This window comes from Algoriphagus sp. (assembly GCF_024305035.1).
GTDB lineage: Bacteria > Bacteroidota > Bacteroidia > Cytophagales > Cyclobacteriaceae > Algoriphagus.
Genome location: NZ_JAMWZB010000035.1, coordinates 1 through 51,056, shown reverse-complemented (window position 1 = coordinate 51,056; position 51,056 = coordinate 1). Strand labels below are relative to the sequence as shown.

Sequence of the window (51,056 nt, the reverse complement as noted above, 5' to 3'; positions counted from 1 at the left end):
CAACCAATCCGATAGATGTAACGATCTGTGAAGGAGATGCCGAAAGCATTACCGCAAGTGCGACAGTTCCTGCTGGATTTACCATCGTTTGGTACACCACTGAAAATGGAGATGAAACTACAGATTCTCCTACTCTAAGTGAGGTCGGAACAGTAACATATTATGCAGCTGCTGTAAATAATACAACCCAATGCGAAAGTCAGGAGCGAACTCCAGTGACTTTGACCATCAATGATTGTTCCATCGCTTTGGTTAAGACCGTTGTCGCTGATCCATCCAATGAGGACAATTGCTTGGATACAGATGATAATCTGATTTACACCTTTACGGTAACTAATACTGGAAATGTAACGATCGATAATGTATCGATCGATGAGGAAAGCTTCTCTGGAACGGGGACCTTAAGTGCAATTACCTTTGTGTCCAGTTCAGAAGATAGTCCAGAAGGAACTTTGCTTGAAGGTGAAACTGCCACTTACACCGCTACTTATACTATTACTCCTGAGGATACCCAAGCTGGATTGATTAGCAATCAGGCTGAGGTAACCGGCACCGTCGGTGATTATGGAAATGTATCTGACCTTTCTGGTCAGACCATGGAAGATGATGAAGTCACTCAAATCGAAATTTGTCAAGATCCATCCTTGGATATTACCAAAGAAATTGATGTGAATGATGAAGAATTGAATGGAACGCTATCCTATATCATCACAGTCATCAATGACGGTAACGTAACCTTGACCAATATTTTGGTGGAAGATGAGCAACTTGATTTTGAATTCTTGATTGAATCCATCGCACCAGGAGAAGAAGTTGTGTTCAATTCTAGTGAATTTGAAGAATTGTCTATGACGATCACTTCTCAAATGATAGAAGCAGAGTGTTTTGAAAATACAGCTACTGCTGGATCACTAGTGATTGATGGAGAAAATAATCCGCTTCCTGATCAAATTTTAATTGATGGGCCGCAACAACCTGAAGTAATCCTAATCAGTCAGTTCTTTATCGAACCGGTTTCAGACACGGCTCTAGCTTGCTTTAATCAGAATCCAGCCATTGCTATCCTTAAAGAAGCTATAGAGCCTGCAGATTGTATTACCGAAGGTGATGAGATTACGTATCGATTTACTGTGACCAATGAAGGTAATGTAAGCCTTTCTAATGTAGAAGTAACTGATACTAAAGTGTCTGATGCTCCAATTACTGGGCCACTTAGCGGTGATTCAGGTGAGGATGGCATCCTAGGACTTGAAGAAACCTGGATTTACGAAGTTACCTATACGGTCACTAGTGATGACATCAATAATGGTGAGGTAGCCAATACCGCAACTGTTACCGCAGGATTTGGACAGTTTAACCTTTCTGAAGATTCCAATGAGGTGATAGTAGACGTAGATGAGACTACTGAAATCTCTACGCAGCCGGAAGGTGATATTTACTGTATCGGTGACGAGGCTACAGCTCTTGCAGTCATTGCTTCAGGAGAAGGAGTATTGACTTACCAGTGGTTTGTTAATGATGAGAATACCAAAGAAAATGCAGAAGCCATTGAAGGTGCTGATGGATCATCCTATGTACCATCTACTGCTACAGCAGGTACACTTTACTACTTTGTAGAAGTAACTGGCGAATGTGGGGTGGTCAGCAGTGATATAGCTACAGTAACCGTCGATTCGGTGCCCACTCCAGTTGCTGGCGAACCACAAGTAGTTTGTGAAGAAGATCCTATCCAAACTTTGACAGCTACCGCTACAGTCGATGGCGATTACCAGATTGTATGGTACGATGCTCCGGTTGGAGGTAATGTCGTTGATCCGACTTGGAATCAAATAGGTACTGAAATCTTCTATGCAGAAGCAGTCAATGAGACTACTGGATGTGTAAGTGCTGAACGAGCTGCAGTTAGCCTGACTATCAATGCTGCTCCGGTGACACCAACCAATCCAGTTGATGTGACCATTTGTGAAGGAGATGCAGAAAGCATTACCGCAACAGCCACAGTACCTGATGGATTTAGCATCGTATGGTACACATCAGCTGAAGGTGATGAGACTACAGCTAACCCAAGCTTAAGCACAGTAGGTGATGTCACTTACTATGCAGCAGCTGTAAATAATGAGACGGGTTGTGAAAGCTTAAGCAGAACTCCGGTTACTCTTGAAATCCAGGATGCTCCTGTGGCACCAACCAATCCGGTTGATGTAACCATCTGTGAAGGGGATGCTGAAGTTATTACTGCCAGCGCTACGGTTCCTGATGGATTTAGTATCGTATGGTACACGACTGCTGACGGAGAAGAGACTACAGCTAATCCTAGCCTAAGCTCAGTAGGTGAAGTCACTTACTATGCAGCAGCAGTGAATATTGAAACAGGTTGCGAAAGCTTAACCAGAACTCCAGTTGAACTTGTGATTAACCCGGCGCCAGGTGCTCCTACCAACCCAGTTGGAAATGTGATTTGCGAAGGGGATGCTGAAGTTATTATTGCCAGCGCTACGGTTCCTGATGGATTTAGCATCGTGTGGTACACCACTGCTGACGGAAATGAGACTACAGCAAATCCAAGCCTAAGCACAGTAGGGAATGTGACATACTATGCAGCAGCTGTTAACGACGTAACCGGTTGCGAAAGCTTAACCAGAACTCCAGTAGAGTTGGTGATCAACGAGGCTCCAGATGCTCCAATTACAGGAGGAGACGAAGTAGCCTGTTTCTTCGAGGAAGGACAGACCTTGACTGCAACAGCTCTAGTTGATCCTGGATTAGAAATCGTCTGGTACAATGCACCAGTGGGTGGTGAGGTAGTTAACCCAATCTTGACTGGATTAGGAACTATAACTTATTATGCTGAGGCCGTAAATCCTGAAACCAACTGTTCCAGCTTGAGCAGAACTGCAGTGACCTTGACTTTCAATTCTTGTGAAATTGCCATTGAGAAAACTGCTGATGTGTCTGTGGTTGAATCTGCTGGACAGATTATTAACTATACGCTAGTAGTAACCAATCCTGGTTCAGCTGATTTGACAGATGTGGAGGTAATTGATCCGTTGACCCAGTTCACTCAAACCATTCCAGTTCTTGGTGCGGGTGAGTCAGTGATACTTCAAACTTCTTACGAGGTCACTCAAGCGGATATTGATGCTGGAGTCATCACCAATACGGCTACTGTGACAGGTCAAGTAGATGGAAATGAGCTGACTTCCGAGGATACCGAATTGGTCAATGCGCTTCAAAACCCATCAATCAGTGTCGTGAAATCCGATAATGGATCAGAAGTGACGATGGCAGGTGAGGTAATTACTTACACCTTGACCGTAACCAACGACGGAAATGTGACCTTGGACAATGTAACCGTTGAGGATCCATTGACCGGATTAGATATCACTATCGGAACCTTGATTCCGAATGAATCAGAAGTTCTAGCGACAGAATATGAAGTGACCCAAGCGGATGTGGATGCTGGATTTGTCTTGAATACAGTCTTTGCCACCGGTGATAGTCCAACTGAAGAAACACCAACTGACGAAGATGAGGTTGAGACACCCATCACACCTAATCCTAGTATTTCGATCACCAAAGATGCAGATAAGGAGTCTGTCTCTGAGGCAGGTGAAGTTGTAACTTACACACTTACTGTAAGTAATGATGGAAATGTGACTTTGACCAATGTCGTTGTAACTGATCCATTGACTGAGCTTGAGGAGGTAATCGGAACCCTTACTCCGGGTCAAACTGTAGAGTTGATCACTGAATATGTGGTGACCGTAGAGGACTTGAATGAGGGTGGAATATTGAACGTGGCTTCAGCAGAAGGACAAGCTCCTGATGAGACACCAGTATCGGATGAAGCATCGGAAGAAGTTGAATCCCTACAACTGCCAGAAATTGAGATTGTCAAAACAACTGACAAAACTGAAATCGAAGGTGTTGGAGATGTGGTTATCTACACTTTGACGATAACCAACACCGGTAATGTGACCTTGACCAACGTCACCGTACTCGATCCGTTGACCGAACTTGAGGTGAATATCGGTGACCTTGCTCCAGGTCAGGTGGAAGTCATTGAAACGGAATACTCAGTTACTGCCCAGGACATGGAAAGTGATGGAATCGTAAACATTGCCAATGTTACCGCCACCACTCCAGACCAAACCGAGATTGGTGATGAAGACAGTGTGACGATTGGAATTGGTCCAAAGGAGATCATCGCAAACGATGATGACTTCGGAACCTACTTCGTGAGCTACGGGGGCCGATTGGGTAATATCCTGGAGAATGATCTCTTGGACGGACAGCGACCTGATCCAGATGATGTGGACTTCGAATTCACCGAATTGGATGGAATTATCGGTCTATTGATTGATGAAGATGGTGAATTGAGCTTGGTACCAGGAGTAAATGAAGCCAGAGAATATACCTTAGAATACATCCTAAGAGAAACCGTCTTCCCTGAAAATAGTGACGATGCGCTTGTGGTCTTCAGGTTGCAGAATGACAATGTGAACTTGAACGTCACCAAAGAAGCTACTCAGGACATTATTTTCGAAGGCGATGAGTTTGAATACGAAATAGTGGTCAGCAATATCGGTGGATTCGACGCCAGAAATGTGCAGATCACAGATCAGTTGCCTTCTGGAGTTGAATACATCAGCAACGAAGTGGTGGACAATCCAAGCAATGCCGAAGTGTCTACCACAGTGACAGGTAGTACCATTACCTGGAACATTGGATTCTTCCCAGCAGATGCAACGATTACCTTTAGTGTTCGTGTGAAAGCAGGATCTGCAGGAACAGTAACCAATACCGTAGTGGTTGGCGCCGAAGAAGAAGATACTGACGAAACGGACAATGAGGACTCTGACGTGAGTGAGATCAGGCCATTTAGAATACCAAATGTGATCACACCAAACAATGACGGTGACAATGACACCTTTGAGATTCAGGGACTCGGCAAGTTTGTGAGCAACACGATTACCATCTTCAATAGATTCGGTGATCACGTACTCGAGCGAGATAATTACAACAATGACTGGGATGCCCCAGGTCAGGTAGCAGGTACTTACTTCTACGTCTTAGTGGCGGTAGATGAGTCAGGCAGAGAACATGAATTCAAGGGCTGGATCCAGGTAATTAAAGACTAATCAAGAAGCGTTATGAAAAATACTTTTAAAATCATCGGAATGACCCTACTGGTGGCCTTCATGGCCACCGGAGGGACTTTTGGACAGCAGCTCCCCCAGTTTAGCCAGTATATCTTCAATGGATTGCATATCAATCCAGGATACGCCGGGTACAAGGGAGAGCCGTACATCCAATCGACCTACAGGAGTCAATGGGTAAACTTCCCAGGAGCACCGGAAACCTTTACATTGACCGCTGATCTTAGCGCCAATGAGGGAACCATGGGCTTCGGATTTTCTATCCTATCAGATCAGCTTGGTCCGGCTAAAACCACAGGGGGATCCTTGACCTATGCCTATCGAATTCAAACCAGTGCTACCGGGTTTTTAGGACTTGGCGTAAGTGCGGGGGTAACTGAATATGCGCTTGACGGATCCATGTTAGACCCAAATGACTTTCCAGATTCGGAAATTCCAATGGGTGTGGTAAATCTGTTTACTCCCAACTTGAATACGGGCTTGTTCTATCACAACAGCAAATTCTACGCAGGATTTAGTGTGTACAACATGGTTGGGAAAAATGCCCTTGAAAGAGAGGACATCGCATTAGCCTATCATGATTTTCACTACTACCTGACCATGGGAGCGCTGTTTGACTTAAGTACCATGGTGAAGTTTAAGCCAAGTTTCTTGATCAAGGAAGTAAAGGGAGCACCCACCAACTATGACATCAATGCCATGTTCTTATTTGGTGAGCGAATTTGGGTCGGTGGTTCCTACCGTTCAAATATGAAAATTTGGAATGATAACCTAGAGTCTAATCTTTCCAATAGAAATGCCGTGGCAGCGATTATTGAAATATTTGCTACGGATAGGTTGCGTTTGGGATATGCTTACGATCATAACACCAACGTACTAAGTGATTACAGAAACAACTCTCACGAGCTTTCTGTAGGCTTCTACATGACCCCAAGAAAAGCAGTTATGAAAAACCAAAGATGGTTCTGATTATGAAAAAGACATTGACGATAGTAAGTATTTCAGCCAGCTTATTTTTAGGGATAGTTGGGGGAGCCTCAGCTCAAAAATCCAAAGTTCGCTACGCTGATCAGCAGATGGAGTTGATGAACTATCAACACGCCATCGAGCAATATAAAGAAGCCTATGCCAAAAAGCCAAGCTATGATGTGGCTAAAAAAGTCGCCGAAGCTTACGATAAGGTACGGGATTATGATCAATCCTATGAATGGTGGTCCAATGTGGTTGCCTATGAGGAGGAGGTCGAGCAAAGTGATTTCGCAAATCTGCTTTCGGCGGCACAATTAACCGATAAAAGAGCTGAAGCCTTAAGCCTGATTCAGGCAAGAGGAGTATCTGCCGATTCTTTGGATGTGGAAGACCTGATTACCGTTTCTTCCCGAAAGAAGGTCAAGCTCGAAAACGTTTCAGAATTAAACTCAGAAGCATCGGATTTTAGCCTGGAAGAAGACGCCAATGGAAATCAATTCTTTGTTTCTGACCGTGGTGGATCCTATTCCAGCGAAATGCCAGGCCTACGAATCGACGGAAGAAATAAATTCTTCAGTGATGAGAAAAACGATTTTACAGACCGGGAATACTTCAGCATCTACAAGAAAAATGAAGAGGGCGAAATTACCGAAGTGATGTCAAACGTACCCGGTACGTTCAACTTCTCTGATCCTAGCTTTGCCAAAGAAGCGGGAATTCTTTTCTATTCTGTTACTCGGGATATTAAAAAGGTCAGAAAGACCAGAGAAATCGTTGTACAACCTGAAATTTACTACAGCAAAGTCAATGAAAATGGAGAATTAGAGGGTTTTACCCCATTCACATTTAATGATTCATTGGGTCATGCGGTGATGCATCCCTTTGTAGATGAAGAAGCGAAACGTCTGTATTTCACTTCTGATATGGAAGGGTCGCTTGGAGGATATGATATCTTTTATTCTGAGTACGATGAAGAAATGAATTTTTCTCCACCAGTCAATTTGGGTAGCCAAGTAAATACCGATGGAAACGAAACACATCCTTTCCGAAAAGGAGATAAGTTTTACTTCTCTTCGAGTGGACATCCTCGAGTAGGCGGACTGGACGTCTATGTGGCAGACTACACCTCTTCTGGAGTTTCCAATGTTCAAAACATGGGGATGCCCATCAATTCCAGCGCCGATGATTTTGGTTACCGTGAAATGGAAGATGGAGAGGTTTACCTTTCTTCCAACAGAAACGGGGGAATGGGTCTTGACGACATTTATTTGATGGAAGATGTTTATAAGCAGTTTCTTGCTCGTGTAATTGATTGCGAAGGAGTGATCATCAACGATAGCTACATGGCTACCTTAAGAGATGAAACTCAAAATGGAAATGTGACTACCCAACGTAATGCAAAAGGAGAACTGACTGCCGAATTGGAGCCAGATAGTGATTTTTCGATCCGTATTTCTAAGCCTGGTTATTTTACCATCACAGCGGATGATATCTCAACCAAAGGGTTTGAAGGAGATACTTTGAAGAAGGAATACAAACTTTCTCCCATTCCTTATCAACTTCCAGTTTTTGTGGACATTGTTTATTATGACCTAGACAAATACGTCATCCGTGAAGATGCCAAAGAAGCATTGGATAAAATTGCTGAGGTCATGAATAAGTACACCTTCCTTGACCTTTTGGTAGCTTCACATACCGATTCTAGAGCCTCTGATGAGTATAATATTACTTTATCAAATAACCGTGCCCAGGCAGTTACTGAATACATGGCTCAATACAACATTTCCGCTGACAGAATCAGATTGGAGTGGTTTGGAGAACAGAATTTGGTGAATGATTGTGGAAACGGGGTTCCTTGTCCTGATGTGGACCATCAATTAAACAGACGTTCTGAACTGGTCTTGGAAGCATTTCCTGATCCAACGAAGCAGTATGACATTCCTGAAGAGTTGAAAGATATGGATTTTTGTAAGCCCGAGGATATCTTCGATATGGTTCAGAAAGACATCAATGATATACCAACGATCTACTTTGATTTTGATAAGTCTATGTTGAGATCGGTACATAAGCAGGATTTGGAGCGAACAGCCATTATGCTACAACGGTTGCCGAATTTGATGCTCTTTATTGAAGGGCACACGGATCAACGAGGAGATGATGCTTACAACGAGTCTCTTTCTGAGCGTAGAGCTGATGTCGTGAAAGAGTACTTGATCAAACGTGGGATTGAAGAAAACAGGATGGAGCACAAGTGGTTTGGAGAAACTAAGCCGATTCATGACTGTAGCACTGGAACCTGTACTGAAGCGATGCATCAACTTAACAGAAGAACAGAACTTCGACTGGAAAAAGGAGCATTTACCTACACCGGTCGACAGAAAAAAGTAGATACGATGTGATAAGTTTATAGAGTATTAGTATCTGAAAAAGGGCTTCAATCGAAGTCCTTTTTTTTATGCCGTTTTGGAACTTCCGGAAATGAGTTCGTTGAGCTCTTTTAATTCCGTTGGGGTTAAATCCCGCCATTTCCCGGTAGGAATATCCAATTGAATATTCATGATTCGGACGCGCTTAAGTTGTTTTACCGTGTAGCCAAAATACTGAGTCATCCTACGAATTTGGCGGTTCATACCTTCGATCAAAATGATTCGGAATTTGAACTTACTGATTTTTTCCACCCTGCATTTCTTGGTAATTTTTCCTAAGATCGGAACACCATTTGACATGCGCTGAATAAATCGCTCGTCGATGGGTTTGTCTACCGTGACGATGTATTCTTTTTCGTGGCGGTTTCCAGCGCGCAAAATTTTATTGACAATGTCCCCTTCGGAAGTCAAAAAAATCAGTCCTTCACTATCCTTGTCTAATCTCCCAATAGGGAAAATCCGCTCTGGATGTCCGATAAAATCAATGATGTTATTCTTTTCGCCCTTGGTGTCAGTGGTTGATACGATTCCCACGGGCTTGTTGAAAGCAAGGTAGGTATGCTTTTGGATCGGTTGACCAACCGCTTTTCCATCAACGGCGACTTGATCTCCAGGGCTTACTTTGGTCCCTAATTCAGGAACTTTCCCATTGAGGGTAATTCTTCCCTGTTCCAGCAACTTGTCCGCTTCCCTTCTCGAGCAAAAGCCCACCTCGCTGAGGTATTTATTGATTCTGATCAGTTGGTCTTTTTCCAAGGCTACAGATTTGATTCTGCAAGTTAAGTTTTCCTTGAGGATTGATCTCAACGAAATCAAAACAAAAAAGCTCCGGCTGTTAACCGGAGCTTTAGGTTTAATTGGTTAAGCCCTTAATCGGAGGAGATCCGAGTGCTTTTAATCGCTGCGCCAGGGATGGAATAGTTTCATTTACCAGCGTTTTGAGCTCAGATGCGATTGGCTCATGCTCTGTTTTTCCAGCTTCTAAGGCTGATTTTTGCATGCCGGTAGGCCCATAGGTTCCGTAAGCTCCACTATAGGCAGCGGAGATTCTGTCGGAAATGGTAGGTGGCATGGGGTCAAAAATTTCTCGTTGTGCCAAGTTTCCATTGAGTTGGGAGTCGATATGCAATAAGGCTTTTTCAGCAGTATCCAGGTCTTTCAACAGCGCTGCATCAGCTTTTCCGGATCGGGAAAGTGCAGCCTGCATTGCTTTGACTGAGCTTAGGGCTTCATCCAGGCTCAGATTGGTTTCGGTGACTTGGTTGAGGAAACTTTGAAGTTCAGCTCTAAAAGATTTGATTTCTTCCAAAGACTTACCCGGAAGGGCCCCTTTTCGTAAGGGCTTCACTTCAAAGCTCACGGGTTCACCAAGTTGGGAAATTTCACCCTCTCGCTGGAGTTCAAGCGTGGCCGAATACCTACCCGGCAAGGCCATCATTCCACCCCTGTTTCCTTGAGCAATGGATTCAGGATTAATTAATCCTTGAGAAGCAAGGCTCAAATCCCAGGTGGTCCGGTGAAATCCGGATGAGGTATTGGCCTTGACGCGCTGTAGGATATTTCCTTGATCATCAGAGATGACCAAGTGTATTTCTGGGCTTTTTTCCCTCATCTCAGCCTCTAAAGCCTCAAATCCCGGGAAAGGAATGGACTGTCCTTTCATTTCGGCCTCTTTCTTTTGTCGCTCTGATTTTGCTGTGGTTAAGCCCTCCTTAAGGAAATAGGAAAATGTTACCCCGAAGTCAGGATTTGGAGCAGTCCAAAAATCATCCCCCATACTGCTTTGTGTTCTTCTTTCAGTATACCAATAGCCATCTCTTGGTTTGAAAAGCTTAGCAGGCTCATTTAAAGTCGCTTCGGTAATTTCTCTCAAAGGGCTCATATCATCCAAAATGAAAAACCCTCTTCCAAAAGATGCACCTACCAAATCGTTTTCCCTTCGTTGGATGGTGATGTCTCGAAAAGAGATAGTCGGAACTCCACCTGACAACTTAATCCATTCCTTACCAGCATTTGGAGTAAAATAAATTCCAAATTCAGTAGCCAAAAACAGGAGGTCTTTATTAATATGATCCTGGACTATTCGCCAGGTTAATAAGGTCGATGGAAGGTTTCCGTTAATTAAGGTCCAAGTTTTTCCAGCGTCTTCACTTTTAGCCACATAAGGTTTGAAGTCTCCTTCTTTGTGATTATCCAATACGACATAGACAGTCTGTTCCTCAAATAAATCCGCCCGAATATCATTGACAAAAGCATTGGCCGGCACACCAACAATACTACCCACCTCTACTGCAGTCCAGTTTTCTCCACCATTGGTGGTGGATTGAATCAATCCATCATCGGTGCCTGCGTACAAAATTTCCGGATTGAGGGGGGATTCTCCCAGTGAGGTAATGGAACTGAAGTTGGACATGGCATAAACATCCCATGCGTTATCCCAACTTTGGTTTCTACCCATGATAGGTTGCTCTAATCGTTCTTTTTTCTTAGTCAAGTCCTCTGAAATGGCCTTCCAGGAATCTCCGCGGTCGGTGGATTTCCAAACGCGATGAGAGGCAAAATAAATCGTACTTGGGACATGTTGACTTGGCAAAATGGGAGCATCCCAGTTAAACCGCTCTTCTCCCTCCCCGGCAGCTGGCTGAGGTTGGATGAAAACAGATTCACCGGAGATTCTATCCAGGCGATTGAGGTAACCTTGCTGAGATTCTGCGTAGCCAATTGTCGGATTTCCAGGTTCCACAGCAGATTGATGACCGTCTCCCCCAAGCACTCGGGACCAATGTCCATTTGAAATCCCAATCTGATCATCCGTTCGAGAGGGCCCCCCATGCGAACCATTATCTTGGGTACCTCCATAAATCCTGTAGAAGGGTTCGGAATCGTCTACGGCGAGCTTATAATATTGGGTAAGGGGTAAATTATCGAAGAACTTCCAGGTTTGAGCTCCATCTTTGGTTTGATAGATCCCACCATCTGTTCCTAGAAGCAAAAAATTCGGCTCATCTTCAATGAAATTTAAGGAGTGGCTATCCGAGTGCGTAGAAGAAGTGTTGAGTAGCTCAAAAGTTTTCCCATGATCATAGGAAACCTGCATACGAACATCAATCAAGTAAAGGGTACCAAAGTCATGGGGAGAAGCATATACTTCCTGATAATAATGCGGTCCTGTAGCCCCTGCGACGGCATCTGACATTTTTTCCCAAGAGGCTCCTTGGTTTTTCGTCAAGTAAACTCCTCCAGACCTTCTGATCAATTCAATGGTGGCATAGACATAATCAGGGTTCTGTGGGCTAATGGCCAATCCGATCTTGCCAGTGACACCATTGGGAAGCCCATTTTTAAGTTGGGTCCAGGTTTTTCCGCCATCTGTGGATTTATGAACTCCCCCTTTTTCTCCACCGCCCAGGTAGGCTGCGACGGTTCGATGTCTTTGCCAGGTAGCAGCATAAATCACTTCAGGGTTTCTCGGATCAATTACTATATCAGCTACTCCTGTCCATTCTTCATCTCCAAGCGTTTTTTCCCAGGTTTTTCCTCCATCAACTGAGCGATAAAAACCCCGGTCTCCACCCTTATTCCAAAGAGGTCCTTGGGAAGCCACATAAATTATATTCGAGTCAGTTGGATGTACGATGATTTTACCGATGTGCTGAGAATCCTTAAGCCCCATATTTTGCCATGTAGCTCCGCCATCTTCACTCAAATAGACCCCATCTCCGAAGGAAATGTGCCGACCTCCATTGTTTTCACCGGTTCCCACCCAGACTCTATGGGGATTGTTCGGGTCTATGGTGACACATCCGGTCGCAAAAACGGGCTGATCATCAAAAATGGGAGTCCAGGTGGTTCCTGCGTTGACAGTTTTCCAGACTCCACTGGATGCGGTAGCCACGTACCAGGTATTTCGATTTTCTGGGTGAATGGCAATGTCGGCTATTCTTCCTGAGGTAAAGGCAGGCCCGATATTTCTGAATTTGAAAGCAGAAAAATCTTGCTTTGCTAATTTGGTATTTTCAGCCGGGCTTGTTTTTCGTTGGGCATGAATGGAAAAGCTAAGTAGGAGCATTAGCATCCATAACCCCATGGATTTTATGTTCATGTTGGTTAAAATTGGTGGTTGATTTAGTAAGATAAAAAAAGAAGCTGAATATCAGGTTGACATTCAGCTTCTTTTAAGGGGAAACCTATTCTAGGATAGCATTATTCTCCGGATCTTTGGGGGAGTATTTCTTGCTTTTGAGCAATAAGCTCTTGGTTTTCGCCCGGTACCAGGATAGCGGCCAATAGTTTGAGTGCTTCTGCTTTTTTGTCTTCAAAAGCCATTCTGTTTTGTGGAAGTATCGGTTCGGAGGGTGGAATTTTCTCTTTTAACCAGTCCTCTTGTCTGCCATTTTTCCAAAAGCGGAAACATAGGTGAGGGCCAGTTGCCAATCCAGTGCTTCCCACGTAGCCGATTACTTGTCCTTGTCTAACACGAGTACCTGGTTTGATTCCTTTCCCGATTTTTGACATGTGAAGGTATTGGGTAGTGTAGGTACCGTTATGTTTGATTTTTACATAATTGCCGTTGGCAGAGGTGTACCTGGCCTCGACTACCGTCCCATCGCCCACGGATCGAATATCCGTGCCAGTTGGGGCAGCATAATCAGTTCCTAAATGGGCTTTGTATCGTTTTTGAACAGGATGAAATCGGCGAAGACTGTAGCGTGAGCTGATGCGAGAATATTTTAAAGGATCTCTTAGAAATGCTTTCTTTAAACTTTCACCATGTTGGTCAAAAAAGTTTAACTCTCCGTTTTGCTCGAATGGAATCGCATGATAGGGTTCGCCCATGTGTTCAAAGTAAGCTAATTTGATATCGGTAATTCCCACCACTTCCCCATCAATTAATTTTTCTTCAAACTGAACTTTGAATTTATCTCCTTTTTGTAAGCGTTGAAAGTCGACTGACCAGCCATAAAGATCTGCAAACAAGTCAATTAAATCTGGGCCTATCCCCTGTTTGATCATGTCTACATAAAGTGAGGTTTCGATCATACCTGCCGCTTCACGAGTTCGATATTCAGCAGGTTTTTCCGCTTTGTAGATTTCTAAACTGTCCAAATCAAACACTACATATTCGGCAGGATTCGGTTCGTAAATAAAAAAGCGGGCCGGTACGCTGTCTCCAGAGGTCAAAACCGTAAATTTTTTATTGGTCGCAATCCCTCGCACATCAAAAACCTCTTTTGATTTTTTGGCAATGGCGTCAATGATCTGATAGGGAACATTAAAGGGACTTAATATGGAGGCCAAGGTTTGGTTTTTGTTAACGGTGCCCTCGATGATGTTTAGTCCGGTCACATCGATCCCATATAAAAATCTGTCTGGCGCTACAGCTTCCGGGATACTGTCTGATTCGGAGAGGGTGGTTAACTTGGACTTATCGGAAGAAAATGGGCGGTTTTGAAACAGAAAAATTGCGGCAGCTAATCCAACTAAAGCAAGCATACCAATCCATTTCTTTTTCATTCTCGGGTTAAGTTTTTGAAGGGTGAGTACTGTTAAGTTTTAAATCAAGTCAAAAACTCACTTTTATGCAAGTTTTCTGATGGATCGACGCAACTTTGTTTCAATTTTTATACCGAATTAACAGAATTAATGAAAATAGGATCGAGAAACGTAATTTTTTAAAGACTTACTAAAATAAACGCCAATAAATCCAAAATCTTGCATTGATTCTGGACATTTTCGATGAATCTTTCAAAGATTCATGGAGAACTCCCTCCCATTTATTTATCTTTGAACTCCCAAAAATCAAATTAAATCATGCTGAGAACGCATACTTGTGGCGAATTGCGCCTAGATCATATCAATCAACACGTAACTTTAGCTGGCTGGGTTCAGCGAGTCCGAAATAAAGGAGGCCTGATTTGGGTCGATCTGCGGGACCGGTATGGCGTAACTCAATTGATTTTTGAAGAAGGATCAACCGATCAGAAGCTTTTGGAAAAGGCCTCACAGTTAGGCCGTGAATTTGTGGTGCAGGCCTCTGGGAAAGTCATCGAACGAACCTCAAAAAATGATAAAATTCCAACCGGACATATCGAAATTAAGGCGGAATCCCTAGAGGTATTGAATGCAGCCAAAGTTCCACCTTTTATTATTGAAGATGAAACAGACGGCGGGGATGATCTGCGAATGAAGTACCGTTACTTGGACTTGAGGAGGAATGTGGTCCGACAAAAACTCCAACTCCGTCATCGCATGATGCAGGAGACGCGCCGGTACATGGATGCTGAGCAATTTATTGAAGTGGAAACACCTGTTTTGATTAAATCAACTCCCGAAGGAGCGCGGGATTTTGTGGTTCCCAGCCGAATTAACCCAGGAGAATTTTATGCCCTTCCTCAGTCCCCTCAGACCTTTAAGCAGTTGCTGATGGTGTCGGGTTTTGACCGGTATTTTCAGATCGTTAAATGCTTTAGAGATGAAGATCTACGAGCGGACCGTCAACCGGAATTTACGCAGATAGATTGTGAAATGTCCTTTGTGGATCAGGAGGATATTTTGTCCACTTTTGAGGGACTGACTAAGCACCTTTTCAAAACTGTCAAAGGGGTGGAATTGGAAGAGGTTAAGCGAATGACCTATGCCGATGCGATGAAGTTTTATGGCAATGATAAGCCAGACCTTCGGTTTGACATGAAATTTGTCGAGCTCAATGAGTTGGCTAAAGGGAAAGGTTTTGGAATTTTTGATTCGGCGGAGTTGGTTGTGGGCATCTGTGCCAAAGGGGCCGCTGAGTATACCCGAAAGCAATTAGATGGGTTAACCGAGTGGGTAAAGCGACCTCAAATCGGTGCCAAAGGACTTGTGTATGTCAAATACAATTCCGACGGCAGTTTGAAATCCACCGTGGATAAATTTTATACTTCCGAAGATCTCAGCCGATGGGCAGAAGCATTTCAGGCAGTGCCTGGGGATTTAATTTTGGTATTAAGTGGAGAGGAAAACAAAGTGCGGAAGCAGCTTTCCGAACTCCGGCTAAAGATGGGCGAGGAGCTGGGGCTGCGAGATAAAAATGTGTTTAAGCCACTTTGGGTAGTAGATTTCCCGTTGTTGGAATGGGATGAGGAAACTGAGCGCTTCCATGCCATGCACCATCCCTTTACTTCTCCTAAGCGAGAAGATATTCCCTTGCTGGAAACCAATCCCGGTGCTGTAAGAGCAAATGCGTACGATTTGGTCATCAATGGGGTTGAAATCGGGGGAGGCTCTATTCGAATTCACGATCGGCCTACCCAGCAGCTGATGTTTAAACACTTAGGATTTTCCGAGGAAGAGGCTCAAAAGCAATTCGGATTTTTGATGGAGGCTTTTGAATATGGTGCTCCGCCACATGGAGGAATAGCCTTTGGTTTTGATCGTCTTTGTGCCATTTTTGGCGGCTCGGATTCGATTCGTGATTATATTGCTTTTCCAAAGAACAATTCCGGAAGAGATGTGATGATCGATTCTCCCAGTAGCATCGCCAATGAACAGTTGGAAGAACTTTTCATTCGGGTGCAGTTGAAAAACTAAATTAATCAAGAGGCTTCGGCCTCTTTTTTAATAGGGGCGGATTAAATGAGATCGGATTCCCATCACGATCAAAAGCTGCGCAGTTGCGTAGGTTCCCATGATCAAGACTCCTGATTCTGGAAAATCCTGATAGAATTTACTGATTGCAAGAATCCCATCGGAAATAAAAAACAGGAAGGCTCCGAGAAACACTTGCCAAAAGGACTCCATATTGCACCTTTTGAAACGCTCCCGTGCAGTGGTGACCATACTCACGATCACAATAATGTAGGCAATGACAGGAAATTTTAGTGTGCCCAAAGTGGGGTTGATTAAATAGAAAACAAAGGCAGCAGCGATATAGATCGGGAGATTGTAAAAGAACAATTCGACAAAATTAACATTCAGGATTCTTCCCGGATTTTTTTGGGAAACTTTAAAGGCAATAATGTAGCAAATATGTGCAAGGAAAAAGGCTCCGAGCCCATAAATGAAAAGCCAATCCCAAAGTAAAAGGATATCTCCAATCAAGGAGAAAATCAAAGCCCCCATGACAGACTTAGATAGTAGTGTCCAAGAAATCGGTCGAGTGATCTGAAAAAAATACCCAATCAAACTCATTAAAATCAGTGGTTTAGAGAAAAATCGATAGGAGTTCAATCCTTCAATCAAAAAAGTCATGTCTAAGATAGTCGCCATCAAAAACAAATAAAGCCAGAGGATATTTTTTTTCTTCAAAACGTAGATTATTTGGTTGGATGGATAATTATTTCGGTAATGACGATGGAATTCTAATATGGCGAAAAACTATTTTGTTTTTCGACGTTTTTCACAATTCTATTTTTCAATGATTTTGAAATTAAATCTATGAAAACTGAAATTTAACCAAATTAAAACTATTCCAGAAAGATGATTTTTGCTAGGGAATGAAATTTTATTGGGTGATTAATGTTAAGTTTCTGTTAAAAATTGTGAAATTAGCAGCTTGAAAATTAACGTAGAGTACCCCAAAAAACCTTTGTTGTGGCTTACCTTTGCCAGCGAATTTATTTCAAAACCAACTTTACAAAAACAAAAATTATGAGGCAAAATTTACTCAGAAACTTGTTGACAATGATGCTCGTGGTGTTTAGCACCGGTTGGGCCATGTCACAGGGTGTAACTACGTCCAGTATGAATGGGACGGTAGTGGATGAAACTGGTGCTGCCCTTCCGGGAGCAAACGTGGTTGCGACGCATACGCCGTCAGGTACCCGCTATGGCGCGGTAACAAACTTGGATGGAAGATATTCTATCCCGGGTATGAGAATCGGAGGGCCATACACAGTAGTGGCTTCATTTATTGGATATGAATCTCAAACTTCCGAAGGGCTTGTGTTGAGTTTAGGTAACACGGCTACGGTTAATTTCGCGATGAAAGATTCTGATGCAACATTAGAAGAAATAGTTGTTACCGCTGCTGAGAATGCAACCTTTAATGCCGATCGTACAGGCGCAGCCACCAATATTGGAAATAAAGAACTTTCCAACCTTCCTTCTATTTCCAGAAGTTTGAATGACTTTACGCGATTGACTCCTCAGGCATCTACTGCTGGTAGCGGGATTTCCTTTGCAGGACAAAATAACCGATACAATCAATTTGCGATCGATGGAACAGTTAACAATGATGTGTTTGGTCTTGCTTCCAGTGGAACAAACGGTGGTCAAACCGGTGTAAACCCTATTTCACTGGACGCAATTGAAGAAGTACAAGTAGTACTTGCCCCTTATGATGTCCGACTTGGAGGTTTTACTGGAGGTGGTATCAATGCGGTTACTCGCTCAGGTACAAACAGCTTTGAAGGATCTGTTTTTTACTTTAGAAATGATCAGGACCTAGTGGGTAAAAGTCCAAATGAATCTCGAACCAAGTTGGACAACTACTTGGATTATCAGACAGGTTTCAGATTGGGTGGTCCAATCATCAAAAACAAACTTTTCTTCTTTGCCAATGGTGAGGTAACCCGAAACTCTCAGCCTGTATTATTTGACCCAACTAGCCCTGCAGGTGGATCAAATATCACGGTAGATGAATTGGAGCGAGTAGAAAGCGTAGCAAATCGTCTTGGATATGATCCTGGAGATTTTGGGGCATTCAGCAGAAGCTTAAGTTCAGAAAAGATTTTTGCAAGATTGGATTGGAATGTGAACGATAAAAACAAAGTAACGCTTCGTCATTCGTATGTAAATGCTGAGCAAATCAGTATTTCTAGAAGTCCAAACAGCGTAAATTTCTTTAATAACGGAGTATTTTTCCCTTCAGAAACAAACTCCAGCGTTTTGGAGTGGACTTCAAGGCTAACCAACAATATATCCAATGAACTTCGAATTGGATATACTTCTGTAAGAGATGATCGAGATCCTTTGGGAAGTCCATTCCCTTCAATCAATGTGAGACTTTCTGGTGGTCGATCCATCAATTTGGGATCGGAGCCTTTCTCTGTAGCCAATCAATTGGATCAAGATGTGTTGACAATCACAAATAACTTGACCATCTTCAAAGGTAAGCACACCTATACTTTTGGTACGCATAATGAGTTTTACTCTACTTACAACCTATTTATCCGTCAGAACTACGGCTCGTACTCTTACTACAGCTTAGAGGATTTCGAAACTGTTGGAACGGATGCAGAGGTGCTTCCAAGAAGTTATGATTACTCGTATTCTAGAACTTCAAACCCACAGCAAGGTGCTGAATTCAATGCTTTCCAGCTGGGATTCTATGTTCAGGATGAATATCAAGCTAATCAAAACTTGAAAATCACTGGTGGTTTGAGATTGGATATTCCTTCTTTCAATGATCAGCCCACCGCAAATACTGCATTCAACAATGACTTTGCTGAATTTGGTGTAGCTACTGACCGAGTTCCTGGTGCAAGACCATTGATTTCTCCAAGAGTTGGATTCAACTGGGATGCCAAAGGTGATCAGACCATGCAAATTAGAGGTGGAGTAGGTGTGTTTACTGGTCGAGTTCCTTTTGTTTGGATTTCTAACCAATATACAAACACAGGTAATGAGTTTGGTCGAGTATCCTTATTTAGAAGCAATCCTGAGTCAACTGGTGACTTTCCTGATGGATTTATGTTTACTCCAGATCCATTAGGTCAGCCGGATGCTGCTGATGTAAACAAGCCTTTGGGTATTTCGGAAATCAACGTAACTGACCCTGATTTCAACTTCCCTCAAGTGTTCAGAGCTAATGCGGCAATTGATAAAGTTTTACCAGGTGGAGTAATCGGTACGTTTGAGGCAATCTATACCAAAAACCTCAACAATATTGACTACCGTAACTTAAACAAACTAGAGGACGGAAACCTATCAGGTGCTGACGATCGTGTGTATTTCAATAGAAATTTTGCTAATGAGAATTACAATGACGTCATTTTATTGACCAATACTAACAAAGGTAGTTCTTACAACTTGACTGCTCAGTTAAGAAAGGATTTCGCAAGTGGACTCAATGTCTCTGTGGCTTATACTTACGGTCAATCAAAGGATGTAAACGGCGGAACTTCCAGCCAGGCTTTCTCTAACTGGAGATTTGTGGAAAACGTAAACGGAGCGAATAACACGGAACTTGGATTTGCTGACTTTGACGTGAGATCTCGATTGATCGCTAGCTTCGGTTACACATTCAACTATGAAAACGGATCATCTACCACCCTTTCTGGATTCTACAATGGCCAGTCTGGCATTCCATTCTCTTATGTTGTCAATGGTGATTTGAATAATGATAGAACCTTCGGAAACGACTTATTCTACATTCCTGCTTCAAGAAACGAAATTGAATTTGTTGGTACTCCAGCCGAGCAAGAAGCTCAGTGGAATGCGTTGAATGAATATATCGAAAATGATGATTACTTGAGCAAAAATCGTGGAAACTATGCGGAAAGAAACGGTGCTAGACTTCCTTGGACCAACCAATTAGATTTAAGATTTATGCATGAGTTTTTGTTGAATACAACTGATGATGATGTTCAGCACAGATTGCAATTAACCTTCGATATGTTCAATCTTGGAAACTTGATTAGCCCAGAGTGGGGAAGACAATATGGAATCAGCAATAACGCTTTCCAACTTATTGACTTGGATGAAGTACAAGTAAATGGATCTACTCGTACTCCTGTTTATGAATATACCGGAAGAGGTTTAAATGAGGGAAATCCTTACTTCGTATCTGACTTCCTTTCCAGATGGAGAGGTCAAATCGGTATCCGATACATCTTTGATTAATCCATTAGGATTATCAGCAAATTAACTTTAAAGCTGCCTCGGATTTCCGGGGCAGTTTTTTTTAAGGGGTAGCATCCATCTATTTTGTCAAAAAGATACATTAACAATCCCGTTAATTTTCCATTGATCGATTCCATTTGCCTCCAGTATCTTTTCTAGGATAATCTTAGGCTTTCCCTTTTTATGTTTGTACCCTAGAACCTTTAAATCGATCTTGGAGTTAAGCCTGCATGTTGTATTACAAAGAATTGAAACATCCGCAAAGCAATGAGTGGGTGGTCTTTATTCACGGTGCTGGTGGAAGTTCAGCTGTTTGGTTCAAACAGTTGAAGGATTTCATGCAGCATTTCAACCTCCTGTTGATTGATTTGAGAGGGCATGGTAAGTCTGCGGATTTGTCGCAGGCCATTTATAAAAAAGAGTACACCTTCAAATCCGTCACGCAAGACATTATAGAGGTACTGGATCATCTCCAAATGCCTCCGGCTCATTTTATGGGAGTTTCCTTAGGGACTATTTTGGCTCGACAATTGGCAGAACTTGAACCCCAACGTGTCAAATCCCTTGTGATGGCTGGAGCGGTAACTCGGCTTACGATCAAGTCACGGGTTTTGGTATTTCTTGGGAATGCCTTTAAAAAAGTTATTCCCTATATGTGGCTCTACCGGCTGTTTGCCTTTGTCATCATGCCCAGAAAGCAGCATGCAGAGTCTAGAAATGTTTTTGTACGAGAGGCGAAAAAGCTTTGCCAAAAGGAATTTATCCGCTGGTTTAAGCTAACCAAAGATATTAATCCGCTTCTGCGGTACTTCAAAGAATCAGATCTGGGAATCCCCACTCTCTATGTTATGGGGGATCAAGATGTGATGTTTTTGGAACCGGTAAAAAATATAGTGAAAAATCATAGACACGCCATCCTGGAAATCCTCGATCGCTGTGGTCACGTAGTCAATGTTGAAAAGCCGGAGGAGTTCAACCAACTTTCTGTGGCTTTTATCCATAGTCAATCCTAAGTCTCAGCACTTTTCTTTATGAAAAAACAAACTAAAATCATTCTGTTGGTCATCATTGCGCTTTTGGTAGCCGGCGCTTTCTTTTACCCAAGACTGGATACAAGAAAATCCAATGAAACTTCAAGCGAAGCAAAAAGTAGTCAAGGACAAGGAGCAACGGAAGATTTACCTGTAAATGTGGTCAAGCTCCAAAAAGAGACCTTGCGAAATCAGCTTTCAGTGACCGGAACAATCCTTCCAAATGAATCGGTAAATATTCGTACAGAGGTATCTGGATTGATCCGTAGAATCGCTTTCAAAGAAGGCCAATATGTGACTAAGGGAACTCCAATTTTATACTTGGATGATGATGAGCTTCAGGCGCAATTCCAACGCTTGGAATACACCCAAAAGCTTTTTGAATCTCAGGAAAATCGTCAAAAACAATTGTTGGAACGTGAGGCGATCAGCCAGGAAGAATACGACATCGTACTCAATGAATTTAATACTACCCTAGCAGACATCAAACTCGTGGAAGCCCAACTGTCCAAGCGGGTTATCAGAGCACCATTTAATGGCGTGTTGGGTCTGCGGCAAGTTTCCGAGGGGAGCGTCATCGCGCCAACGGATATTATCGCAAGTATCGTGAATTTGGACCCGATAAAAATCGAATTTTCTATCCCGGAGCGGTATGCTACTGTAGCTGAGGTAGGGTCAAAAATCTACTTCTCCAATGACGCTACACCAGAAGAAGTGGAGGGAGAGGTTTACGCATTTGAACCGCAGATCGATGCTGCAACGCGAACTCTGAAATTACGGGCCCTCAGTCCAAATAAAGAGGGCAAATTTCTTCCGGGAATGTTTGTGAGGATTCGATTTGTCTTGGAAGAAACAGAGGATGCTTTGCTAGTTCCCTCTGAGTCCATTATTCCAGAGTTGGAAGGGTATAAAGTATACATTGTAGGAGAGGGTGATAAAGTGCAGGAACGAAAAGTAGAAATCGGCACACGTACAGATACCCAAGTTCAAATCTTAGATGGATTGAATGAGGGAGATTTGGTATTGACCACAGGGGTTTTACAAGCTAGGCCGGGAATGGCCGTTTCATACACGCAAATCAATTAAGATGGCGAGTTTATCAAGTTTAAGTATTAATCGGCCGGTATTGGCCATTGTGATGTCCCTGGTCATCGTCTTGTTTGGCGCGATCGGTATTTCCCTTTTAGGAGTTCGGGAATTTCCCAGTGTAGATCCTCCGGTAATCAATGTTCGGACCACCTATGTGGGTGCCAATGCCGACGTTATCGAAGCCCAAATCACCGAACCACTTGAGGAGGCGATTAATGGAATTCAAGGGATTAAATCCTTGACCTCAACTAGTAATGATGGCTCAAGTAGTATCACGGTAGAGTTTGATGTTGGAGCAGATCTGGAAACTGCCGCCAACGACGTTCGAGACAAAGTCTCTGGAGCTCAGCGAAACCTGCCTCCCGATGCAGAACCTCCGGTGGTATCCAAAGCAGATGCGGATTCCCAGCCTATTGTTTTCCTCAACGTCAAAAGCGATGAACGTAGTCTTTTGGACCTTTCTGATCTCGCTCAGAATATCTTCAAAGAAAGACTTCAAACTATTCCTGGAGTAAGTAGAGTGCAGATTTGGGGAGAAAAAGAATATGCCATTCGTCTTCGAATGGACCCTCTAAGAATGGCTTCCTATGGCGTAACCCCTTTAGATGTCCTGTCCAAAGTACAATCTGAAAATGTGGAATTACCCTCCGGAAGGATTGAAGGGGAAACGATCGAACTTTCTGTCCGGACCAAAAGCCGATTGAGTACTCCTCAGGAATTTAATGATTTGATCATCAAAGAAGATCAAAACAACATTGTCAAATTTCAGGACATCGGTAGGGCCGAGCTTGCAGCTTTAAACGAGCGAACCGTACTCAAGCGGGACGGAGTACCCATGGTAGGGGTGGTCTTGGTTCCTCTTCCTGGTTCAAATAGTATTGAAATTGTCGATGAATTTTATCGCAGAATTGAATTCATCAAGAAGGACCTTCCTGCCGATGTGGGAATGGAGATTGGATTTGATTCCACCAAGTACATCAGAAGTTCGATTGCCGAAGTTCAGGAAACGATCATTACCGCATTCGTCTTGGTGGTGGCAATTATATTTTTGTTCTTAAGAGACTGGCGAACGACCTTTATTCCAGTTTTGACCATTCCCATTTCTTTGATCGGAGTCTTTTTCATCATGTACTTGATGGACTTTTCGATCAATGTCCTGACTTTGCTTGGAATCGTGCTCTCCATCGGTTTGGTGGTGGATGATGCCATCGTAGTGTTGGAGAATATTTATGCCCGGATAGAAAAAGGGGAAAAACCTCTCGAAGCTGCCCAAAAGGGTGCCGAGGAGATCTTTTTTGCCGTAATTGCTACTACGGTTGCTTTGGCGGCAGTATTTCTGCCGGTTATATTTTTGACCGGGACCACAGGGCGATTATTCCGGGAATTCGGAATTGTAGTGGCAGGCTCAGTGATTATTTCCTCGTTTGTGGCTTTGACGATGACGCCCATGCTCAGCGCCAAATTCTTGAAGCGAAGAGAAAAGCAAAATTGGTTTTATGAGAAGTCCGAACCTGTATTTGTCTGGTTGAATGATAAATATGAAGGAATCCTAAGTCAATTTATGAAAATCAGATGGACCGCTTTTGGTTTGGTGATTTTAATGGGATTTGGAATTTATTTCCTCTTCAATCAGATTCCAACTGAACTCGCTCCGGTAGAAGATCGAGGAGAAATTCGAATAAATCTATCGGGTCCAGAAGGGGCGACTTTTGGCTATATGGATCGGGTAATTGATAGAATGGTGAACGATTTCCAGGAAACGCTTCCTAAAGAAGAGCTGGAAGGACAGATATCAGTGACCTCCCCGGGTTTTGGCACCGCGAGTACCAACTCTGGATTTAACCGCCTCATCTTAACCGATGCCGATCAACGTTCTCGCTCCCAGCAGGAGATTTTTTCTTTGGTTAACGAAAAACTCAAAGACTACACCGCTGTACGAGCTTTTGCTTCCCAAGCCCAATCCATTGGGGATAGAAGGGGTGGACTTCCGGTGCAATATGTGTTGCAAGCACCGACTTTGGAAAAACTCAAAGAGAAAATTCCTGTATTTATGGAAGCAGTCAATTCGAGTGATAAATTTATTTTTGCGGATATCAACTTGAAGTTTACCAAGCCGGAATTGGAGATCGAAATTGATCGAGAAAAGGCTAGAAATATTGGGGTTTCGGTTCAGGAAATTGCTCGAACCCTGCAGCTTTCCTATTCCGGACAGCGATTTGCTTACTTTATCATGAATGGAAAGCAATACCAAGTTGTAGGTGAAATGCAAATCGAAGACCGAAACGAACCGATCAACCTGAGAATGCTTTACGTGCGGGCGGAAAATGGTCAACTGGTCCAGCTGGATAATTTGGTTACCGTGGTTGAAAAATCTACGCCGCCGCAACTTTATCGATTCAATCGCTTTGTCTCGGCGACCGTTTCAGCCAATCTTGCCGATGGGTATACCATTGGAGATGGTTTGGAAGAAATGGACCGGATAGCTGCCGAAGTACTCGATGAGTCATTCACAACAGATGTATCAGGACCTTCCAAAGAATTTAGAGAATCTTCCAACAGTTTGATTTTCGCCTTCATCTTTGCCTTGGTCTTGATTTACTTGGTGCTTTCTGCTCAGTTTGAGAGTTTCTTGGATCCTTTGACCATTATGTTTACGGTTCCCTTAGCCCTTTTCGGTTCTTTGGTTACCCTCTGGGCCTTTGACTTTACCCTGAACATTTTCTCTCAGATTGGGATCATTATGCTAATCGGACTGGTGACCAAAAACGGGATTTTGATTGTCGAATTTGCCAATCAGCGAAAAGCTCAGGGCATGTCCATTGATGAGGCCATCTTTGGGGCAGCGGTGGCTCGTTTCCGGCCCATTTTGATGACTTCCCTTTCCACGATCTTGGGTATCTTACCCATTGCCCTTGGATTAGGTGCTGGGGCAGAAAGCCGAGTACCCATGGGGGCAGCAGTAATCGGTGGATTGACCTTTGCCACAGTTTTGACCCTATTTATTATCCCTGCCATTTACACTTATCTCACTTCTAAAGAAGGTAGATTAGCCAGAACATAATGAAGAAAATAGCTATTTTGCTCTTTTTGAGCTCCTGGAGTATCCATTTGTTTGCCCAAGATTCGGAGTCACTGAATTTGGAAAGGGCCATACAGGTTGGTTTGGAAAACAATTTTGATGTAAAAATCGCAGTTGAAAATGTTAAACTACGCCAGGGAGAAAAAGAAGTGGGTCTTGGTGCGGTTTTGCCGATTTTGGATGCAACCTATACACGGAATTTTTCTCGTGAGGATGTAACCCAGCGATTTGTAAATGATCCAGAGCCCCGGCAAATTGACAATGCGAAATCCCGTTCGGAAAACTTTACCGTGGCTGCCATTTATGGCTTCCGTCCGGAAGCAGTAGTCGTTTTGAGGCGATTGGGTCAGCTGACTGAGATTTCTCAGCTGGAAGCAAAAGTAACTGTGGAAAATACCGTAGCGGCTATTTCTACGGCATATTACCGCTTGGTTCTTGAACTTCAGCGGTATAGAGTGTTGGAGCGAACGCTGGAGTTGAGCCAGTCCCGATTGGATATTGCAGAAGCACAATACGAACTTGGTGGTGCAGGGAAAAGGGATTTTTTAACCGCACAGGTGGATTACAACACCGACTTAAGTCAACTTCAAAATCAGGAACAGGTCATTCAGGCCGCTCGGATCAATTTGAATGAACTCATGGCTCTGGAGCCATCGGCAAATTTTGAAATTAACGATACGATTACAGTCGCCCAGGACCTTCGCTTATTGGATTTGGAAGAAAATGCCTTTCTGGAAAATAAGCAATGGCTGGTAACCCAACGTCAGGAAAATGTAGCTTTTCTTCAACTGAAAGAACTCCAGGCTCAGCGCTTGCCGGGTTTGAGTTTAAATGCGAATTATGTGGAGAATACCTCCAACTCCGATGCGGGATTTCTGATCCAAAATCAGCGTCAGGGTTTGAATTATGGAGGAAACATTTCAATTAATTTGTTTTCCGGGTTTACGCTAAATCGGCGAATTCAAAATGCCCGGGTGCAACAACGGATCCAGGGTTATGCAGTGGATCAATTTGAAATTCAGCTCAAATCGGATATTCATCGTGCTTTTAACACCTATCAAAATAATCAAAAACTCCTGGAAATCGAAAAAGATAACTACGCGGTAGCCAAAGAGAGCAGTGAAATTGCGTTGGAGCGGTTTCGATTGGGAATCGCATCTTATCTCGAATTCAGGGATGCTCAGGTGAATCTTCTTACTGCTGAGAACAGACTGATTACTTCCATTTACAACATCAAGGAACAAGAAATTGAATTGATGCGGCTTTCGGGCAAATTATATTTTGACAGTTCATTTGAGGAGTTAAACCTTCCTGCCAATCAATAAGGATAAAGGGTTCTTTCGAGGGCCCTTTTTTATTTACATTTTTTAAGCCCTATCATTCTTTCTTTGGCATACCATTTGACTATCAAGGCTTTCGAACCATCGGACTTAGTCCAAGTGCATGCGAAAGTCAGTGATAATTTTATTTTCCACCTTGATATTGATTTTATTCGGGGTGCAATGCACCTTTCTGGAGAATCAACTCAATAAAGTCAGAAAAGAAGATCCCTACATATTGGATTTGCCTGGAATCAAGAGACGGGGAGTTTTGCGGGCTGCTGTAGATAATAATTCTACAGGATACTACATCTATCGTGGCCGAAGAATGGGCTATGAATATGAGCTGTTGCAGGATCTGAGCAAAGAACTGGGGGTTCAACTGAATTTGGTATTGGTTTCCGATATCGACAAAGCTTTTGATTTTTTAAATAATGGTACGGTCGATTTGATCGCCATGAATTTGGAATATAGTCCTGAACGGGATAAAATGGCCACCTTCTCTCGACCTCTGGGGGATATTAGTACAGTGTTAGTCGGCTCACTCCAAAGCCCAAAAATACAATCTTGGCAAGATCTCGAGTCGGATACGGTTTATGTCCGTAAGGGAGCCATTTATAAGTCCCAGCTATGTAAAATCAAAGATTCTGTGCAGGTTAATTTTACTGTAATTGAATCCCCTTTGCATGAGGAAACACTCATCGATCAGGTCGTGGATGGCCAGATCAAATGGACCATCGCCGACCAAAATATTGCTCAGGCCAATGCGACCTATTATGACGGGTTAAATATCTCCTGGAAGGTTACCGAATCGGAAGATGTTTCTTGGGCGCTTCGGGATAATTCCCCAAAGCTGTTGGAAAGGGTCAATACATGGCTGAATCAGGAAAAAAATAAGCTGATTCCCATACTTTATGCCAAGTATTTCTTGAATTCAAAAAACAGTTATTTCCGATCCACCAGTCCATTTTCTTCCTTGGCAGGAAATCGAATTTCGGTTTATGATGAGCTTATTCAGCAAGGTGCACAGGAATTGGGTTGGGACTGGAGACTCTTGGCTTCCTTGGTATATAAGGAGTCCCGATTTGATACCACAGCTACTTCCTATGCGGGTGCTCAAGGGCTTTTGCAATTGATGCCGGTAACCTTGGAGCGTTTTGGGGTAACCAATCCCAATGATCCTGATCAATCCCTGATGGGAGGAGTTCGGTATCTGCGTTACTTGGATAAGTTTTGGATGGAACGCGTTCCTGAAACCAACGAGCGAATTAAATTTATACTTTCCTCTTATAATATCGGACACGGACATGTGGAAGACGCATGGAGGCTTGCCCTCAAATACGGTAGTAATACCCAAAGCTGGGAAGAAGTTGCCTATTTTTTGGAGCAAAAAACCAATCCCGAATATTATCGGGATCCTGTAGTCAGAAGTGGGTTTGCCAAAGGCCATTTAGCCGTACGCTACGTGGAGGATGTGATCAATATTTTTGAATCCTATAAAGCCTTGGTTTCACCCTGAGGTTTACTCATGAAGCTCAAACATGGCTTCCACCTCTACTGGGATATTGTCAGGAAGGGACCCCATACCGACTGCAGACCGGACGCCTATTCCATGTTCTTCTCCCCAGACTTCAGCGAAAAGTTCACTGCACCCGTTGATGATGAAGGGATGTCGCTCAAAATCCGCACTGCAATTAACCATACCTAAGACTTTGATGACTCGTTTCACGCGATTGAGCGAACCCAGATTTTTCTTTATGGTGGACAGCATGGCCAGTCCAACTTGCCGAGCGGCTAGTTTTCCGGCATCTGCATCCAAATCTTCTCCGATTCGTCCGATAATTAAACTTCCATCGTCTTTGACCGTCCCATGGCCAGAGAGGTAAAGATACTTCCCATCAATTAGACAAGGTTTATAAACTCCCAAAGGCTTGGGAGCAGGGGGCAAGGTTAACCCTAGTTTTTCAAAATTGCTTTCTGCAGATTCCATAAGAAAATCGGTTTAAATAAAGATATCTAAAATCAACACGCCAATCAAGCCGACTACGGCGACCAATGTTTCCATAACCGACCAGGTTTTGATCGTGTCTTTAATGCTCACATTGAAAAATTCCTTATACATCCAAAATCCGGCATCGTTGAAATGTGAAAACATCAAACTTCCCGCCCCAATGGACAAAACCAAAAGATTGGGATCTACATTCATGGTCGTGACTAGAGGAGCGATGATACCTGCTGTGGTCAATCCTGCCACCGTGGCCGATCCTACACAGACTCGGATGATGGCTGTAATGGTCCAAGCCAAAACGAGCGGATGAACATCCCATGTTTTTAGCCCCTCTGCAATGGTCAGACTTACTCCTGTATCGGTGAAAATTTGCTTTAATGCTCCAGCTCCGGCTACGATCAGAAGAATCATGGCAATATCTTTGGTCGCATCCGTGTAGCGATCCATGAGTTCTTTCATTTTAAACCCGCGTAATAAACCGAGCGAGAAGGTGGCATAGAGTACCGACACGATCATCACTACGCCAGGATTGGAAATAAATTTCACCAGGGGACCAAAGGTCATATCTTCTCCTGCCTGTAAGTTCAATGCGGTGGTTCCTACCAATAAGAAAACGGGCAAAAGGGCAGTGAAAAGACTGTTGCCAATTCCGGGTAATTCTTCCTCAGGCTTGATTTCGGCTTGAAAAGTTTTCAGAGGATTGGCTTTTACGTTTTTTAGAAATTTAGCATAGAGCGGTCCTGCAATAATCACGGTCGGAATTGTTACCAAGAACCCATAAAATAGCGTTAATCCCATATTGGCACCGAACTGAGAAACCAAGGCGGCAGGAGAAGGGTGTGGAGGTAAAAAACCATGCGTCACCGAAAGGGCTGCCAAGAGGGGAATACCGACGTAAACAGCAGATATTCGGTACTGGTAGGCAACCGTGAAGGCCAAGGGAACCAGCAAAACAAAGCCCACATTGTAAAATAAGGGAATGCCCACAATAAGCCCTGTCAAAGCCATCGCCCAGGTAATCCGTTTCTCTCCAAAAATTTTCATCAGGAAAGCTGCGATCCGTTGTGCGCCGCCACTTTCAGCCACCAACTTTCCTAGCATGGCACCCATGACAATCACAATTACCAAGTCTCCGAGTAGGTCTCCCATACCCTTTTGAACCGAACCTGCAATCTGATCTGGGGGGAGTCCCAGCAAAAAGCCTGCGGTAATGGAGGAAATCAAGAAGGCCAAAAAGGGATTGAGTTTGGCCCAAACGATCAAAATGACCAGTAAAGCAATACTGATCAATACAAGGAAAAGGGTCATAGGCTGAGATTGGGTTTATGGGCTAAGATAAAAAATTTGGAGGATTGACTCGGCCGCCTGTGATAATTTTATCCATCTTGGTGATTAGTGGTAAATTCATCGGATTACCTGAGCTTTTAATGGATGGGTGAATCAAGGAGAAAAGCTGGGGTATGCCTTGTCTTGGGAGAATTTGATCAGATCACCATTTTTCTTGAAAATTTTGTCTGTCGTACAGGTTTAGAATTTATACGTGAAGAGGGTTTTTTGCTCTAGTCCCAAAAAATAAACTTCCACTTGAACCGTTGAGTGAAGATTATTGAAAACAGCAAATGGAGTTCCGTTGAACCCTCACTCTCCCCTCACCAAACAAGGAGCCTCCAATTTTCTCCAGAAGAGGGCATCTGATAGAGATCATCCATCTGTAGCTTGAGTTTCGAATAAATAAAGGGATAATCGGAAGTCCTTAGCTGCAAATCGAAGAAACCTGGACAACCATCTTCTTTGAAAAGAGCTCATACATAAGGAATAGGAGTTCTCAAAATTGTATGCGAAGACTTGAACATGAAAGGGATGATTAATAATCACAAACTATCCAAACCTATTGCAGATGCAAGTTGGGGAAACTTGGTTACCTTTCTTCAATAGAACTGTGATGGGTATGGGAAAGAACTGGTACAAGTCAATCGTTTCTACCCTTCATCAAAAACTTGTGGAGACTGTGGTTGGATAAATGAAGAATTAAAACTTTCAGATAGAGGATGGACTGGTAACTCTTGTGGAGCAATACACCACAGAGATGTAAATTCGAGTAAAAATATGCTCAAAGAAGGTTTCGAAATTTTGGGCAGAGACTGTCCAATACGAAGGTGGAGAGGAAATCAGACGTTAGCACTAACGTACACGCGATGAAACCCGAAGCCTAGTTGTCTTTAGCAAATGGGTAGTTCACGAAGTAGCCTGTTTCAAAAGGTAGACCGAGGCCAGAAAGCATAGATTTTAATCTTTTTGCCGACAATATCCTGTATATTCGGCTTCTAAAAAGTGCCAAACGGATGACTATTTTGCCACTTAGAACTACCGTGATTTCGTTTAAAAAGGAGTAATTATTTAGGAAGATGGGATTGAAATTTAAAATTTCGTTAATTCTTATTTTGGGGATATTCACCAGTTTGGTCTCGGCTAAAGCCCAAACTTACCGAATCAGCCTTTTAACCTGCGATCCGGGGGAGGATTTGTATATGGCTTTTGGGCACAGTGCGATTCGGGTCTTAGACTCTGCAAAAGGGACCGATTATGTTTTTAACTACGGTACATTCAATTTTAATACCCCCAATTTTTATGGAAAATTTGCTGGAGGAAAGCTCGATTATATGCTTTCGGTGTCTTCCTATGCAGATTTTGTGGCTACTTATCATGCCGAGCAAAGAGGTATTCGGGAGCAGGTACTCAACCTGTCTGTGGACCAGCAGCAACAAATGGTGGAGTTTCTCCAGGTTAATTACTTACCGGAAAGGAGGTATTATCGCTACGATTTTTTCTTCGATAATTGCGCCACTCGAATCCGGGATGCCTTGGACTTGGTCTTGGGTGATCAGCTTGTCTGGAATGATCAGGAGGTGAATAACCGGGAGCGGACCTTTAGAGAATTGATTGATGAGTATGTGCTGCGGATTCCCTGGGCGGATTTGGGGATTGATTTGGCTCTGGGAGCGGTCATCGATCGGGATGCCAATCCGGAAGAAGAACAATTTTTGCCCGACTACATGGAGGCCGCTTTTGCCCGGGCAGTCATAGAGGGAGATGGGCCTTCCAGACCTTTGGTTAAAGAGACCCAAGTAATTCTTGAATTTCCCAAGCCAGAGGAAGGACTTCCAGCGATCAATCCTTACTGGATTTTTTGGTTGGTGGCGATCGCTTTTACAGGGATTACTTGGATAGGGTTTAAACAAAAGCGTTTATGGGTTGGCTTTGATATCGGCTTGTTTGCCTTTTTGGGAATTCTCGGGATCATTGTCATGTTGCTTTGGTTTGCCACTGAGCATAGTGCGACCAAGTGGAACTGGAATAGCCTTTGGGCTTTCCCAGGGCATTTGTTTTTAGCGTATGGCTTAGCTACTAAAAAGTTGAAAAGTTGGGTACGTCCCTATCTCTTGTTTGCCTTGATCATGGCGGATGCGGCTGTGGTTTTCTGGATACTGGGCTGGCAATCCTTCCATCCCAGTTTGATCCCGTTGATGCTGGTCATTATTCTGCGAACCAATTATTTGTACTATAATATCGAAAAGTACAAAACGCTGGCCCGAGCCTGATTTTCAATTTTAAAACTATTGCTACCCCTTTTGATGTTGGGATAGTCGGAGCATATATTATGGAATTCAAACTGACATCAGATTATCAACCTACCGGAGACCAACCGCAGGCGATCCGCGAACTCACTACCGGCGTAGGTAATGGCGAAAAGTCACAGGTTTTACTAGGGGTGACCGGTTCGGGAAAAACCTTTACAGTGGCTAATGTTATCCAACAGGTGCAAAAGCCCACCCTGGTTTTGAGTCACAATAAAACGCTTGCCGCACAGCTGTATGGAGAGTTCAAGCAGTTTTTTCCCGAAAATGCAGTCGAGTATTTTATTTCCTATTACGACTATTATCAGCCAGAGGCCTTTATTCCAAGTTCGGGGACCTATATTGAAAAAGATCTTTCCATCAATGAGGAAATTGAAAAACTGCGGTTAAGTGCCACTTCAGCCTTGCTAACCGGTCGCAGGGATGTGATTGTGGTGGCATCGGTTTCTTGTATTTATGGTATCGGAAATCCGGAAGAATTCGCAAAAAATGTAATTCGTTTACAGGAGGGGGATCGTATTCCCCGAAATCAATTGCTTTTTAAGCTTGTGGATATTTTGTATGCGCGAACGCATCAGGTCTTGACTCATGGGACCTTTCGGGTCAAGGGTGATACGGTGGATATCTTTGTGGCTTATGCGGATTGGGGATATCGGATTTTCTTTTGGGGAGATGAAATTGAAGCGATACAGCGGATAGATCCTGCTACAGGAAAGAAATTGAATGACGAAAAAATCATTTCAATTTTTCCTGCCAACCTCTTTGTGACTGGAAGAGATACCATTAGCACTGCCATCAAAGAAATACAAGATGATATGGTAGCTCAGGTCAATTTTTTTGAGAAAGAAGGGAAATTTATGGAAGCTAAACGCCTTCAGGAGCGAACCGAATTTGATTTGGAAATGATCCGGGAATTAGGCTATTGTTCGGGCGTAGAAAATTATTCCCGCTATTTTGACCGAAGGCAGCCCGGTATGCGCCCTTTCTGTTTGTTGGATTATTTTCCCGATGATTTTTTGATGGTCATTGACGAAAGCCATGTAACTGTGCCTCAGGTTCGGGCCATGTGGGGAGGGGATCGATCCCGAAAAGTTAATTTAGTAGATTTTGGATTTCGATTACCCTCGGCTTTGGACAATCGACCGCTGAAATTTGATGAATTTGAGGACTTGACCAATCAGGTAATTTATGTTTCAGCTACTCCGGCAGATTATGAATTGGGCTTGACCGAGGGCGTAGTAGTAGAGCAGATTATTCGTCCAACCGGGCTTTTGGATCCAACCATTGAGGTAAGACCCAGTCAAAATCAAATTGATGATCTTTTGGAAGAAATCGATCAGACCATTCAGACTGATGCCCGGGTATTGGTGACTACCTTGACCAAACGAATGGCAGAAGAACTCCAAAAATATTTGGAACGGGCTGGAGTAAAATCCCGATACATTCACTCGGAGGTTAAAACCCTGGATCGGGTTGAAATTCTCCGGGAATTGCGATTGGGTGTATTTGATGTGCTAGTGGGGGTAAATTTATTGAGAGAGGGGTTGGATCTACCAGAGGTTTCTTTGGTGGCCATACTTGATGCAGACAAGGAGGGCTTTTTGAGAAATGAACGAAGCTTGGTCCAGACTATTGGTCGGGCTGCTCGAAACTCGGAAGGTCGCGTGATCATGTATGCGGATAAAATTACAGATTCCATGCAGATGGCCATTGACGAAACCAAGCGTCGGCGAGCTTTGCAAATCGCCTATAACGAGAAACACGGAATAACTCCTACCACCGTCATCAAATCTCGGGATAAAATTATGGGCCAAACTAAAGTGGCTGATTCCAAAAAGAATGCTAAGGCTTACGCCGAACCCATGCCGGGTGAGGCTGCTATGGCTGCTGATCCGGTAATTAAATTTTTGAGTACGGATAAACTTGAAAAGTTAATTGCCCAAACGCAAAAGCAGATGGAAAAAGCGGCAAAAGAGCTGAACTTCATGGAAGCTGCACGGCTTCGCGATGAATGGCAAGCTCAGAAAGCCCGATTGGAAGAATTGAAAAGAGGTCCGGGAAACTAAGCCAGCAATGACACTTCAAGAAATAAAGAATCTTGCCATAAAAGGAGAAGGTTTGACATTGGAATTCAAGAAGAAGATCGCCTTCCCCGAAAAGGTGGTCAAGGAACTTGTGGCCTTGGCAAATACTGCTGGAGGAACCTTGTTGGTAGGGGTGGATGATGATGGGACAGTAAGTGGTCAGCGGTTTATCGAAGAGGAGATTTTTGTTTTGCAAAAAGCCATTCGGGAATTGATTTTTCCGCCTTTGGATTATGAGGTGATTTCTGTAAAACTCAATGAGAAAAAGGGGGTTGCTGCATTTCTGATTCCTCAGAGTAAAGTCAGACCCCACTACCTTCTTGAAAAGCAGCGGAAGCAAGCCTTTGTGCGTGTGGCTGATCGAAGTGTACAGGCGAGCAAAGAAGTCTGGGAAATTTTAAAACGAGGAAGAAATCCGAAAGATACGGTATTCACTTATGGAAAAAAGGAAGAAATCCTGATGAAAAGTCTAGGTGAAAAAGATAGGATTACGATGAAAGAATATGCCCGATTAGCCAAGCTTCCATATTTTTTGGCGAGTAAAACTCTTGTTCGTTTAGTTTTAGCAAATGTGCTACAGATCCACCCCCAGGAATCTGAAGATTATTTTACCCTGAAAGAGGGGGGAGCTTAATCCCAGTTCGTTCGGTAAAGCCGGCGTTTCCTTGTAAGCCACCCGTGTGAATACTTAGAATTTTTGTTCCTTTTGCAAATACGCCTTTTTCAATCTTATCCCAAATGCCAAAAAAATGCTTCCCCGTATAGATGGGATCCAGCGGAATACCAAATGACTCATAAAACCACCAGATAAACTCAATCAATGGCTGCCGATAGTTGGCATAACCTCCAAAATGATAGCCTGTTTCAATTTCCAATTCTCCTTTAATTGAAATATTGAATTTTTCTAAAAGCAAGCGAATTTCAGTATGAATGAACTCGCCTTTCAGGGCAGAAAATCCCAACAACTTTTGAGTTGAATTCAAAGATTTTACCAGACCGGCAACTGTTCCACCCGTGCCTATTGAAACGGTCACCGCATTAAATTTCTTGTCTTCCTCCTCCAAAATCTCAGCAGTACCCATAACGGCCAGGTTATTGGTGCCTCCCTCGGGAATCAGGTAATACTCCCCAAATTGGTCACTCAACTCTTGTAGGACCTCGGGTGAAGTTTTTTTCTGATAATCCGTCCTATTCAAGTAGTGAAGTCTCATGCCCTTTTGTCGGGCAGCTTCCAAAGTGGGGTTTAGGGGTAAAGTTTCTTCCCCACGAATTACCCCGATCGATTTGAGGTTTAGTGCATTTGCAGCTGTAGCGGTGGCCTGAATATGATTCGAATACGCCCCACCAAAAGTTAAAATGGGGATCGAAGGATTTTTTTGAGCTTGGATAAGATTGTTTTTAAGCTTGAAAAATTTATTTCCGGATACACCTGGGTGTACCTGGTCCAATCGCTTGACAGCCCATTCCACACCCATTTTCTCCAAAATGGGATGATCCAAGATTTGATTAGTGATGGGATTGGCGACTAACATGGGAATTGTTCTAGAATAGTAAAGTTAAGGTAGATCCTTGTAATTTTGCCCTATGAATAAACTGGGAGAAGAAGATTATGATGAAGAGGAAGTGGAGCTTTACGAACACTATCGGCTGGTAGTAGACAAAGGCCAGACTGCCACTCGGATTGATAAATTTATTACTGACAAAATCGCTAATGCTTCAAGGAATAAAGTGCAGCAATCCATTGATGCAGGAACGATTATGGTCAATGGCCAAGCGACTAAAGCTAATTATAAAATCAAACCCAACGACGAAATCAAAATCATGTTGACTATGCCTCCTAGAGAAACGGAGGTATTGGCAGAGAATATACCCCTGGATATTTTTTATGAAGACGGGGACTTAATGGTGGTAAACAAGCCCCCCGGAATGGTTGTTCACCCAGCCCATGGCAATTGGACGGGAACTTTGGTCAATGGCTTGGTCTACCATTTTAATCATTTACCGGAAATGAAGGGAAATGCCGGTCGACCCGGATTGGTGCATCGGATTGATAAGGATACCTCCGGGCTTTTGGTAATTGCCAAAAATGAGGAGGCCATGACTCATTTGGCTGCTCAATTTTTTCATCATACCATTGAGCGAACCTATTATGCCCTAGTTTGGGGAGAGCCGGAAGAAGATCAGGGTACGGTCATCGGGCATATTGGAAGAAGTGCCAAAGACCGAAAAGTGATGGATGTTTTTCCGGATGGCTCACAAGGTAAACATGCGGTTACCCATTGGAAAGTACTCAAGCGGCTTCGCTATGTGACTTTGATTCAGTGTAATTTGGAAACCGGCCGCACTCATCAGATCCGGGCACATATGAAGTTTATCGGTCATCCCCTGTTCAATGATGCCATGTATGGGGGAGATAAAATCCGAAAAGGAACCCAATTCTCTAAATACAAGGCATTTGTTCAAAACTGTTTTGAGCTTATGCCCAGACAGGCTTTGCATGCCAAATCCCTGGGATTCATTCACCCCAAAACCCAAGAGAAACTGATTTTTGATTCAGAGCTTCCTGAAGATTTTCAGCAGGTACTTGAAAAATGGGAAGGGTATGTGGTTACCAATGACTAGCCTTTATCGGTTTAATTATTAAGAAAAACCTAAAATAAGTCCAAAATTTTTTTGAAAAATTATATGATTCCAAAAATATTAATGATTTGTCAATTCTAAAGAATATTTCCTATCAAAATTGACGATTAATTAAATTTCAATCGATTTCGTTAATTATAATGTAAAAATTTAGATTAATTCTTGAATAATTTGTAAAAAAGAATCTCTTCCTTGTATATTTGAATCATCAAGGTAGCAAACAGAAGGTGAGCCAACCGGATTTAAACACAATACTGTAGGATGTTGAAATTGGCAGACAAGCCCTCCTGTCTCGGGGGTGGAGACCAGTGGATAAAGCATTTTAGCGAGCTCGTAAATTTGCCTAACTACTCCGTGGAGGTTCGAATCCTTCTCCTACAGCAGGTTATTTTGGGTTTATTGTTAATTGACTAAAACCATGAAATTTTGTTTCATGGTTTTTTTTATGCCTTATTTTCTCGGTTGCCATTTTCTTAATTGAACGAATATATTTTAGCTTTCAAATAGCGTATTTCTAATTAAAAGTTGTTTTTGATAAAAATACTGTAAAAAATAATCTATTTCTTTGTCAAAATTTTAAAAAACAAATGGTTTTGCTAATTTTGAATCAATGAATGAGGCAAGGGCTTTGAATAAAAGAAATTGATCTCAAACCTATTAAACAAGCTTTCGTATGGAAAGCTATAAATTTTGAGCGGCGAATTAAGCATTGGAGACGAGCTGATTTTTGGTTCGTAAGTTAATTTGTCGCTTTGTTTTGGAATTAAATCCTTGGCTTTTAAAGCTATATACTGTAGGATGTTGAAATTGGCAGACAAGCCCTCCTGTCTCGGGGGTGGAGTACCGATTCCTATCGGTGGGAAAAAGCGTAGTACAAACCGGACTATTGCCTAACTACTCCGTGGAGGTTCGAATCCTTCTCCTACAGCCTAAAGAGCAGCATCTCGATGCTGCTCTTCTTTTATCTGGAGTATTTAGTTATTTTACACCAAATTTACTCCGATGATTCGACGCATCAAGGCAAAACTATCCAAGCATCCCAAACGGAAAAAATTTGTCCGGATTTTCACCATTACCTTTCTGGGAATCCTTTTTTTGGAGTTTTTGGTTTATTTCGGCTCCAATTTTTTTCTGGTTAATTGGACTAGGAGTAAAATCAATGAATCAACTGGGGGTGTTTACGAAGTAGATTTTAATCGACTCAATTTTTCTCTTTTAAGAAGAGGTGTATTTCTCAATGGAATAGTGATGAGGCCCATAGCGGGTCACCGAGTCAGTAATGACCAGGTCGTTTTTGATTTTACCTTAGATGAGATCGCCGTGCTGGATATTTGGTACGATTGGTCGGATAAGATTTTTCGGGTAGGCAAAATCGAACTTGATAATCCCGATTTGGGGCTGATTTTGCCCAAGCAGGAGAAAGCGCAGTCCGATTCTTCCTCCGGATTTGATAAACGCTCCCCTGTGAAGGAGTTAGAAGAGGAAATTCAGAAAAGTATACAGCGCATTCCCTTCGGAGGACTAGTAATTGAAGCAATAGAGATTAAACATGCCGATTTGTTCTTTCTTAATTTTCTTAGCCAGAAATCACTAAAAGCTCAAAATAGCAAAGTGATCATTGAGAATGTGGACTGGACAACGGGAACCAATTGGGATACTCCGTTTAACGCAGAAGGGTTTGAGTTTGACTTGGAACAAGTCGAATTTCCTTTATCCGATGAGGTCCATGTCATCCTTGCCGATAAAGTTCAAGTGAGTTCCCTTGAAAATCTAATTGATATTCAGGGTTTTCGGCTTAGTCCAAATCGAGATATGCCTAGTCGCTCTTATTATGATCTAAAGCTTGAGGAATTGAGGGTGAATAATTTTGATCTCAATCAGGCATTTATGACCTCCGAAGTTCAGATTGAAGAGATTGTACTCAATGACCCAGAATTTCAGATGACGAATTTTCCCAGGGAATTAATGGAGGAGGAGGTAAAGGGTGAGGGTGATTTAAACTCCTTGATTGATGGGATATTAAAGTCTTTTTCCATTCGAGAGTTTTCAGTTAATAATGGTCGGTTTTCTTCACTGGATCCAGAGGATAGTTTGCGCAATAGAATCGAAATCACCGACGTGGATTTTAAAATGGCTGAATTTTACTTGGGTTGGGATGCCTCGAAACGAAAGAACCAATTTTTTTATGGCAAGGATGCAGCGATGGAGTTGGAGGACTTTACGCTGAATTTGGCAGATGGCGTTCATGTGATTCATGGAGATAAGGTTTCTGTTTCCTCATTTTTGGATCAAATAGAAGTAGAGGGATTTCAGATATCGCCTATTTTGGATGAGGGAGACAGCAGTGTAAGACAGGTCATTAGTCTTTCTTTGCCTACGCTTCAATTGGATGAAGCCAACCTAAAAAAGCTTTACAATGAGGCTATTTTAGATGTAGATCTTCTGGAAATGAACCAGCCTAAGGTGGAGTTTATCGATCGGGTAGCCCAGAAGGATAGTACGCGTAGATTTTCGGCTCAGAAACTTTTACAGGGCTACCTGGAGGAAGTGAATATTGGCTTGCTTTCCATCAATGAAGGTACGATGCAGTTCCAAAATGAAACTGGGGCTCGTAGCGACAATGTGAATTTTGAACAATTCAGTTTACAGTTAGAGGATGTTTTCCTCAGGCCAGAGTCTTCGGCGAGTATGCGGGATTTGCTATTGGCAGAGGAATTAGTTTTGAGCTTAGATCAGTACCAATTGAAGCTTCGGGATAACCTTCACTTGTTTACGGCAGATCAAATTTTGATTGACTCCAAACAGAATTTAGTGGAGGTGAAAAATTTTGAGCTGAAACCGGAAAATCCGGATCAGATTCAACAACTCTTAACAACTTACGGGAAATCAGCTACAATCGATTTGACCGTGCCGGTTTTTAAGTTGCAGGGTATAGATATCCGTGCTGCGCTGTTAGATAAAGAATTATTGATTGATTACATTTTGGTTTCCCAGCCCCATTTGATCTATGATCAATTGCGAAAGCGAAATCAGGAGAATAATCGTGAGTTTTCTGCTTCTAGCCAAGAGATTCAGGATTTGTTAGCTGATTATTTTAAGGTAGTTTCTATCGACTCCATTGGTTTTTTTCAGGGGAAAATGGATTTTACTGATATAACCGGCAGGCAGGAAGTTAGCTTCAGCGAGGAGGATCTTTCCTTGTTAGTCAGGGATTTTTATTACGATCCTGCTGAAGAGTTGGACTTGGATAGAAGCTTTTTTTCGGAGGAAATTATTCTCAACCTAGCAGGCTATTCCTTCAGTCTGGCCAAAGGAGATTATGATGTCAGTACAGGAAATGTGCAATACAACACCAAAACACAGGCAATCACCATAGATAGTCTGGTACTTAATCCTGGCCCTCAACTTGACAGCAAATTAGCTTTGTCCTTAGTTCTTCCCAAGTTGACCTTAGAAGGTTTAGATTTGGAGGATTTCCTATATGAAAATAGGCTCGATCTTTCAAAACTGACCGTGGATGGAAGTCAGATCAATTTAGATATCGAGCCTGATTTTGTACGCAAGGAAGAGAAGAGAAATCGAAGATCAGGTGCTTTTAGTCGTACCATTGATTTTCTTCGAATTCAGGAAATCTTGGCAAATGAATCGGATTTGAGGCTAACTTTTCAAATTGCTGACAAAGAGGTGGAGTCCATCCAAGCGAGGTTTGATGTTTCGGTTTCCGACTTTTTTTTGGATGAGGAAACGGAAAATGAGTTGGTTTTGGCCGAGCTTTTTGATGAGATTTCCTTAGCGGTTAATGATTTTTCATTTGCACTGCCGGACAGTTTGCATAAAATTCGGTTTTCTGAAGTGTTGATTAATAATAAAGCGGATGAAACCGTTTTTTTGGGATTGGAAATTGAGCCTGTTGATTTGGAAAATTCAAAGGGGATGGTTTTGTCAGGTAGAATTGATGAGCTCGGAATTCGGAATAACACCTTAGCTGAAATCCAACGAACTGGAAAAGTAAACTTAGAAAATATACGGCTTTCTAAGCCTGATATCCAGGTGTTTTTGGATACCCTTTCTCCACCCAATTCTTCAACTAAAACCGACCCCAAACCGAAAAATGAAGAAGCCTTTGTGCATTCTTTATTACTTCAAAATTTATTGATCTCTGATGGGAAGATTAAATTTAATCAAAAGGGAAAAGGGGCGATTCCGCGCTTGGATTTTCAGGGAATTGATTTGGAAATCAATGATTTAGATATTGATCTTTTGGATTTTTCTGCAGGCACACAAGCTAATTTTTTCTTGGATGAGGACCTGAGGTTATCGATAAGAGATTATGAGTTGATTAGCAAGGATGGAATGGAAGTTTTTCATGCCGATAAAATCTCTTTTGCCAAACGAAACGTGCTGTTTGAAGGGCTGCAGTATAAACCGACGATGGGCACTTATGAATACCTTCGAAAGAAGGGGTATCAAACCGATGCGATCAGCTTGGACTTGGCAACGGTATCAGTTGAAGCAATTGATTTGGACAAAATGATGTCAGGAGAGGGAATGGAGGCTAAGCGGATTATCGCATCGGGAATGAACCTGGATGTGCTCCGGGATAAACGAATTGCTCCAAAGGAGGGTCAAGTTAAACCAATGCCCCAGGAAATTATTCAAAATCTTCCAGTCAATCTTCGGGTGGATTCGGTTTTTCTTCAAGATGGATTTGTCCGTTATCAGGAATTTGTCACAAATTCCATGTTACCGGGCAAAGTGGAATTTGAGGAATTGGAGGCGGTGATGACTCCTTTGGCTATCAGTGAATCAGATCGATCCCATCCAATAAAGGAAAGTTATGTTTTAGCAACTGCAAAATTGATGGGTACTGGAGATTTGGGGCTTCAGGTACAAATGAGTTATGATGATCCTTATCCGATGGAGTTAACCGCTCAAATCGACACCTTTAATTTACAGCAGATTAACAACATTCTGTCAAGAGGCGCTTTTTTGCGGATTAACTCGGGCGAGGTTAAAAAGGGGGATTGGAGCTTTCGATTGGATAAACAGGAAGCCTTTGGCCGGATGGACTTTCGCTACGAGGGATTAAATGTGACTTTTTTGGATAGTGTGAGTTTGACCAAAGGAAAGGGAAAGCTGGGGATGATGACCTTTTTGGCCAATACCCTGATCAAAAATAACAACCCCAGAAAATTCTTGGGTAATGTGGTTCGTTCCGATATTTACTTAAAGCGTGACCAATCCAAATTCATTTTTAATGCTTGGTGGAAAGCAACACTTACGGGTTTAAAAGGGAGTGTGGGGCTTGGCCAACCCCAGTTGCCGGTCAGAAGGAAAGAAGAGGAGGAGTAAAAAAAGCCTAATTGAATTATTTCAATTAGGCTTTGCTCCCTTTAGTTTCGAATAATTTTTAGCTGTTGCTGCTGGTTGCCCCAAGAAAGCTGAATGATATAAATTCCAAAGTCAGTAATTTGGAGGTGTGAGTTGACCACTTCCGTCACTTCAGTTGGACTCCTTACCGTGTAGCTTTCAGAAACACCACGGATATCTGAAATTTGGACGGTAATCGGTTCATCCTTGTATGCTGAACTATTCAATAGATCAAGAGTAATTTCACTCGATCGATGACTTGGGTTTGGATATGCGACCCAAGAGCTGTTACCTGAAAGCGATGGAACAACCATGGATCGTGTATTACTATAGGAATACTCCTGGTAGAAATTGACATCTTTTAATCGATAGTAAACGATGCCTCCAGCTGCTGGAAGGTTTTGATCAATAAACTCGTATTCTGTGACTACTTCAGAGTAGCCAGCACCAGGAACTTCAGCAATCGTTTCCCAATTATTTACTCCATTGATGGAGCGTTCGATTTCAAAATGCGCATTCTCCCATTCTTTGGCAGTTGCCCAATTTAGTTTACCGGTCCTAGATTCTTCCTGATATTCTACATCGAAGTAAAGGTATTCTATGGGAAGTATGCTGAAGTTGAAGTAGGTGATGTAAACAACACCTGAACCTCCTTGGCCTCCTCCTGTAGTTCCTGCTCCGCCACCAGAACCTGTAAAGGCTGTTCCAGGATTACCTTTGCCTTGATTTGTTGCGTCTCCTCCGATCCGTATTCCATTAACTTCTCCTCCTAAACCAGGATCATTGTCATTACTATTGAAATTGTAACCAATTCCACCTCCACCAGCTCCATAGGCATAAGGAATACCTTCTATTTCAAAAATCGCCCCTTCTCCTCCGTTTCCAGCTTGGGATTGGCCAACGCCTGAACCACTACCGTCTTCTCCTATTCCACCAGCTCCGCCTCCGCCACCACCGGCACGAGCATGGTTCGCATTATTTCCTCTGCCTCCGTTACCTCCATTATTTCCTTGGCCTAGAGTTCCTGACCCTCCTATTCCTGGTATATTGTTTCCTTGATCACCATGGGCTCCGCCACCACCTGAGGCTCCATTACTGCCATTAAGGTTGCTGAATGATCCCCCTCCTCCACCACCAAGTGCAATAAGATTAATATTTATGTTACCATTTGCATCAGGGATTATACCAGTTACCGAAGTTGAGTCTCCAATATCACCTTTGTCAAACGGAGTGGAAGCCCCATCCCCACCTTTACCTACGGTGATATTGAGAGAATTACCTGCTGGGAAACCATATTGGGCATTACTGTAAACTGTAGTTGAGGCAATTCCACCGCCCCCCCCACCTCCGCCGGTTTGTCCCATACCGCCCCCTCCACCAGCACCAATAGCGTGGATGGTAAACTCGACCAAACCTTCTGGCACTTCCCATACATCATCACAAGTAAAACGAATTATGGTAGTACCACTGACGGCTCCATCATCCACTACTTCCAAGCAATCCTGATCATTGGAATCTGGACAGGAGTAAGATATGTTAACTTGACCATCTTGGCCTGGACCACCATTACCAGTTGCATATACATAACTCGAAGTCTCTGGATCTGGAAGTGAAGAGTCACGGGTAACCCACGTATCACGACCAGTGCCCGTTGCATCACCTTCTCCTACATAGATCCCAATGGCTTGACCTGGATTGACTGAGATGGTAGTTGTTTTAGTTTGACCTGCTGTACCTGCTCCTGTTGCTTGAATTGTGATCTCAAACACTCCTGCGGGAACAAAGAAAGTGGCATCTGCAGCAAATGCTGCACCGCAAACACTGAAAAATGTAGTGTTTATTGGATCTTCTGCATCCAACTCTGTAATACATCCTCCTGTGGTTTTTCTTATAGTTTGGATAGTCAATTCGTAAGCTTCAACATCCAAATTATCTAGAGGAATAGTTGCGAATGTGCCTAGTCCATTACTTACATTAAAGGGAGCAGAAGTGTACTCTGCAGGTGGGCTTATTCCATCATCCAAAATGTAGGTCACTTCATACTCTCCATTGGGTAATGAAGAAACATCACCATTAATGGTTATGCTAGCAGTTCCCCCTGTGATGGTGGCAGAAACAGAGCTAACGGAGGTTAATTGATATTCAGGGGTGACATCTATGGTTCCTGTTGCAGTTAAGCCATTAATGCAGTTGCCATTTAATGGAATGCTGTAACTATAGAATCCAGGAGTCGTAGGTATTCCCGAAAATTCAATATTTCCTGTTCCTGAGTTAAATGTGGCTGTTATTCCTGGTGGAAGTCCTGATGGTGTGCCAATACTAGTTACTCCTGTGGTAGGTTGAGAAAAACTCAAAGGAGAAGTGTCAGTTATACAAAAGCTAGGTGTTGCAACGGAGGTTGGACCAACGGTAGCAAAAGGTACTACTTCGGTAGTGGATGAGGCGGAACTGTTTGCCACACACCCGGTAGTTGAATTGGTATAACTAACTGATACAGTTTTGGAGCCTAATGTCAACCACTCCAAGGTGATACTCTCCTCTGAGGTTCCTCCAGAAATAATGGTATAGTCAGTTCCTGCGCTTCCGGGGAGGTTCCAAACATAGTCTAACTGGCCAGATTGAGTGGTATATGTGACACTACTTTGTTCACAAACCTCAAAACCAGGGAATACTGAGAAGGTTGGAACAGGTAAAGGGTCGACGGTTATAGTATTAATTTCAGGACTTGAAGCAGTACATCCTGTCGTTGAATTGATGTAATTAACGGATACATTTTTGGTCCCGTTTGTTAACCAAGTTACTTGAATCCTATTGCTTTGGTTCAAACTTGCTCCAGAAATGGATACGGTATAGTCTGTATTTTCAATACCATCAATATTCCACATATAATTATTTTGCCCACTTTCAGTCGTATAAATGACCGTATTCCCTTCACAGATAACCGGATCTGCATCAATATTGGATGTAAGTGTGGGTTCAGGGAGAGGGTCTACAGTAATGGAATTTACTGCAGGACTGCTAGCCGTACAGCCATTAGGATCGGTGTAATAAACACTTACATTTTTTAAGCCTTCGGTTAGCCAGGTTAATGTAACTGTGTGATTATTTAGACCTATTCCCCCCGCAGAAATGGTATAATCTGTCCCTTGTACTTGGCCTGGAATTTCCCAGATATAATTGCTTTGACCAGATTCAGTTGTGTAAGTTATAGAGCTGTTTTCACAAACCACAGGGTCAGCATCCACATTTGAAGATAAGGTAGGGGTAGGGAGAGGGTTTACTTTAAATGCACCTGAAATATTGGATAGGACGTTGGGACCGCATTCACTCGAAACCTTAACAAAGTAGTATAATGTACCTAACGTAGTAGGCGGGATAAAAGAATTTGAAACTTCACCTGAAAGTTCGATCACTTCTACTCCTAAGGTGTCAGCTACAGGACTGGTGTTGCTATACCATTGGTATTCTACCGCTCCCGTTCCATCAGCAATGATGGATATTGGTTCGAAGGCACTGTCTATACAGATTTCCTGAGCATCTAAATCTTCACTGGTTATCACTGAAGGTTGGGTTACAGTAAAGGCTCCTGAGACTGCCGTGGGAACGGTGCCGCAATTACTTCGACCAGTGGCATAATAATACTTAGTCCCCACCACATCACTCGGTGGGGTAAATGTTGGGTCTGTTGCTCCGCTTATCAGAGTTCCTCCCGTATTTTGAGGAATATCATTGCTATACCATTGGTAGGTAATAGTTCCCTCACCGGAAGCCAATGCCGTTTGTTCGGGGAAAGGATCACCTTGACAGACCGTATAATTATTAGAATCAGGACTATCGTCAATTACCGTTTCAGGGGGGTTGACTCGATATTCACCAGATATGATGGAAGTATCTGATGAGCAATATCCTGAAACAACTACATAGTAATATAGAATGCTCCCAATGTCTGTTGATGGCGGTGTAAACGTATTTGATGTAGCTCCTGAAATTAAAGTGCCTCCGGTATTTTGTTGATCTGTATTAACATACCATTGATAGGTGAGATCAGCTCCTTCTGCTCCTACGAACAATGGATCAAATCCATCCCCAAAACATTCTACATCATCAGATGTGTCTAGTTCTGTTGTGATTACAGTTATTGGTTCAACCGTAGCCTGCATAAATCTAGAGGTAGCTATTGGACTACAGTCACTTGTTACTTCTACGTAATAATAGGTAGTTCCAATGGCATCAGCAGGGGGGCTATAAGAGGGTTGATTTGAACCAATAGGAGTTGCTCCTGTTTTGGAGGGATTGGAATTGCTAAACCACTGATAAGAGAGTGTCCCTGTACCAGTAGCGGTAACGGAAAGCTCGGAGAAAGTATCCCCATCACATATCCGCTGATCGGCCATATTTTCAACCGTAATGGTAGAGGCAGGGTTGACCGTGATTGTTCCCTCTGCGTATAAATCATTACATCCTCCCAGTAGCGGTATAGAATAGCTATAAGGGCTATTACTATGCTCAGTTGGAGAACCCGAAATGCTTATCACATTTCCGTTCCAAGTGGCCGATACTCCAGGAGGAAGGCCATTTGCACCTGACACCCCATCATTTTCTATCCCCGTAGCTCCTGAGGTATTGAAGGTTATTTCGTTTAGTGGGGTGTCTATACAAAGGGTTTGGTCTACAGCTGTAGTAGCTAGAACAGTGTTGTCTGGAGATACTGTGATTATTCCTGAGGCAACTATATTTCCACATCCACCGGTCAGAGGAATTGAATAATTATAGGGACTTCCAGCCGTAGAGGTAGGGGTACCCGAAATAGTAATAACACCTGCATTCCAAGATGCTGAAACTCCAGGAGGAAGGCCATTTGCCCCATCAACCCCATCATTTAAAATCCCAGTTGCACCTGTGGTATTAAAAATAATATCAACCAGTGGTTCATTGATACACTGCGATTGATCTTCACTTCCAATGGGAATAGCAGTATTATTTGGAGTTACGGTAATGGTGCCGATTGCACTTGCAGAACCACAACCTCCCGCCAAAGGAATGGAATAGGTGAAAGATCCGGAAGAAATTGGAACACCTGAAATTGTGATCACTCCTGAATTCCAACTAGCAGAAACACCGGGGGGTAGACCATTTGCTCCTAAAACACCATTATTTTGTATTCCAGTGGCTCCTGTAGTATTAAAAGTAATTTCTGTTAAAGCTTCATTAATACATTGAGTTTGGTCAGAACTTCCAACAAGAGTTATAGTATTATCAGGTGTCACATTTATAGTTCCTGTCGCGTAAATTTCACCACATCCTCCAGTCAAAGGAATTGAATAATTATACGGACTAGCATTTGTAGCAGTGGGTGAACCTGAAATGGTAATCACTCCTGAATTCCAAGATGCACTTATTCCGGGGGGTAATCCATTTGCACCAGAAATCCCATCATTTGCTATTCCTGTTGCTCCTGTTGTGATATGAGTAATATTTGACAGTTGAGTATTAATACAAATGGATTGATCAGGATTTGAAGAACTAACAGTATTTGTAGGAATTACTGTTACAGAACCTGTTCTGGAAAGAATAAAAGGAGCAGAGGTGAAAATTGATAAGAATCCGGGAGTAACGTTTAAAGTATAAGTACCGCTTGTTTCTGGTGTTCCAGAAATTGTAATAGTATTAGTAGAGCTATTAAAGTTTGATGTTAACCCAGGTGGTAGATCTAGAACAGAAACAAAGGACCCAGGAGGGATTGTATAGGTAGTTGTTAAAATTGATTCATCTTCACATACGGATTGATTGTCGGTCCCCGTAGATGAGGATAAAGTAATATAAGAAATTCGAATTTGGCCATTACCTCCATTTCCTCCAGAAATATCTGTTCCGGAAGAACTGGATCTAACTCCTCCTCCTCCTCCTCCTCCAGGGAAACTGCCCATAGATCCTGGACCTTGCCCATTGGCTCCATTACCATCCTCTTTACCGTCGCCACCTTCACCTCCTCCCAAAGGAGCTAGAGCTCCATTTCGATTAGTTGCATTATTGCCATTTGCGTTAATTCCAGCCGAAGAACCACCACCACCACCATCTCCAGAAACTACATCAGCCCCATTTCCACCACTAAACCTAAAGTCTCCAAAACCGGCGCTTTCATCACCCCCAGCAACTCCTGTAGTAGAATTATCTGAAACTGAATTTCCTCCTTTTGCCATTAAGGTGGAATTATTGAAAAACCAAGTATCCTGTCCAGGTTGAAAACCTGTGGCTCCAAATCCAATACGATAGTTAATAACCTGTCCCGGTGAAACAGGTAATACACTTCGAGAATATGCTCCTCCTCCTCCCCCTGCCGCTGCACCATTTGAACCTGATCTTGCACCTCCTTTTCCTCCTCCTCCCCATACCTCCACTGTAATTGAAGTTACTTCCGAGGGTACAGTAAAAGTCCCAGAACCAGGGCTTGTTATGGTTTGTGTTTGGGCAAAAGCCTTCCAGCTGATCAATATCAGAAAAAAGAATAGGAGTAAAACTGGTAAATGTTTTTTCATCCAGTTAGCTATAAATATTTTTCAAATGCTAAAAAACGTATTTCAAAATTAAAGTTTTGCATTTCAATTTCCTAATTTTTGCCTAATAATTTGCGTAATTTCTAGCTCTAATGGTTTTAAAATCAAGGGTTAAGATTTGTTCTTAAGTGGGTGATCTTAACAAGGGCCTCTAATTTTTGTTTTTTGCTAAGAAGTTTAAATACTCTTTTTCCTGGTTTAATCATTTCTGACCTCTAATTTCTTACTGCAGAGGTACAAGAAATTTACTCCAAAGCTATTTTTTACTTTTTCTTATATATGAAATACAATTAATCTGGTCCAAACAAATTATATTTTGTAAATACTCGCTAAAGGGATTACAATCTAGCATTAAGAACATTATAAACAAATATAATTTTAAAAAAAATGAGAGCAAGAACTTGCTCTCAGAGTAAATGGGATTCTGCTTTTTGAAAGAGTGTACGAAAATTTGTTGGGACTACGCCCTATTTTCGGATCAATTTGATTACTTCAACTCCTTGCTTGGACTGGATTTCTAAAATTAGCATGCCTGGGGTGGAGCGCTGGATCTCCAAAGCTAATTTGGAGTTCAGCTCCTCAAGAGATTTAGCTGATAGGATTTGATCTTGGGCATACTTTCCAAAAATCCTTACTTGCACTTCTTCTAGTTTGGAAAAATCTTGATCATAGGGTTGGATTCTTACTTCTCCACCAAAACTTGGGTTGGGGTAAATATGCCAAAGCTTTCCGGTCTGAAAAGACGGAGGAAGGGCTTCCCGAGAAAGCTGCGAGATGTAATGCGTCCCGTCTTTTGCAATAAGCCGGACTCTGTAATAAATATTGGAGCCGGTGAGGGGGAGTAACCTGTCGGTAAAGGCGTAGGATTGAAATCCTTCGGCTTGGTTATCCGCTTTGATTTCTTTGATCTTTTCCCATCGCTCCACTCCATCAACAGATCGCTCAATTTCAACCCATTCGGTATTTTTTTCGGTTAGTATCGCCCATTCTAGTAACACAGATCGATCTTCCTCTAAGAATTGAGTTTGAAAATAAGCTAACTCTATGGGTAAAACTCGACCATTCAGGATTTCACAAAGGGAGAGAAGCTGGATTTCGTTAGTCCAAGAAATATTCCCCGATTTTCCAGGAATCGGGGGATCAGTATTTTCATAAAGTTCACGTTCATCACCCGTCCAGCCATCTATCACCAGCCCGCCTGATGCTACTTTAATATCTGCATCTCCAAAATTCAGTTCCGCGTCAGGGCCTTGCAAATCAATGATGACATTGCTAAACGTAAAATCATTTCGATCTGCATTGCCATTGATATTCCGTTGATCAAAAACGATGGAGCCGCCATCCTCTACGCAAATTCGGAGATTCGAAAGTTCAGTGATGTAGACCATTTGTAAGACCGATCCTGATCCAACGACAATGCATCCATCACTTATCGTAAATCCAGGATCGTCTCCATTATTACCACGATCAAGAGTGAGATCAGCCCCGTTCGAAAGGATGATTCCACCCAGATTGAAATTGGAAGCTGTCCAGGTGTAGTTTTGGTTGTTGCCAGAAAATTTTGCGATTTGGCCAGTAGAAAAATTGCCAGAACCCGACCATCGGGAAACATTTAATCCTCCACTCGGGTTGCTTCCATCATTCAAAGAGGTTACACTGGAAGTATACGTTCGCGGGCTTCCGCATTCGGCACATTGTGCCCAAAGGGAGTTTTCCATGCATAGCCAAGCCAAGAGGCCTAACAAAATGCCCTTGTTCACTATATTTTTTGTCAAGGATGCTGATTGATTGGGTGATCAATAACACAGCTCTAAAAAATTTATATGTGTATCCGTTTGACTGCACGTAGCCAAATAAAGACAATTTGTGTCAA

The 51,056-nt window shown here is 42.7% G+C and carries 24 protein-coding genes and 1 pseudogene; 16 read left to right on the top strand and 9 right to left on the bottom strand.

What is annotated here, in order from left to right; genetic code table 11:
- The 3 genes from Q0L00_RS17035 to Q0L00_RS17025 form a co-directional block, all read left to right on the top strand.
- Window positions 1-5,141, top strand: a 5,141-nt coding sequence (locus Q0L00_RS17035) for a gliding motility-associated C-terminal domain-containing protein (RefSeq protein ID WP_297338097.1), incomplete at its 5' end; no start/stop codon positions are given.
- Between the two features lie 12 nt (window positions 5,142-5,153).
- Window positions 5,154-6,128, top strand: a complete 975-nt coding sequence (locus tag Q0L00_RS17030; RefSeq protein WP_297338096.1) for a type IX secretion system membrane protein PorP/SprF — start codon at window positions 5,154-5,156, stop codon at window positions 6,126-6,128.
- Between the two features lie 2 nt (window positions 6,129-6,130).
- Window positions 6,131-8,527, top strand: a complete 2,397-nt coding sequence (locus Q0L00_RS17025; RefSeq protein ID WP_297338095.1) for an OmpA family protein — start codon at window positions 6,131-6,133, stop codon at window positions 8,525-8,527.
- Between the two features lie 54 nt (window positions 8,528-8,581).
- Here Q0L00_RS17025 and rluF read toward each other — a convergent pair whose 3' ends face one another.
- The 3 genes from rluF to Q0L00_RS17010 all read right to left on the bottom strand — a co-directional run bounded on the left by rluF (window position 8,582) and on the right by Q0L00_RS17010 (window position 14,068).
- Entirely contained in the window at window positions 8,582-9,310 is a 729-nt protein-coding gene (rluF, locus tag Q0L00_RS17020) for a 23S rRNA pseudouridine(2604) synthase RluF (protein WP_297338094.1), read from the bottom strand.
- 97 nt (window positions 9,311-9,407) lie between these two features.
- Window positions 9,408-12,656 (bottom strand): glycosyl hydrolase, encoded by a 3,249-nt coding sequence (locus Q0L00_RS17015; protein WP_297338093.1) that lies wholly within the window; start codon window positions 12,654-12,656, stop codon window positions 9,408-9,410.
- A 101-nt stretch (window positions 12,657-12,757) separates the two neighbouring features.
- Window positions 12,758-14,068 carry a peptidoglycan DD-metalloendopeptidase family protein gene (locus tag Q0L00_RS17010; RefSeq protein ID WP_297338092.1) on the bottom strand — a complete coding sequence of 437 codons (1,311 nt, stop codon included), beginning with the start codon at window positions 14,066-14,068 and terminating at the stop codon, window positions 12,758-12,760.
- A gap of 297 nt (window positions 14,069-14,365) precedes the next feature.
- Here Q0L00_RS17010 and aspS point away from each other — a divergent pair, with 297 nt between their 5' ends.
- Window positions 14,366-16,120, top strand: coding sequence for an aspartate--tRNA ligase (gene aspS / locus Q0L00_RS17005; RefSeq protein ID WP_297338091.1), 1,755 nt, complete (start codon window positions 14,366-14,368; stop codon window positions 16,118-16,120).
- 27 nt (window positions 16,121-16,147) lie between these two features.
- On the opposite strand, the gene Q0L00_RS17000 is transcribed toward aspS, so the two are convergent.
- On the bottom strand, window positions 16,148-16,837 hold the full coding sequence (locus Q0L00_RS17000; protein ID WP_297338090.1) for a lysoplasmalogenase: 690 nt from the start codon (window positions 16,835-16,837) through the stop codon (window positions 16,148-16,150).
- 342 nt (window positions 16,838-17,179) lie between these two features.
- Here Q0L00_RS17000 and Q0L00_RS16995 point away from each other — a divergent pair, with 342 nt between their 5' ends.
- The 6 genes from Q0L00_RS16995 (at window position 17,180) to Q0L00_RS16970 (ending at window position 28,411) form a co-directional block, all read left to right on the top strand.
- On the top strand, window positions 17,180-20,374 hold the full coding sequence (locus Q0L00_RS16995; RefSeq protein ID WP_297338089.1) for a TonB-dependent receptor: 3,195 nt from the start codon (window positions 17,180-17,182) through the stop codon (window positions 20,372-20,374).
- A gap of 230 nt (window positions 20,375-20,604) precedes the next feature.
- Window positions 20,605-21,387: an alpha/beta hydrolase gene (locus Q0L00_RS16990; RefSeq protein WP_297338088.1), complete on the top strand. Its 783-nt coding sequence runs from the start codon at window positions 20,605-20,607 to the stop codon at window positions 21,385-21,387.
- A gap of 18 nt (window positions 21,388-21,405) precedes the next feature.
- Entirely contained in the window at window positions 21,406-22,491 is a 1,086-nt protein-coding gene (locus tag Q0L00_RS16985; RefSeq protein ID WP_297338087.1) for an efflux RND transporter periplasmic adaptor subunit, read from the top strand.
- A gap of 1 nt (window position 22,492) precedes the next feature.
- Window positions 22,493-25,555, top strand: a complete 3,063-nt coding sequence (locus Q0L00_RS16980) for an efflux RND transporter permease subunit (protein ID WP_297338086.1) — start codon at window positions 22,493-22,495, stop codon at window positions 25,553-25,555.
- Complete coding sequence (locus tag Q0L00_RS16975; protein ID WP_297338085.1) at window positions 25,555-26,898, top strand: TolC family protein; 1,344 nt, start codon at window positions 25,555-25,557, stop codon at window positions 26,896-26,898. Before Q0L00_RS16980 ends, Q0L00_RS16975 begins: the two co-directional genes overlap by 1 nt.
- 118 nt (window positions 26,899-27,016) lie before the next feature.
- Window positions 27,017-28,411, top strand: a complete 1,395-nt coding sequence (locus Q0L00_RS16970) for a transporter substrate-binding domain-containing protein (RefSeq protein WP_297338084.1) — start codon at window positions 27,017-27,019, stop codon at window positions 28,409-28,411.
- 3 nt (window positions 28,412-28,414) lie between these two features.
- Here the strand turns inward: Q0L00_RS16970 and Q0L00_RS16965 are convergent, their stop codons facing one another.
- Window positions 28,415-28,882: a RidA family protein gene (locus tag Q0L00_RS16965; protein WP_297338083.1), complete on the bottom strand. Its 468-nt coding sequence runs from the start codon at window positions 28,880-28,882 to the stop codon at window positions 28,415-28,417.
- Between the two features lie 12 nt (window positions 28,883-28,894).
- The gene (locus Q0L00_RS16960) at window positions 28,895-30,208 is read right to left on the bottom strand and encodes a gluconate:H+ symporter (RefSeq protein WP_297338082.1); all 1,314 of its coding nucleotides are present in this window, start codon (window positions 30,206-30,208) and stop codon (window positions 28,895-28,897) included.
- Window positions 30,209-30,850: 642 nt separating this feature from the next.
- Between Q0L00_RS16960 and Q0L00_RS19745 the strand changes: the two are divergent.
- The 4 genes and pseudogenes from Q0L00_RS19745 to Q0L00_RS16945 all read left to right on the top strand — a co-directional run.
- Window positions 30,851-31,099, top strand: a pseudogene (locus Q0L00_RS19745) (transposase); the annotation flags it as partial.
- A gap of 206 nt (window positions 31,100-31,305) precedes the next feature.
- Window positions 31,306-32,499, top strand: coding sequence for a DUF4105 domain-containing protein (locus tag Q0L00_RS16955; RefSeq protein ID WP_297338081.1), 1,194 nt, complete (start codon window positions 31,306-31,308; stop codon window positions 32,497-32,499).
- A 59-nt stretch (window positions 32,500-32,558) separates the two neighbouring features.
- Window positions 32,559-34,601 (top strand): excinuclease ABC subunit UvrB, encoded by a 2,043-nt coding sequence (gene uvrB / locus Q0L00_RS16950; RefSeq protein ID WP_297338080.1) that lies wholly within the window; start codon window positions 32,559-32,561, stop codon window positions 34,599-34,601.
- Window positions 34,602-34,608: 7 nt separating this feature from the next.
- The gene (locus Q0L00_RS16945; protein WP_297338079.1) at window positions 34,609-35,253 is read left to right on the top strand and encodes an ATP-binding protein; all 645 of its coding nucleotides are present in this window, start codon (window positions 34,609-34,611) and stop codon (window positions 35,251-35,253) included.
- Here the strand turns inward: Q0L00_RS16945 and Q0L00_RS16940 are convergent.
- Window positions 35,228-36,151 (bottom strand): pyridoxal-phosphate dependent enzyme, encoded by a 924-nt coding sequence (locus Q0L00_RS16940; RefSeq protein WP_297338078.1) that lies wholly within the window; start codon window positions 36,149-36,151, stop codon window positions 35,228-35,230. The two genes, Q0L00_RS16945 and Q0L00_RS16940, sit on opposite strands and share 26 nt — an antisense overlap.
- A 52-nt stretch (window positions 36,152-36,203) precedes the next feature.
- On the opposite strand from Q0L00_RS16940, the gene Q0L00_RS16935 reads away from it, so the two are divergent.
- Both Q0L00_RS16935 and Q0L00_RS16930 read left to right on the top strand, forming a co-directional pair.
- Window positions 36,204-37,241, top strand: a complete 1,038-nt coding sequence (locus tag Q0L00_RS16935; protein WP_297338077.1) for an RluA family pseudouridine synthase — start codon at window positions 36,204-36,206, stop codon at window positions 37,239-37,241.
- A gap of 1,020 nt (window positions 37,242-38,261) precedes the next feature.
- Window positions 38,262-42,611, top strand: a complete 4,350-nt coding sequence (locus Q0L00_RS16930) for a hypothetical protein (protein ID WP_297338076.1) — start codon at window positions 38,262-38,264, stop codon at window positions 42,609-42,611.
- Window positions 42,612-42,652: 41 nt separating this feature from the next.
- Here the strand turns inward: Q0L00_RS16930 and Q0L00_RS16925 are convergent, their stop codons facing one another.
- Together Q0L00_RS16925 and Q0L00_RS16920 are read right to left on the bottom strand one after the other, a co-directional pair.
- Window positions 42,653-49,165, bottom strand: coding sequence for a glycine-rich domain-containing protein (locus tag Q0L00_RS16925; RefSeq protein WP_297338075.1), 6,513 nt, complete (start codon window positions 49,163-49,165; stop codon window positions 42,653-42,655).
- A 485-nt stretch (window positions 49,166-49,650) separates the two neighbouring features.
- Window positions 49,651-50,958 (bottom strand): T9SS type A sorting domain-containing protein, encoded by a 1,308-nt coding sequence (locus tag Q0L00_RS16920; RefSeq protein ID WP_297338074.1) that lies wholly within the window; start codon window positions 50,956-50,958, stop codon window positions 49,651-49,653.
- Between the last annotated feature and the right edge of the window lie 98 nt (window positions 50,959-51,056).

Coding starts and splice junctions, on each gene's coding strand:
- Q0L00_RS17030 (WP_297338096.1), top strand. CDS start 5,154: ATGAAAAATACTTTTAAAATCATCGGAATGACCCTACTGGTGGCCTTC.
- Q0L00_RS17025 (WP_297338095.1), top strand. CDS start 6,131: ATGAAAAAGACATTGACGATAGTAAGTATTTCAGCCAGCTTATTTTTA.
- Q0L00_RS17015 (WP_297338093.1), bottom strand. CDS start 12,656: ATGAACATAAAATCCATGGGGTTATGGATGCTAATGCTCCTACTTAGC.
- Q0L00_RS17010 (WP_297338092.1), bottom strand. CDS start 14,068: ATGAAAAAGAAATGGATTGGTATGCTTGCTTTAGTTGGATTAGCTGCC.
- aspS (WP_297338091.1), top strand. CDS start 14,366: ATGCTGAGAACGCATACTTGTGGCGAATTGCGCCTAGATCATATCAAT.
- Q0L00_RS16995 (WP_297338089.1), top strand. CDS start 17,180: ATGAGGCAAAATTTACTCAGAAACTTGTTGACAATGATGCTCGTGGTG.
- Q0L00_RS16990 (WP_297338088.1), top strand. CDS start 20,605: ATGTTGTATTACAAAGAATTGAAACATCCGCAAAGCAATGAGTGGGTG.
- Q0L00_RS16985 (WP_297338087.1), top strand. CDS start 21,406: ATGAAAAAACAAACTAAAATCATTCTGTTGGTCATCATTGCGCTTTTG.
- Q0L00_RS16980 (WP_297338086.1), top strand. CDS start 22,493: ATGGCGAGTTTATCAAGTTTAAGTATTAATCGGCCGGTATTGGCCATT.
- Q0L00_RS16975 (WP_297338085.1), top strand. CDS start 25,555: ATGAAGAAAATAGCTATTTTGCTCTTTTTGAGCTCCTGGAGTATCCAT.
- Q0L00_RS16970 (WP_297338084.1), top strand. CDS start 27,017: ATGCGAAAGTCAGTGATAATTTTATTTTCCACCTTGATATTGATTTTA.
- Q0L00_RS16965 (WP_297338083.1), bottom strand. CDS start 28,882: ATGGAATCTGCAGAAAGCAATTTTGAAAAACTAGGGTTAACCTTGCCC.
- Q0L00_RS16960 (WP_297338082.1), bottom strand. CDS start 30,208: ATGACCCTTTTCCTTGTATTGATCAGTATTGCTTTACTGGTCATTTTG.
- Q0L00_RS16955 (WP_297338081.1), top strand. CDS start 31,306: ATGGGATTGAAATTTAAAATTTCGTTAATTCTTATTTTGGGGATATTC.
- uvrB (WP_297338080.1), top strand. CDS start 32,559: ATGGAATTCAAACTGACATCAGATTATCAACCTACCGGAGACCAACCG.
- Q0L00_RS16945 (WP_297338079.1), top strand. CDS start 34,609: ATGACACTTCAAGAAATAAAGAATCTTGCCATAAAAGGAGAAGGTTTG.
- Q0L00_RS16940 (WP_297338078.1), bottom strand. CDS start 36,151: ATGTTAGTCGCCAATCCCATCACTAATCAAATCTTGGATCATCCCATT.
- Q0L00_RS16935 (WP_297338077.1), top strand. CDS start 36,204: ATGAATAAACTGGGAGAAGAAGATTATGATGAAGAGGAAGTGGAGCTT.
- Q0L00_RS16930 (WP_297338076.1), top strand. CDS start 38,262: ATGATTCGACGCATCAAGGCAAAACTATCCAAGCATCCCAAACGGAAA.
- Q0L00_RS16925 (WP_297338075.1), bottom strand. CDS start 49,165: ATGAAAAAACATTTACCAGTTTTACTCCTATTCTTTTTTCTGATATTG.